General features: G+C 44.1%; 57 protein-coding genes, 1 tRNA gene and 1 rRNA gene (1 of these 59 running past the window's edge). 41 read left to right on the forward strand and 18 right to left on the reverse strand.

Annotated features, from left to right (window positions below):
* Positions 1 to 35: 35 nt before the first annotated feature.
* The 9 genes from ASG93_RS31295 to dnaA form a co-directional block, all read right to left on the reverse strand.
* Positions 36 to 1,577, reverse strand: a 16S ribosomal RNA gene (locus ASG93_RS31295).
* Between the two features lie 427 nt (positions 1,578 to 2,004).
* Entirely contained in the window at positions 2,005 to 3,072 is a 1,068-nt protein-coding gene (locus ASG93_RS31305; RefSeq protein ID WP_056839088.1) for an HD-GYP domain-containing protein, read from the reverse strand.
* An 80-nt stretch (positions 3,073 to 3,152) separates the two neighbouring features.
* On the reverse strand, positions 3,153 to 5,642 hold the full coding sequence (gene gyrA / locus ASG93_RS31310; protein ID WP_056838696.1) for a DNA gyrase subunit A: 2,490 nt from the start codon (positions 5,640 to 5,642) through the stop codon (positions 3,153 to 3,155).
* A 46-nt stretch (positions 5,643 to 5,688) separates the two neighbouring features.
* Positions 5,689 to 7,605, reverse strand: coding sequence for a DNA topoisomerase (ATP-hydrolyzing) subunit B (gene gyrB, locus ASG93_RS31315; protein ID WP_056838698.1), 1,917 nt, complete (start codon positions 7,603 to 7,605; stop codon positions 5,689 to 5,691).
* A 149-nt stretch (positions 7,606 to 7,754) separates the two neighbouring features.
* A complete protein-coding gene (gene remB / locus ASG93_RS31320) occupies positions 7,755 to 8,003 on the reverse strand; it encodes an extracellular matrix regulator RemB (protein ID WP_056838700.1) in 249 nt (82 codons plus the stop codon).
* 5 nt (positions 8,004 to 8,008) lie between these two features.
* On the reverse strand, positions 8,009 to 9,127 hold the full coding sequence (gene recF, locus ASG93_RS31325) for a DNA replication/repair protein RecF (RefSeq protein ID WP_056838702.1): 1,119 nt from the start codon (positions 9,125 to 9,127) through the stop codon (positions 8,009 to 8,011).
* A gap of 28 nt (positions 9,128 to 9,155) precedes the next feature.
* Entirely contained in the window at positions 9,156 to 9,371 is a 216-nt protein-coding gene (gene yaaA, locus ASG93_RS31330) for a S4 domain-containing protein YaaA (protein ID WP_029196165.1), read from the reverse strand.
* 12 nt (positions 9,372 to 9,383) lie between these two features.
* Positions 9,384 to 10,526 (reverse strand): DNA polymerase III subunit beta, encoded by a 1,143-nt coding sequence (gene dnaN / locus ASG93_RS31335; RefSeq protein ID WP_056838704.1) that lies wholly within the window; start codon positions 10,524 to 10,526, stop codon positions 9,384 to 9,386.
* 179 nt (positions 10,527 to 10,705) lie between these two features.
* Complete coding sequence (gene dnaA / locus ASG93_RS31340) at positions 10,706 to 12,070, reverse strand: chromosomal replication initiator protein DnaA (protein ID WP_056838706.1); 1,365 nt, start codon at positions 12,068 to 12,070, stop codon at positions 10,706 to 10,708.
* Positions 12,071 to 12,695: 625 nt separating this feature from the next.
* Here dnaA and rpmH point away from each other — a divergent pair.
* From rpmH to ASG93_RS31400, 12 genes are all read left to right on the forward strand, one after another.
* Entirely contained in the window at positions 12,696 to 12,830 is a 135-nt protein-coding gene (rpmH, locus tag ASG93_RS31345) for a 50S ribosomal protein L34 (protein ID WP_029196162.1), read from the forward strand.
* A gap of 147 nt (positions 12,831 to 12,977) precedes the next feature.
* Positions 12,978 to 13,337 carry a ribonuclease P protein component gene (rnpA, locus tag ASG93_RS31350; protein WP_056838708.1) on the forward strand — a complete coding sequence of 120 codons (360 nt, stop codon included), beginning with the start codon at positions 12,978 to 12,980 and terminating at the stop codon, positions 13,335 to 13,337.
* A 71-nt stretch (positions 13,338 to 13,408) separates the two neighbouring features.
* A complete protein-coding gene (gene yidC / locus ASG93_RS31355) occupies positions 13,409 to 14,176 on the forward strand; it encodes a membrane protein insertase YidC (RefSeq protein ID WP_414858902.1) in 768 nt (255 codons plus the stop codon).
* Positions 14,173 to 14,790 (forward strand): RNA-binding cell elongation regulator Jag/EloR, encoded by a 618-nt coding sequence (gene jag, locus ASG93_RS31360; RefSeq protein ID WP_056838710.1) that lies wholly within the window; start codon positions 14,173 to 14,175, stop codon positions 14,788 to 14,790. The genes yidC and jag overlap by 4 nt, the downstream gene beginning before the upstream one ends.
* Before the next feature lie 71 nt (positions 14,791 to 14,861).
* A complete protein-coding gene (gene mnmE / locus ASG93_RS31365) occupies positions 14,862 to 16,238 on the forward strand; it encodes a tRNA uridine-5-carboxymethylaminomethyl(34) synthesis GTPase MnmE (protein WP_056838713.1) in 1,377 nt (458 codons plus the stop codon).
* 46 nt (positions 16,239 to 16,284) lie between these two features.
* Entirely contained in the window at positions 16,285 to 18,180 is a 1,896-nt protein-coding gene (gene mnmG / locus ASG93_RS31370; RefSeq protein ID WP_056838715.1) for a tRNA uridine-5-carboxymethylaminomethyl(34) synthesis enzyme MnmG, read from the forward strand.
* Positions 18,181 to 18,183: 3 nt separating this feature from the next.
* Complete coding sequence (rsmG, locus tag ASG93_RS31375) at positions 18,184 to 18,912, forward strand: 16S rRNA (guanine(527)-N(7))-methyltransferase RsmG (RefSeq protein ID WP_056838716.1); 729 nt, start codon at positions 18,184 to 18,186, stop codon at positions 18,910 to 18,912.
* Positions 18,913 to 19,243: 331 nt separating this feature from the next.
* Positions 19,244 to 20,059: a nucleoid occlusion protein gene (gene noc, locus ASG93_RS31380; RefSeq protein ID WP_056838718.1), complete on the forward strand. Its 816-nt coding sequence runs from the start codon at positions 19,244 to 19,246 to the stop codon at positions 20,057 to 20,059.
* A gap of 161 nt (positions 20,060 to 20,220) precedes the next feature.
* Positions 20,221 to 20,979 carry a ParA family protein gene (locus ASG93_RS31385; RefSeq protein WP_029196154.1) on the forward strand — a complete coding sequence of 253 codons (759 nt, stop codon included), beginning with the start codon at positions 20,221 to 20,223 and terminating at the stop codon, positions 20,977 to 20,979.
* Positions 20,976 to 21,848 carry a ParB/RepB/Spo0J family partition protein gene (locus tag ASG93_RS31390; RefSeq protein ID WP_056838720.1) on the forward strand — a complete coding sequence of 291 codons (873 nt, stop codon included), beginning with the start codon at positions 20,976 to 20,978 and terminating at the stop codon, positions 21,846 to 21,848. The genes ASG93_RS31385 and ASG93_RS31390 overlap by 4 nt, the downstream gene beginning before the upstream one ends.
* A 143-nt stretch (positions 21,849 to 21,991) precedes the next feature.
* Positions 21,992 to 23,152 (forward strand): aminotransferase class V-fold PLP-dependent enzyme, encoded by a 1,161-nt coding sequence (locus ASG93_RS31395; RefSeq protein WP_056838723.1) that lies wholly within the window; start codon positions 21,992 to 21,994, stop codon positions 23,150 to 23,152.
* 15 nt (positions 23,153 to 23,167) lie between these two features.
* Positions 23,168 to 23,659 carry a DUF4446 family protein gene (locus ASG93_RS31400; RefSeq protein WP_056838725.1) on the forward strand — a complete coding sequence of 164 codons (492 nt, stop codon included), beginning with the start codon at positions 23,168 to 23,170 and terminating at the stop codon, positions 23,657 to 23,659.
* On the opposite strand, the gene yyaC is transcribed toward ASG93_RS31400, so the two are convergent.
* A complete protein-coding gene (gene yyaC, locus ASG93_RS31405) occupies positions 23,634 to 24,257 on the reverse strand; it encodes a spore protease YyaC (RefSeq protein WP_056838727.1) in 624 nt (207 codons plus the stop codon). The genes ASG93_RS31400 and yyaC overlap by 26 nt on opposite strands.
* A gap of 96 nt (positions 24,258 to 24,353) precedes the next feature.
* Between yyaC and ASG93_RS31410 the strand changes: the two genes are divergently transcribed.
* From ASG93_RS31410 to ASG93_RS31430, 5 genes are all read left to right on the forward strand, one after another.
* Positions 24,354 to 24,590 (forward strand): DUF3343 domain-containing protein, encoded by a 237-nt coding sequence (locus ASG93_RS31410; protein WP_082615209.1) that lies wholly within the window; start codon positions 24,354 to 24,356, stop codon positions 24,588 to 24,590.
* Positions 24,591 to 24,608: 18 nt separating this feature from the next.
* Complete coding sequence (locus ASG93_RS31415) at positions 24,609 to 25,448, forward strand: mechanosensitive ion channel family protein (RefSeq protein WP_063892008.1); 840 nt, start codon at positions 24,609 to 24,611, stop codon at positions 25,446 to 25,448.
* Positions 25,449 to 25,495: 47 nt separating this feature from the next.
* A complete protein-coding gene (locus ASG93_RS31420) occupies positions 25,496 to 25,711 on the forward strand; it encodes a DUF951 domain-containing protein (protein WP_056838731.1) in 216 nt (71 codons plus the stop codon).
* 69 nt (positions 25,712 to 25,780) lie between these two features.
* A tRNA-Ser gene (locus tag ASG93_RS31425) sits at positions 25,781 to 25,868 on the forward strand.
* Between the two features lie 158 nt (positions 25,869 to 26,026).
* Positions 26,027 to 26,458: a hypothetical protein gene (locus tag ASG93_RS31430; protein ID WP_056838733.1), complete on the forward strand. Its 432-nt coding sequence runs from the start codon at positions 26,027 to 26,029 to the stop codon at positions 26,456 to 26,458.
* Positions 26,459 to 26,508: 50 nt separating this feature from the next.
* Here ASG93_RS31430 and ASG93_RS31435 read toward each other — a convergent pair whose 3' ends face one another.
* The 3 genes from ASG93_RS31435 to ASG93_RS31445 form a co-directional block, all read right to left on the reverse strand.
* Positions 26,509 to 27,879, reverse strand: coding sequence for a glycosyl hydrolase family 28-related protein (locus ASG93_RS31435; protein ID WP_056838735.1), 1,371 nt, complete (start codon positions 27,877 to 27,879; stop codon positions 26,509 to 26,511).
* Positions 27,880 to 28,112: 233 nt separating this feature from the next.
* Positions 28,113 to 28,385, reverse strand: a complete 273-nt coding sequence (locus ASG93_RS31440) for a hypothetical protein (RefSeq protein ID WP_056838737.1) — start codon at positions 28,383 to 28,385, stop codon at positions 28,113 to 28,115.
* 25 nt (positions 28,386 to 28,410) lie between these two features.
* Positions 28,411 to 28,602, reverse strand: a complete 192-nt coding sequence (locus ASG93_RS31445; protein ID WP_056838739.1) for a YjzC family protein — start codon at positions 28,600 to 28,602, stop codon at positions 28,411 to 28,413.
* 241 nt (positions 28,603 to 28,843) lie between these two features.
* On the opposite strand from ASG93_RS31445, the gene rpsF reads away from it, so the two are divergent.
* From rpsF to dnaB, 9 genes are all read left to right on the forward strand, one after another.
* Complete coding sequence (rpsF, locus tag ASG93_RS31450) at positions 28,844 to 29,131, forward strand: 30S ribosomal protein S6 (RefSeq protein WP_056838741.1); 288 nt, start codon at positions 28,844 to 28,846, stop codon at positions 29,129 to 29,131.
* 34 nt (positions 29,132 to 29,165) lie between these two features.
* Positions 29,166 to 29,651 (forward strand): single-stranded DNA-binding protein, encoded by a 486-nt coding sequence (ssb, locus tag ASG93_RS31455; RefSeq protein WP_029196140.1) that lies wholly within the window; start codon positions 29,166 to 29,168, stop codon positions 29,649 to 29,651.
* A gap of 23 nt (positions 29,652 to 29,674) precedes the next feature.
* Positions 29,675 to 29,962, forward strand: coding sequence for a 30S ribosomal protein S18 (gene rpsR / locus ASG93_RS31460; RefSeq protein WP_029196139.1), 288 nt, complete (start codon positions 29,675 to 29,677; stop codon positions 29,960 to 29,962).
* A gap of 81 nt (positions 29,963 to 30,043) precedes the next feature.
* On the forward strand, positions 30,044 to 30,382 hold the full coding sequence (locus ASG93_RS31465) for a cupin domain-containing protein (protein WP_056838743.1): 339 nt from the start codon (positions 30,044 to 30,046) through the stop codon (positions 30,380 to 30,382).
* 73 nt (positions 30,383 to 30,455) lie between these two features.
* A complete protein-coding gene (locus ASG93_RS31470) occupies positions 30,456 to 30,767 on the forward strand; it encodes a MazG-like family protein (RefSeq protein WP_056838746.1) in 312 nt (103 codons plus the stop codon).
* Positions 30,768 to 30,773: 6 nt separating this feature from the next.
* Positions 30,774 to 31,688, forward strand: coding sequence for a DUF2232 domain-containing protein (locus ASG93_RS31475; protein ID WP_056838748.1), 915 nt, complete (start codon positions 30,774 to 30,776; stop codon positions 31,686 to 31,688).
* A gap of 18 nt (positions 31,689 to 31,706) precedes the next feature.
* Positions 31,707 to 33,677 carry a DHH family phosphoesterase gene (locus ASG93_RS31480; RefSeq protein WP_056838750.1) on the forward strand — a complete coding sequence of 657 codons (1,971 nt, stop codon included), beginning with the start codon at positions 31,707 to 31,709 and terminating at the stop codon, positions 33,675 to 33,677.
* A complete protein-coding gene (gene rplI / locus ASG93_RS31485; RefSeq protein ID WP_056838752.1) occupies positions 33,674 to 34,123 on the forward strand; it encodes a 50S ribosomal protein L9 in 450 nt (149 codons plus the stop codon). Before ASG93_RS31480 ends, rplI begins: the two co-directional genes overlap by 4 nt.
* A 981-nt stretch (positions 34,124 to 35,104) precedes the next feature.
* Positions 35,105 to 36,469 (forward strand): replicative DNA helicase, encoded by a 1,365-nt coding sequence (gene dnaB / locus ASG93_RS31490; RefSeq protein ID WP_029196133.1) that lies wholly within the window; start codon positions 35,105 to 35,107, stop codon positions 36,467 to 36,469.
* A 59-nt stretch (positions 36,470 to 36,528) separates the two neighbouring features.
* Here dnaB and ASG93_RS31495 read toward each other — a convergent pair whose 3' ends face one another.
* Positions 36,529 to 36,864, reverse strand: a complete 336-nt coding sequence (locus ASG93_RS31495) for a hypothetical protein (protein ID WP_056838753.1) — start codon at positions 36,862 to 36,864, stop codon at positions 36,529 to 36,531.
* A gap of 46 nt (positions 36,865 to 36,910) precedes the next feature.
* On the opposite strand from ASG93_RS31495, the gene ASG93_RS31500 reads away from it, so the two are divergent.
* Positions 36,911 to 38,197, forward strand: coding sequence for an adenylosuccinate synthase (locus ASG93_RS31500; protein ID WP_056838755.1), 1,287 nt, complete (start codon positions 36,911 to 36,913; stop codon positions 38,195 to 38,197).
* A gap of 170 nt (positions 38,198 to 38,367) precedes the next feature.
* Entirely contained in the window at positions 38,368 to 39,030 is a 663-nt protein-coding gene (locus ASG93_RS31505) for a hypothetical protein (RefSeq protein ID WP_056838757.1), read from the forward strand.
* 21 nt (positions 39,031 to 39,051) lie between these two features.
* On the opposite strand, the gene ASG93_RS31510 is transcribed toward ASG93_RS31505, so the two are convergent.
* A complete protein-coding gene (locus ASG93_RS31510; RefSeq protein ID WP_056838759.1) occupies positions 39,052 to 39,312 on the reverse strand; it encodes a hypothetical protein in 261 nt (86 codons plus the stop codon).
* A gap of 272 nt (positions 39,313 to 39,584) precedes the next feature.
* Between ASG93_RS31510 and ASG93_RS31515 the strand changes: the two genes are divergently transcribed.
* From ASG93_RS31515 to ASG93_RS31540, 6 genes are all read left to right on the forward strand, one after another.
* Entirely contained in the window at positions 39,585 to 41,129 is a 1,545-nt protein-coding gene (locus ASG93_RS31515; RefSeq protein WP_056838761.1) for a M23 family metallopeptidase, read from the forward strand.
* A gap of 210 nt (positions 41,130 to 41,339) precedes the next feature.
* On the forward strand, positions 41,340 to 42,059 hold the full coding sequence (yycF, locus tag ASG93_RS31520) for a response regulator YycF (protein ID WP_029196128.1): 720 nt from the start codon (positions 41,340 to 41,342) through the stop codon (positions 42,057 to 42,059).
* A gap of 2 nt (positions 42,060 to 42,061) precedes the next feature.
* Complete coding sequence (gene walK / locus ASG93_RS31525; protein WP_056838763.1) at positions 42,062 to 43,894, forward strand: cell wall metabolism sensor histidine kinase WalK; 1,833 nt, start codon at positions 42,062 to 42,064, stop codon at positions 43,892 to 43,894.
* The gene (locus tag ASG93_RS31530; RefSeq protein ID WP_056838765.1) at positions 43,891 to 45,180 is read left to right on the forward strand and encodes a YycH family regulatory protein; all 1,290 of its coding nucleotides are present in this window, start codon (positions 43,891 to 43,893) and stop codon (positions 45,178 to 45,180) included. Before walK ends, ASG93_RS31530 begins: the two co-directional genes overlap by 4 nt.
* Positions 45,181 to 45,215: 35 nt before the next feature.
* Complete coding sequence (gene yycI / locus ASG93_RS31535; RefSeq protein ID WP_063892009.1) at positions 45,216 to 46,043, forward strand: two-component system regulatory protein YycI; 828 nt, start codon at positions 45,216 to 45,218, stop codon at positions 46,041 to 46,043.
* Between the two features lie 65 nt (positions 46,044 to 46,108).
* The gene (locus ASG93_RS31540; protein WP_056838767.1) at positions 46,109 to 46,909 is read left to right on the forward strand and encodes an MBL fold metallo-hydrolase; all 801 of its coding nucleotides are present in this window, start codon (positions 46,109 to 46,111) and stop codon (positions 46,907 to 46,909) included.
* Here ASG93_RS31540 and ASG93_RS31545 read toward each other — a convergent pair.
* Positions 46,878 to 47,087 carry a hypothetical protein gene (locus ASG93_RS31545; RefSeq protein ID WP_056838769.1) on the reverse strand — a complete coding sequence of 70 codons (210 nt, stop codon included), beginning with the start codon at positions 47,085 to 47,087 and terminating at the stop codon, positions 46,878 to 46,880. The genes ASG93_RS31540 and ASG93_RS31545 overlap by 32 nt on opposite strands.
* Positions 47,088 to 47,357: 270 nt before the next feature.
* Between ASG93_RS31545 and ASG93_RS31550 the strand changes: the two genes are divergently transcribed.
* The 3 genes from ASG93_RS31550 (at position 47,358) to rlmH (ending at position 49,578) form a co-directional block, all read left to right on the forward strand.
* A complete protein-coding gene (locus ASG93_RS31550; protein ID WP_056838771.1) occupies positions 47,358 to 48,581 on the forward strand; it encodes a S1C family serine protease in 1,224 nt (407 codons plus the stop codon).
* Between the two features lie 67 nt (positions 48,582 to 48,648).
* The gene (locus ASG93_RS33705) at positions 48,649 to 48,816 is read left to right on the forward strand and encodes a CxxH/CxxC protein (protein ID WP_063860151.1); all 168 of its coding nucleotides are present in this window, start codon (positions 48,649 to 48,651) and stop codon (positions 48,814 to 48,816) included.
* 282 nt (positions 48,817 to 49,098) lie between these two features.
* The gene (rlmH, locus tag ASG93_RS31555) at positions 49,099 to 49,578 is read left to right on the forward strand and encodes a 23S rRNA (pseudouridine(1915)-N(3))-methyltransferase RlmH (RefSeq protein WP_029196122.1); all 480 of its coding nucleotides are present in this window, start codon (positions 49,099 to 49,101) and stop codon (positions 49,576 to 49,578) included.
* A gap of 127 nt (positions 49,579 to 49,705) precedes the next feature.
* Here the strand turns inward: rlmH and ASG93_RS31560 are convergent, their stop codons facing one another.
* Positions 49,706 to 50,581, reverse strand: a complete 876-nt coding sequence (locus tag ASG93_RS31560) for a DUF6999 family protein (protein WP_056838773.1) — start codon at positions 50,579 to 50,581, stop codon at positions 49,706 to 49,708.
* Positions 50,578 to 52,446 carry a StlD/DarB family beta-ketosynthase gene (locus tag ASG93_RS31565; protein WP_056838775.1) on the reverse strand — a complete coding sequence of 623 codons (1,869 nt, stop codon included), beginning with the start codon at positions 52,444 to 52,446 and terminating at the stop codon, positions 50,578 to 50,580. Before ASG93_RS31565 ends, ASG93_RS31560 begins: the two co-directional genes overlap by 4 nt.
* 419 nt (positions 52,447 to 52,865) lie before the next feature.
* Between ASG93_RS31565 and ASG93_RS37355 the strand changes: the two genes are divergently transcribed.
* The 4 genes from ASG93_RS37355 to ASG93_RS31585 all read left to right on the forward strand — a co-directional run.
* Positions 52,866 to 53,147: a heterocycloanthracin/sonorensin family bacteriocin gene (locus ASG93_RS37355; RefSeq protein ID WP_082615211.1), complete on the forward strand. Its 282-nt coding sequence runs from the start codon at positions 52,866 to 52,868 to the stop codon at positions 53,145 to 53,147.
* 250 nt (positions 53,148 to 53,397) lie between these two features.
* Positions 53,398 to 55,359, forward strand: coding sequence for a putative thiazole-containing bacteriocin maturation protein (locus ASG93_RS31575; protein ID WP_056838779.1), 1,962 nt, complete (start codon positions 53,398 to 53,400; stop codon positions 55,357 to 55,359).
* A gap of 11 nt (positions 55,360 to 55,370) precedes the next feature.
* Positions 55,371 to 57,299 carry a TOMM precursor leader peptide-binding protein gene (locus ASG93_RS31580; RefSeq protein ID WP_414858904.1) on the forward strand — a complete coding sequence of 643 codons (1,929 nt, stop codon included), beginning with the start codon at positions 55,371 to 55,373 and terminating at the stop codon, positions 57,297 to 57,299.
* Between the two features lie 164 nt (positions 57,300 to 57,463).
* Positions 57,464 to 57,671, forward strand: the 5' end (the start) of a protein-coding gene (locus tag ASG93_RS31585) for a SagB family peptide dehydrogenase (protein WP_056838782.1). 1,373 nt of this gene lie beyond the right edge of the window; only the first 208 of its 1,581 coding nucleotides appear in the window; it begins with the start codon at positions 57,464 to 57,466; its stop codon lies beyond the right edge, outside the window.

Here is a 57,671-nt window from a genome sequence, read left to right on the forward strand (position 1 = left end):
ACTTGACTGGTCTTATCAAGACCGAGTCTCCATAGAAAGGAGGTGATCCAGCCGCACCTTCCGATACGGCTACCTTGTTACGACTTCACCCCAATCATCTACCCCACCTTCGGCGGCTGGCTCCCTTGCGGGTTACCCCACCGACTTCGGGTGTTGTAAACTCTCGTGGTGTGACGGGCGGTGTGTACAAGACCCGGGAACGTATTCACCGCGGCATGCTGATCCGCGATTACTAGCAATTCCGACTTCATGCAGGCGAGTTGCAGCCTGCAATCCGAACTGAGATCGGCTTATAAGGATTGGCTCCGCCTCGCGGCTTCGCTTCCCGTTGTACCGACCATTGTAGTACGTGTGTAGCCCAGGTCATAAGGGGCATGATGATTTGACGTCATCCCCACCTTCCTCCGGTTTGTCACCGGCAGTCATCTTAGAGTGCCCACCCRAAGTGCTGGCAACTAAGATCAAGGGTTGCGCTCGTTGCGGGACTTAACCCAACATCTCACGACACGAGCTGACGACAACCATGCACCACCTGTCTTGGGTGCTCCGAAGAGGGGCACTATCTCTAGTGCTTACACCCAGATGTCAAGACCTGGTAAGGTTCTTCGCGTTGCTTCGAATTAAACCACATACTCCACTGCTTGTGCGGGTCCCCGTCAATTCCTTTGAGTTTCACTCTTGCGAGCGTACTCCCCAGGCGGCATACTTACTGTGTTAACTTCGGCACCGAGGAATCGAATCCCCRACACCTAGTATGCATCGTTTACGGCGTGGACTACCAGGGTATCTAATCCTGTTTGCTCCCCACGCTTTCGCGCCTCAGCGTCAGTTATAGGCCAGAAAGTCGCCTTCGCCACTGGTGTTCCTCCACATCTCTACGCATTTCACCGCTACACGTGGAATTCCACTTTCCTCTCCTACACTCAAGTCAACCAGTTTTGGATGCGAACCGGGGTTGAGCCCCGGGCTTAAACACCCAACTTAATTGACCGCCTGCGCGCGCTTTACGCCCAATAATTCCGGACAACGCTTGCCCCCTACGTATTACCGCGGCTGCTGGCACGTAGTTAGCCGGGGCTTTCTTCTCCTATACCGTCACACAWAGRGCAGTTACTCYYCWTGCTGTTCGTCTAGGGCAACAGAGCTTTACGATCCGAAAACCTTCATCACTCACGCGGCGTTGCTCCGTCAGACTTGCGTCCATTGCGGAAGATTCCCTACTGCTGCCTCCCGTAGGAGTCTGGGCCGTGTCTCAGTCCCAGTGTGGCCGTTCACCCTCTCAGGTCGGCTACGCATCGTCGCCTTGGTGAGCCGTTACCTCACCAACTAGCTAATGCGCCGCAGGCCCATCTATAAGCCACAGATTGCTCCGTGTTTCATGATTCTCTCATGCGAGAAAACCAGTTATCCGGTCTTAGCTATCGTTTCCGATAGTTATCCCRRTCTTATAGGCAGGTTACCTACGTGTTACTCACCCGTCCGCCGCTAACTTATCCCGAAGGATAAATCCGCTCGACTTGCATGTATTAGGCACGCCGCCAGCGTTCGTCCTGAGCCAGGATCAAACTCTCCATAATAGATTATCCCGAAGGATAAATCCGCTCGACTTGCATGTATTAGGCACGCCGCCAGCGTTCGTCCTGAGCCAGGATCAAACTCTCCATAATAGTAAAACTATWTGAAAGCTGAAATGCTCATTGACTTGCTAGCGAGATTTTGCAATCTCTTTTTTGAACGATTTCTCGTTCGTGCTTACTCACTCGTTGTTCAGTTTTCAAAGATCAATTTCTTTCGTTTTAATCCTTCGCCCCTCAAAGGCGACTTGATYAATATACCACATCAGCCTATTCGATTGCAAGAACTTTTTTTTAATTTCTTTCGTTCTTTCGTTCGACCGCCGAAGCGACAAGGAGTAATATAACAAATCTAAAAGTAGAATGCAAGCTTTTATTTTCATTTAATAATAAAAAACCCCCTGGAATAGGGGGTCAACATTTCACTCTTTTAGATATAACCAATAACATCTTGAATGAATAGGCTTCTTTCTAATGTTAAATTAACGATCGTGCCATTAACGTTAATCCAAGGTCTAGTAGGATGAGAGCGATCGGAGAATATAATTTCACCCACACGGTTATCGCTTAGTTTTACAATCGTTCCATTGCTGATTTGTGTGGACTTGTTCATAAATACTTGAACCAGGGTTGGATCTACTTTGCCGAATGACTCAGTGAAGAGCTGCTCAAGTACAACATACGGTGACGACGCCGTTTTATAGGAACGTTCATTGGTCATAGCGTTATAAATGTCAGCAATCGCTACTATTTTGGCATAAATGTGAATCTTATCGCCTTTAACTCCTAAAGGATAACCAGATCCATCCTCACGTTCATGATGCTGAATGGCCGTTAATTTGACACCTTCGTTAATACCGGAAATATTTTTGAGAATCTGATACCCGATTAGCGTGTGCTGTTTAATCTCATCCATTTCGGATGCTGTTAAAGCACTCTTCTTCTCAAGAATAGCAGGATCAACTTTGGCAATACCAATGTCATGTAAAAGACCGGCTAAGGCAATTTGCATCAAATCTTTCTGAGGAAGACCATGCCATCTAGCTAATGAATAAGCAGTTAAGCTGACCTGAATACTTTTGTGATAGATATAATCTTGCAAAGTGCGATTCTTCGGTGTGAAGGTAAGTACTTTATAGGCATCAATATGTTGAATGAGAGCTTCAAGACCGTTTCGAAGATCTAAGATGGGAAGCGGTTGTCCACCATTAGCGAGATAAAAGACGCGTTTAAGCAGTTTCAACATATTCTGATATTCCAAATAAAAGGGATGAACGGTTGCAACTTCATTCTTTTTGGTTTCTTCACTCGTGGCTTCGGGTTCAATACCATTCTTAGATTCAATAAAGACAGATGAAATGAGAAATGCTTTTAAAATCTCAATGTCTCTTTCATTAATGACTTTTCCTTTATTGAAAAGTACATTTCCCAATTTCGTTATTACGTTATCGCCTAATCTTTCACCATATTTTAATTGAGAAACGGCTACTGTCGGCACAATCATTCACTCACCTTAACTTATCGTATACTTCTTATTGTAAAGTAAAAGGGATGGGTTTGTAAGCCCATCCCGACATTTTATTCTTCTGTATCTGTTACTTCGGTTTCTTCCCAATCTCCGTCTTCCTCATTCTCGCTTTGCTCTTCATTTTTCTGCACGCGAGCTAAGGTTCCAACTTCATCGTCTTCACGAATATTGATTAAGCGTACACCCTGCGTGTTACGACCCATCATAGAAATCCCGTCCATACTTGTACGAATAACAGTACCCGATGCTGTAATTATCATAAGATCCTCATCATTTTGCACCACTTTAAGACCGACAATAGGGCCGTTCTTATCTGTGACGTTCAAGGTCTTAATCCCTTTACCGCCGCGTGTCTGGATCCGATATTCAGAAACAGGCGTTCTCTTACCAAAACCTTTGGTCGTTACAATGAGTACACTATTATCTTCATGGACAACGTCCATATCAATAACCGTATCATCTGGATCCAGGTGTATACCTTTAACCCCAGTAGCAGACCTACCCATGGAACGAACATCTTGTTCTGGGAAATGAATGGACATGCCAAGCTTGGTTCCCATAATAATGCCTTGGTTACCGTCAGTCAGCTTAACGCCAATGAGATCATCATCTTCCCGTAAATTAATAGCGATTAAGCCGCCTTTACGAATGTTTGAATAATCGTCGATTGGGGTTTTCTTCACAACACCTTGCTTCGTTGCAAAGAATAAGTACTGCTCTGTTTCAAAGCTTTCTACCGGAATCACCGCATTAATCGTCTCACCTTGCTCGATCTGGATTAAGTTAATGATTGGTGTTCCACGAGCCGTCCGGCTCAAATCCGGAATCTCATAAGCTTTCAGACGGTACACTTTCCCTTTATTCGTAAAGAACATCAAATAATGATGCGTATTCGTTACGAATAAATGTTCGACGAAGTCATTGTCCTTGGTATCCATTCCGACAATGCCACGTCCTCCACGCTTCTGGTTCCGATACGTCGTAACCGGAAGACGCTTAATGTAACCCGTATGCGTAATCGTGATAACGACATCTTCACGCGGGATGAGGTCTTCATCTTCGATGCTTTCCTCACCAACCGTAATTTCGGAACGTCGCTCATCGCCAAATTTCTCTTTAATTTCATTCAATTCTTCGCTAATGATAGCTAGAATCAGCTTCTCATCTGCAAGAATCGCTTTAAGCTCAGCGATTTTCTTCATAAGCTCAGCATACTCAGCTTCGATCTTCTCACGTTCTAAGCCTGTTAAACGCTGTAGACGCATATCGAGAATAGCTTGGGCTTGATCGAGGCTCAAATTAAACGTAGTCATGAGCCCTTCTCTAGCTTCATCCGTTGTACGGGAAGCACGAATCAAGGCAATAACTTGATCCAAGTGATCAAGTGCGATGCGCAAGCCTTCCAAAATGTGAGCGCGCGCTTCGGCTTTGCGCAAATCAAACTCCGTTCTGCGGCGAATGACTTCTTGCTGATGCTTGAGGTAATAATGCAGCATCTCACGAAGATTTAGAACTCTTGGTTCGCCGTTGACGAGTGCAAGCATAATAATACCGAAGTTTGATTGCATTGCCGTGTGTTTAAATAAGTTATTCAGAACGACATGCGGATTAACGTCGCGACGAAGCTCGATGACAACTCGCATACCGTTGCGGTCGGATTCATCTCGAAGATCCGTGATACCATCAATCTTTTTCTCACGAACAAGTTCCGCAATTTTCTCAACTAATCTAGCTTTATTTACTTGATAAGGCAGCTCATTAACAATGATTCTAGCTTTATTATTGTTTTCTTCAATAACTGTTCTAGCACGCATCGTAACAGAGCCTCTGCCTGTTTGATAGGCTTGTTTAATCCCCTCACGGCCTAAAATAAAGCCAGCCGTTGGGAAATCCGGTCCTTTGATAGCTGCCATCAATTCAAGAGGTGTAATATCCGGATTTTCAATCAACATTTGGATACCTTCGATAACCTCACGAAGGTTATGAGGAGGAATGTTCGTAGCCATCCCTACCGCAATCCCGGAGCTTCCGTTCACAAGCAAGTTCGGAAAACGAGAAGGGAGAACAACCGGTTCATTTTCTTCGCCATCATAGTTTGGCTTATAGTCAATTGTCTCTCTGTTAATATCACGAAGAAGCTCCATCGCGATCTTCGACAAGCGAGCTTCGGTATAACGCATGGCCGCTGCCATGTCACCGTCGATCGATCCAAAGTTACCATGACCATCGACCAGCATATAACGAAGTGAGAAATCTTGCGCCATACGAACCATCGTCTCATATACCGCAGTGTCTCCATGCGGATGATACTTACCGATGACTTCACCAACGATTCTCGCCGATTTCTTATGTGGTTTATCTGGAGACATGCCTAGCTCAGACATCGCAAACAAGATACGACGATGAACAGGCTTCAGACCGTCTCTTACATCTGGCAGTGCACGACTCACAATGATACTCATCGCATAGTCTAAGAAGGATGTACGCATTTCGGTAGAAATGTCAATTTCTTTGACTTGCGAATGTAATTCTTCGCTCATGAATGTTCCTCCTGAAAGCTTACATCGTTAGCAACGTCTAGGACGTTTAGATATCTAGATTTTTCACGTACTTCGCATGTTCCTCGATGAAATCTCTTCTAGGTTCTACGTTATCTCCCATCAATGAATCAAAGAGCGTATCTGCTTCAATCGCATCTTCGATCGTCACTTGCAGGAATGTACGGCTTTCCGGATCCATCGTCGTTTCCCACAATTGTTCTGGATTCATCTCACCAAGTCCTTTGTAACGCTGCACATTGACTTTGGCGCCTTCACCGAACTCCTGCATGATGGCTTCTCTTTGCTTTTCGTTATACGCATAGCGAACCGTTTTATTTCTTTCGAGCTTGAAAAGTGGAGGTTGTGCAATATACACATAACCGGACTCGATTAATTTTTTCATGTACCTGTAGAAGAAAGTAAGTAGAAGCGTACGAATGTGTGCTCCGTCAACGTCAGCATCGGTCATGATAATAATTTTGTGATAACGTGCTTTAGCGATATCGAAATCGTCACTGATCCCTGTGCCAAAGGCTGTAATCATTGCACGAATTTCCGTATTGGATAGAATACGATCCAATCTAGCTTTCTCTACATTCAGAATTTTTCCGCGAAGCGGAAGAATCGCTTGGAAGTGACGATCACGTCCTTGCTTAGCTGATCCGCCTGCAGAGTCACCTTCTACGATGTAAATCTCACTGATAGAAGCATCCTTGGATGAGCAATCTGCTAGTTTACCTGGCAGCGCGCTTACTTCCAATGCACTTTTACGACGAGTTAATTCTCTCGCTTTACGCGCAGCTTCTCTTGCTCTTGCCGCTTGAATCCCTTTTTCGAGAATCTTCTTCGCAACAGAGGGGTTCTCTTCCATAAATGTTTGCAGCTTCTCAGCAAATAGAGATTCTACAATACCACGGACTTCACTATTCCCTAGTTTAGTCTTCGTTTGACCCTCAAATTGAGGCTCTGGAATTTTCACCGAAATAATGGCAGCAAGACCTTCGCGTACATCATCCCCTGATAGGTTGGAATCACTTTCTTTCAACGAATTACTTTTGCGGGCATAGTCATTCAAGATCCGCGTTAGCGCGCTTTTAAAACCGGACTCGTGAGTACCACCCTCATGGGTATTAATGTTATTCGCGAAGGAGTAAATATTTTCCGTATAGCTGTCGTTGTACTGAAGGGCAATCTCAATGGAGATATTATCTTTGGAACCTTCCACATAGATTGGCATCTCATTGACGACTTCACGGTTACGGTTCAAATGCTGAACGAAGGAAACAATCCCCCCTTCGTACCTGTGTGTATTGATCGTATCTGTACGTTCATCAATTAAATTGATCTCGATTCCTTTATTCAAAAAAGCGAGCTCGCGAATTCTAGATTGGAGAATATCATAGTCATACTCCGTCGTTTCCTTGAAAATCTCCGGATCCGGCTGGAACGTGACTTGTGTCCCTGTTTCTTCTGTTTCGCCAATGACCTTCACGTCATACTGAGGCGCACCGCGGCGATACTCTTGTTGATGAATTTTGCCCTCACGCTTAACTTGAACGGTTAGCAGCTCAGATAGCGCATTAACAACAGAGATACCTACACCATGCAGACCACCCGATACTTTATAGCCGGAATCATCTCCACCGAACTTACCACCGGCATGAAGAACCGTTAGAACAACCTCGAGCGTCGGTCTTTTTAACTTGGCGTTTTCACCGACTGGGATTCCACGGCCATTATCGATAACGGTAACACTATTATTCTTATGAACAATGACATCAATCTTGGTGCAAAAGCCGGCCAAAGCTTCATCGATACTGTTATCGACAACTTCCCATACGAGATGATGAAGTCCACGGGCACTGGTTGAACCAATGTACATACCCGGTCTTTTGCGAACGGCCTCTAAACCTTCCAGAACCTGAATCTGACTGTCATCGTACGCATTTTGATTCACAGACATGTTAATCTTCACCTGCTTTTCTATAGTGAGAGAAACCTCTATCGAAGTCATTCCAAATGAGCGACACGCCTAGAGGACGTATATTCGCCATTAAGAAAGCTGCTTTCGGAATGCCGAAATCTTATACTTTCTTAAGTGGGGAGAAAAGGTTAATTCGTTAACAATTGATGCGCTCTTTTCTTGAGCGTGGTAGAGGAAATTGGAGAATAATACACTTTACTCTTCGTAACAACGAGTGATTTGCAATCTTCTTCACCGATTTGCTCTGTTTTTTTATCGTTTAAAGCTTGCTGTATGAATTGTTTCGATATTTTGGAAGATTTCTCGATCGAGATATCGAAAATAGCAATCAGTTCGGATGCTCTAATAATTTTCTCTCCACCCAAATGAATAAACATGCTCCTCAGCTCCTGCCGCTTACATTTCCTTTCAAAACATGAAACACGGAAGCATGATCCAGTTGATCCAAATGGACACTCTCTAGACCTGTTGTTGTAATAAAGGTTTGGACTTTCTGCTGAAACGTGCGGATCAGTTGTGTCTGTCTATACTCATCAAGCTCGGATAACACATCATCCAGCAATAATAGGGGATACTCGCCAACTTCCTCATGAATGAGCTCTATTTCCGCAAGCTTAAGTGATAACGCTGTTGTTCGCTGCTGACCCTGTGATCCATACGTTTGGACTTCCTTGTCGTTGATGAAAAAAAGAAGATCGTCACGATGAGGGCCCACTAGCGTAACACCTCTTCGGAATTCCTGATCTCTAACCAATGATAACTTTATCATAAATTGGTCTAATAAAACAGATTCATCTTCAAACGGTGTCATGTCAAAGGAGGGGGAATAGCGAATAAGAAGCTCCTCACTATCGTTCGTAATCCCTCTATGGATCGTTTCCGCCCATTGTTGCAGCTTCTTAATAAAGCTTTGACGTTTTTTCATAATTTTAACACCATACTGTGCTAATTGTTCATTCCAAATGTCTAGCATCGCGTCTGGCGTGGTTTTCCCTGGGAAAGATTGCTTTAAATAATTGTTCCGCTGCACCAATATTTTCTGATATTGCGATAAATCATGCAGATAGGAGGGCTGTACTTGGCCAATCTCCATATCGAGGAAACGCCTTCTAATACCAGGAGTTCCTTTGACGATCTCTAAGTCTTCCGGAGCAAACATGACCACGTTCAAAGCACCGATAAAGTTACTAAGCTTCTTTTGTTCGAGGCCGTTGATTTTCGCTTTTTTACCTTTGGTCGAAATGGAGAGATCCAGCTTACAGCTGCCATAGCGCTTCTGAATATCCGCATGCAGCTGTGTCTGCTCACCGTTCCAGCCAATTAATTCTTTATCCTGATGGGTGCGGTGTGATTTCGTCATGGCCATTACATAGATTGATTCCAACAAATTAGTTTTGCCTTGGGCGTTAGGTCCAACGAATATGTTCACATTGCTATCCGTTGTTAGCTCAATCTGGTCGTAATTTCTGTAATGACTGAGTACAAGTCTGTTCAAAAACATGGGTGGCCATCCTCCTGGGTTAATCCGATCAGGAGCTAACGACTTCGAATTGTCCGAAACCCTCCACGGTTACCACATCTTGCGGCACGAGTTTCCGGCCTCTACGATTTTCAGCTTGTCCGTTCACTTCAATTTTTGTATCCACAACAAAAAATTTGGCTTGTCCACCTGTGGATATACAGTCCGATAATTTCAGAAACTGTCCAAGTGTAATATAGGCCGTATTTATGGGGATCTGTTTCATATCACGCACTCCTTAATTCGTTGTTCGATACGGCAAAATAAGCTGCAGAATGTTGGTGGAATCTTGTGGCTTCATGATGATTGGCTGCATAGCTCCTGTAAATCCGATGTGAATGAACTCGGAATCAAGAACTTTAAGCGCATCGAGCATATATTTGGAGTTAAATGAGATTTTGAGTAACTCACCGGCAATATGCTGTAGGTTAATTTGCTCTGTTACTTTCCCAAGTTCGGAAGAACTTGAAGAAATCTCAATCGTCTGGTCTTCAAGCATCATCATTTTAACAATGTTCGTCTTATCTTCTCTAGAAAGCAAGTAAGCACGGTCAATGGCTTCTGCCAATTCTTTGGTTGGAACGACCATTTCGGTTTGAAAAGATTGCGGAATCAGCTTGGAAGTATCCGGGTAAGTTCCGTCTAGAATACGAGAATAGAACAAAATTGAATGAATCTTGAATAAAACTTGATTGTCGGAAATAACTATATCAATAAGGGAATTTTGATCAGGCAGAATTTTGCTTAATTCGTTTAGAGTTCGGCCTGAAATAACAATATTAGGAAGTTGATGGGCATTATCATTATCAACCGTTACTTCTCGGCTAGCAAGTCGATGCCGATCACAAGCAATAAATTTAAGTTTATCACCTGCAATGTTCCATAGAACACCCGTAAGAATAGGCGTTGACTCATTTGTTGATACGGCATAAGAAGTTTGTTTAATCATCGTTTTCAGTAAATCGCTCGGCAAACGAAGCATTTTACTTTCTTCGATTTCGGGCAGCAGCGGATATTCATCGGGATCGAGCCCCATGATTTGAATCTCTGAAGAACCAGAACGAATAATCGTTTGAAAATTATTTCTAACTTCGATTTCGATTAATTGCGCAGGTAGTTTACGAATAATTTCGATGAAGAATTTCGCTGGAAGAACGACACTCCCGGCTTGAAATAGTTCAATAATTTTAATCGTGCCATTTTCACTAGGGGTAAAGCTTTGAATGGAAATATCCGTATCGCTTGCTGTAAGGGTTACACCGCTTAAGGTTGCATCTATTTTGATCCCTGTGAGGATAGGTATTGTTGTTCGTGAGGATATGGCTTTGGAAACGTGACCAATGGATTCTATTAAATGGTCTTTTAGGATCGTTAATTTCATGATTTCACTCCTGTGGTTCTTTTTTTCGTTGCGTTAGCATAATCATTATATAATAACATTTTTTATTAGTAATAGCAGTAGGGGCTCTGGATATGTGGATATGTGGATGATTCTTATATAAATCAAGCCTATCCACATGTGAATAGATTGTGCATAGGCTTAGCCAAAATTAAATGTTATCAAGAGGGGTTCTTAATGCGCTCTGTCAGATTATGAACGATCTTGTAAAGATCCTGATCTACTTTTAATTGTTCTGATATTTTATCATGGGCATGGATAACCGTTGTATGGTCACGGCCACCAAAATTATCTCCGATTTTCGGCAAAGAGAAGTCCGTCAGCTCACGTGCCAGGTACATCGCGACCTGTCTAGGGAATGCGACGGCTTTTGTTCGTTTACGGGCCTTGAAATCCTCCAGCTTTAAACCATAGAATTCTCCAACCCGCTGCTGAATATCCTGTATCGTGATGACCCGTGGTCGATTCGATGGGATTATATCTTTCAAGGCTTCGGCTGTTAGATGCACGCTAATATCCTGATTAATAAGGGATGAATAGGCAACAACTCGAATCAAAGCACCTTCAAGCTCACGAATATTCGTATCGATTTGGTTCGCGATATAGATCATCGCTTCATTTGGAATCTCCAGATTCTCTGCTTTCGCTTTCTTGCGGAGAATGGCTATACGTGTTTCTAAGTCAGGGGGTTGAATGTCTGTAATTAATCCCCACTCAAATCTAGAACGTAACCGATCTTCCAGGGTTGGAATTTCTTTGGGCGGCCGGTCACTAGAGATAATAATTTGTTTGCCTTCTTCATGAAGTGCATTAAATGTATGGAAAAACTCCTCTTGCGTACCTTCTTTACCAGCGAGGAATTGAATATCATCAATCAATAACACATCGATCGTTCTATATTTATTACGAAATCCTTCACCGCGGTTATCACGGACCGCATTAATAAATTCATTCGTGAATTTTTCTGATGAAATATATAAAACACGTGCCCCTGGGTTATGTTCTAACACATAGTGACCGATAGCATGCATCAAATGGGTCTTACCTAAACCAACTCCTCCATAAAGAAACAGAGGATTATAAGCCTTAGCTGGTGCCTCGGCAACAGCTAAGGATGCAGCATGAGCGAATCGATTGCCGGATCCGATAACGAATGTATCAAAGGTATACCTAGCATTCATCATATTGGTGAAATTTTCTTCGCCTGTAACGATCGCAGGACCTTTAGGTGGAAAAACAGCTGGTTGAATCGCTGTAGCTTGAGATTTCTGCTCTTCCGTTTCAATGATGAATTTCACAGAAACTTGTTTACCCGTAAAGTCATAAATGGTTGTTTCAATTAGCTTGGTATAACGGCTTTCCAGCCATTCCTGAGCAAAATTGTTGGGCGCACAAATAACGACAGTTGAATCATTGAATACTGTCGCTTTGGTTGATTTAAGCCAAGTGTCGAAGCTTGGTTTACTGAGCTTAGTTTGAATAATCGTTAAAATTTGCTGCCATAAGTCCGTAGAATGGCCTTCCACAGTAATTCACTCCTTTGAAATCAAACATGTGGCATAAGGCCAGTAAAGATATGTTCGGTTTATAAAGCTATATTGTTAAATCTCGATAATAAGCAATTCACATTAAACGTTCAGCTTAATCGAAATCTGTCTTTTACGCGGTTAAGAACGAAAAGAACCTTTTGTCTGATGCGGTCAAGAAAGGACGATTTTTGTCGATTTTATCCACATTATTAAGGATCGGCTGAAATGACTTATTCTTGTAGAGGGTAAATTGTGCACATTGTTATCCACAGGTTGTTGATAAGTCGGAGAGTTGGTGGTGTCTATCCACAACAGAAACATTATCATCTTATCAAAAGATTACTTGTTAATCAACGGATTGTTTGATATTATCCACATTTACAACAAGTTGTGCATAGATTTTGTTCACAACACAAGATATTGTTGATATTATGTTAATTTTCGACAAGCTTCTCTGTGGAGAGGTGAAATTTTATACACAGGTTATTCTTTTTTTATATTTTTGGAGAAAATGTCTTCTTCACCTGTACGCTCGGGTAGGTTGACTTTCTGCTGTAGAAATGATTTAATGAGTAGTAGAAATTTTGTAGGATGGATATCCTCAGGTAGGGAGGTGCTATAGATGGGTCCGACGTTTAACCCGAATACGAGAAAGCGTAAGAAGAATCATGGTTTCCGTAAAAGAATGAGCACGAAGAACGGTCGTAAAGTTCTGCAAGCTCGTCGTCTTAAAGGAAGAAAAATTCTTAGCGCGTAAAAATGAGGCTCCGGAAGGGGCTTTTTTTTTTGCATTTTGATGGATTGGTTTATATGGAGATAATTCTGTTAAAACTATATAGGCTAACTAAATATGGTATAGAACTTAAATTAATCTTGGAGTCATCTGTCTGGAGCGAACATAATCGTGGAAAAAATATATAGATTAGCTAAAAGAGAAGACTTCAATAAGGTATATCGGTATGGGAAGTCGATGGCGAATCATCAATTCGTTCTATATTATTTGCCCCAACCTAAATTGGAACAGTTTCGTCTTGGTGTGTCTGTGAGTAAAAAGGTAGGCAATGCTGTCGTTCGAAATCGGCTCAGACGAATGATGAAGGAAATTATTCGTTTGAAAAAAGAGAATATGACACCACACTATGACTACATCTTATTGGCTAGAAAACCAGTAGTTGAAATGGAATATGCTGAGATGGAGAAAAGTATCTGGCATGTGATTCGCAAAGCTTCTTTATTAAAAAGAAATGATGCAATTAAAAAGTAACGTAATATTTCCTTGCGAGCTGAAGATGTGTTATAGTTTATGATGGAAAAGATATTTAGGAGGATCTCATTTTGACTCGTCGAATTTATATGCTAGCTTCACTCTCAGCGTTGATCTTATTACTGTCCGGATGTAGTCCGTCAAGTTCAACTATGGCACCTATTGATCCGAATACCGCAAGCTTTTTCGTTAAATATTTTGTGTACCCGCTTTCTAGGACACTGGACTGGTTCGCTGATCATTTATGGGGTCAATACGGATTATCCATCTTGGTCGTTACCGTGATCATTCGTTTAATTATTTTGCCGCTTACGCTTAAGCAGTACAAAAGTTCCAAACGGATGCAGGATCTACAGCCAGAGATGAAGAAGCTCAAAGAAAAGTATAAAGATGATGCGAAGAAACAGCAGGAAGAAACAATGAAGCTGTTTCAGCAAAATGGTGTGAATCCATTAGCAGGGTGTTTCCCAATCATTGTTCAGATGCCAATTCTTATTGCTCTTTATCAAGCGATTATGCGTAATGACCACATCCGTGAACATACTTTCTTATGGATGAACCTTGGTAAACCGGATCACTTGTATATTCTTCCGTTGATTGCTGCGGCAACGACATTCGTTCAACAAATGTTTATGTCTTCCCAAATGAATCAACAAATGAAAAGCTTATTATATATTTTCCCAGTAATGATTTTCGTAATGTCTATGAATTTTGCCGCGGCACTTCCACTTTACTGGATCTTCGGTAATATCTTTACGATCGTTCAGTCTTACTTTATTTATGGTTCTCCTGCATCGCAAAAGTCGGGGCAAAAAAATAAGGGTGGCCTGTCTAAATGAAAAAAATCGTGGTGACTGGAAAGACTATTGAGCTAGCGGTTAAATCCGGTTTATCTCAATGGCAAGTTTCCGAGGATCGTGTAAACATTCATATTTTGGAGAAACCCTCTCGAGGGTTTCTCGGATTTATTGGTTCCAAAGAAGCTAAAGTAGAGCTTGAATTGATTCCAGATCCACTTGAGGAAGCCATTGCTTTCTTACAAGATATGTTCGCAGCGATGCAGATTTCCATCACCATAGATACTCGCAAAGATCGTGAAGGCTTCATCTTGAATATGAGTGGCTCTGAATTAGGTATTCTGATCGGTAAAAGAGGACAAACACTGGATGCTTTGCAGTATTTAGTGAATATCGTAGCAAACCGGTACGCGAATTCTCATTTTCGTATTATCTTAGATGCGGAAAATTTCAGGGATAGACGTAAGAAGACATTGGAGGAGCTCGCACTTAGACTCGCCAATCGTGTGATTAAGTCCAAAAAAGAAGTGATTCTTGAACCCATGAATTCTCAGGAACGAAAGATTATTCATGCTGAATTACAGGGACATCCCGTTGTAAAAACATACAGTAAAGGCGAAGAACCGAACCGTCGGGTGGTTATCGCAGTCAAATAACGTTGCCGCAATGACTTTGATCATGTCATTGCTTTTTCTTTAAGATGAGGTAAATTCGAGGTGCAAATACTATGTTAAATGATACGATTGCTGCTATTTCTACACCGCTTGGAGAAGGTGGGATAGCGGTTATTCGTGTGAGCGGAGACGAAGCTGTTCCACTCGTGGAACGGGTTTTTCGCTCAAAAACGAAATTATCTGTTGCTGAGACGCATACGGTACATTATGGATTCATAATAGAACCTGCTTCTGCCCAAAAGGTAGAGGAGGTTCTAGTTACGTTAATGAAAGCTCCACGTTCATTTACGATGGAAGATGTTGTGGAAGTCAGCTGTCACGGGGGCATAGTTTCCGTTAAGAAAGTGCTCGATTTGCTGCTGCAGCAAGGAGTTCGGTTAGCTGAACCCGGCGAGTTCACGAAGCGAGCTTTCTTGAATGGTCGGATTGATCTGACCCAGGCAGAAGCGGTGATTGATTTAATCCGGGCCAAATCGGATAGAGCTTTCAAGGTAGCTTTGAAGCAAGTTGAAGGAAATTTGTCGAAACAAATTAAATCTCTACGTTATACATTAGTGGAATTGATGGCTCACGTGGAAGTGAATATTGATTATCCTGAGCATGATGTGGAAGAAATGACGAACAGTTTCATAAAGAGCAAGTGTGATACGGTTATGTTTGAAATTGACCGTCTTTTGGTAACCGCGGAGCAGGGGAAGATATTGCGAGAAGGTATTGAAACAGCCATTGTTGGTAAGCCGAATGTCGGCAAATCCTCTCTTCTCAATGAATTAGCGCAGGAGAATCGTGCTATTGTTACGGATATTCCAGGTACAACAAGGGATGTCATTGAGGAATTCGTGAATATTGGTGGTATCCCTTTGAAGCTGCTGGATACTGCGGGCATTAGGGAAACATCAGATCTTGTTGAACAAATCGGAGTTGAGCGTTCAAAGACTGCGTTAGCTGAAGCAGATCTTATTTTACTAGTCCTGAATAGTAATGAAGAGCTTGAGTTGAATGAAATTGTGCTGATGAAGCAATTGGCGGATAAACAAACGATTGTCATTTTGAATAAAACGGATTTAACAAGGAAGCTGAATGTCGAGCAAGTTCTGAGTTATTTTCCACAAGAACGTATTGTTGAGCTATCTCTGATTGAGAATAAAGGTATTGAAGATTTGGAAAAAGCGATTGCGGCAATTTTCTTTGAGGGTAAACTAGAATCAAGTGATTTGACGTATGTTAGTAATGTTCGTCATATTTCGCTATTGAAGCAAGCTAAACGTTCGTTACAAGATGCACTTGATGCTAATGAACAATATGTACCTATTGATATGATACAAATTGATATTCGAGCAGCTTGGGAACAGCTTGGAGAGATTATCGGCGACTCAGTAGGAGAATCATTGATTGATCAGATATTTACACAATTTTGCTTAGGAAAATGAAAACGACAGCATTTGCGTTTTCATAAAAGAGGGAGGGACGTTTATTATGGGATATCATGCAGGTGATTATGATGTAATTGTCATCGGTGCTGGACACGCAGGTTGTGAATCGGCATTAGCCTCTGCGCGCATGGGTTGTAATACACTATTATTAACGATTAATTTAGACATGGTCGCATTCATGCCTTGTAATCCGTCTATTGGTGGTCCTGCGAAGGGCCACGTTGTTCGTGAGATTGACGCGCTTGGTGGCGAAATGGGTCGTAACATCGATAAAACGTATATTCAGATGCGAATGTTGAATACAGGGAAGGGTCCCGCGGTACATGCACTGCGCGCACAAGCGGACAAATTTGCGTATCAACATAAAATGAAAGAAACAATTGAAGCGACTCCAAACTTGACGTTACGTCAAGGTATGGCCGAAGAGCTCATTGTTGAAGGCGGCGTGTGTAAGGGCGTTATCACGAAAACAGGCGCTGAATATTACTCTAAAGCAATCGTTTTAACGACGGGGACTTATTTAAGAGGGAAAGTTATTATGGGCGAGCTGATGTATGAGAGTGGACCCAATAATCAACAACCTTCTGTTAAATTATCAGAATCCTTGCGTAAACTCGGCTTTGAACTTGTTCGGTTCAAAACAGGGACACCGCCGCGTGTTCACAAGGATACAATTGATTTTAGTAAAACGGAAATTCAACCAGGTGATGATGAGCCTAAATTTTTCTCTTTTGAGACTAAAGAAGAAATAAGTGGCAATGAACAGCTTCCATGTTGGTTAACATACACATCTGAGGAGACACACAACATTATTAATTCTAATTTACACCGTGCTCCGATGTTCTCGGGAGCTATTGAAGGTACAGGTCCAAGATATTGTCCATCCATTGAGGATAAAATTGTCCGATTTGCTGATAAACCTAAGCATCAAATTTTTCTAGAGCCAGAGGGACGTAATACTTCGGAATATTATGTTCAAGGATTATCAACGAGCATGCCGGAAGATGTTCAATTGGGAATCCTGCGTTCTATCCCTGGACTTGAGAAAGTGGAAATGATGCGTACCGGTTATGCCATTGAATATGATGCGGTAGTTCCTACTCAGCTAAAGCCTTCTTTGGAAACGAAAATGGTAAGTGGTTTATTCACTGCCGGGCAAATAAATGGAACATCTGGATATGAGGAAGCTGCTGGGCAAGGGGTTATGGCTGGGATTAATGCGGCTCGTAAAGTGCAAGAGAAAGAAGCTATCGTTCTGGATAGATCGGAAGGCTATATCGGCGTTTTAATTGATGATCTTGTTACGAAGGGTACGAATGAACCCTATCGTCTGCTAACATCACGCGCTGAATATCGGTTGCTTCTTCGCCATGATAATGCTGATTTAAGACTTACGCCAATTGGTCATGAAATCGGGCTTATTTCAGACGAACGATATGCTGCATTTTTAAATAAGAAGGCTTTGATTGATCAAGAAGTTGAACGTCTATCTAACGTTAAGGTTAAGCCAGAACCTCTTGTACAGGAGTTACTAGAAAGCTTGGATAGTGTACAGCTGAACAATTCTGTACCAGCCATCTCGTTGCTTCGTCGTCCTGAGATTGAATATAAGCATATTGAGCAAATGACTCCTTCTCCACTTGAACTTGACGATGAAATGAAAGAGCAAGTAGGAATTCAAGTGAAATATGCTGGATACATCGAAAAACAAAGCAATCAAGTTGAACGTTTGCGTAAGATGGAGAAGAAGAAAATTCCGGATGACATCGAGTATAGCGAAATACACGGGATTGCGACGGAAGCTAAGCAGAAGTTAGCTAAAATTCGCCCAATATCTATTGGTCAGGCATCTCGTATCGGTGGAGTTACACCTTCGGATATTTCTATTCTTCTTGTTTATTTGGAACATTACAACAGAGTCATTGCGGCTAGAGGTTAATTCATGGATGTTATTCAACAACAATTTGTTCAATTATTAGAAAAACAACAAATTTCTCTTTCTACGCGACAACTTGATCAATTTGAGTTGTATTACAAGACTCTTGTAGAGTGGAATGAGAAAATGAATCTAACGGGTATTACAGAGAGAGATCAAGTTTATTTAAAACATTTCTATGACTCTCTCTCTGTTTCTTTTAATTATAATATGCGAGAAGTATCAACTATTGCTGATATCGGCTCTGGAGCGGGGTTTCCGAGTATCCCTTTGAAAATCGCTTTTCCACATCTTAAAATTACGATCGTGGATTCTTTGAATAAACGCATCTTGTTTCTAAGAGAGTTAGTTTTGCAACTCGGGCTTACAGATACCGAATGTGTTCATGGTAGAGCAGAGGATATTGCTAGATTGCCTAAATATCGGGATCAATTTGATTTGGTCACCGCTAGAGCTGTTGCACGAATGCAAGTTTTAAATGAGTTTTGTCTTCCTTTTGTTAAGAAGGATGGAACGTTTATTGCGATGAAAGGTTCAGACATTGATGAGGAACTTAGCGAGGCTTCCTTCAGTTTAGCAGAGTTGAGAGGGAAGGTAGTCAAGGTGAATCGTATGCAGCTACCAATCGAAGAATCGATCCGACATTTTGTAGAGATTCATAAACTTTCATCGACTCCTGCTAAGTATCCTAGAAAAGCAGGCATCCCACTTAAAGAGCCTTTAAACAAAATGTGAATTTGTTCCACGTGAAACATTTACATGGTTTTGAGGTTCAAATAGAAGGATTTATCGACTCTATGTTGAATTTATAATAGAGTGAATTTATTCTATTAAGTGATTATTTTTTACAGATTACTTGTCATATATCTACGTAATATTGGCAAGATGTTTTCGTTCGTTGAATAGAAAGTATAGATTAATACTTTTGCTTCGCATCAACCTTGACAAACGCACTCGTTCCTAACGGACGAAGGAACCGTTTATCCTTGTGTAGGACGAAGAGGTCGTCTATTTTGGATCATTTTGGTCGCTTAAACTACGGGAAGAGTTGGTGGTAAGTGTTCCTATGAAAGAACAAATTTCAAAGCTATTTGGCCTAACAGATCGAGCAACAACTGACGAGGTCAAGAACATATCGGTCAATAGTATTATTCCAAGTCCGTATCAGCCAAGATTGTTATTTGATGATGATCGAATTGATGAACTCATGCAAACAATTCGAACTCATGGCATCATTCAGCCCATTGTTGTAAGAGTTAAAAACAACACATTCGAGCTGATTGCCGGTGAGCGACGTCTAAGAGCTGTTAAAAAGCTCGGTCTCGATACAATCCCTGCGATTGTACGTGATTTCAACGATTCTCAAGCAGCATCAATCGCACTTATAGAAAATTTACAGCGTGAAGGACTTACAGCAATAGAAGAGGCAGCTGCTTACCAACAGTTAATAGAGATGCATGATTTAACGCAAGAAAGCTTAGCGCAGCGTCTTGGTAAAAGTCAATCGACGATTGCAAATAAAATCCGATTATTACATCTAAGCGAACCCGTTAAAATGGCATTAATGGAACGTAAAATTACTGAACGTCATGCCAGAGCATTATTGGCGCTTGATCAAGAGGATCTGCAAGTTAAAGTACTAGAAGAGATTATCGCCAAAGAGTTAAATGTAAAGCAAACAGAAATTAAAATTAATTTCTTAAAGGAAGCTACTAAGCTTAAGAAATCTCGTCGCGTCTCTTTTACGAAAGATGTTCGGTTAGCTTTAAATACAATTCGACAATCCGTTGAAATGGTTTCGAGTTCTGGTTTAAATATTAATACGTCTGAGCAGGATCATGATGATCATTATGAAATTATAATTAAGATTCCTAAACGATAATAAAGCATTTATTGCTACCTTAAACGGCGCAAGCCGTTTTTTTGCATCTTATGGACATAATCTATTAAATATTGATAAGGTAACTCAGCCATAGATATGATAAGATAGTACTACTGCTTTAGTATGGCATATGGAACATAAGCGATTGAGGTGAAATGGTTTTGTCTAAAATAATAGCAATAACAAATCAGAAGGGTGGCGTCGGCAAGACGACAACTTCTGTGAATTTAGGTGCTTCACTAGCCTCCTTAGGGAAAAGGGTGCTTCTGGTTGATATCGACCCACAAGGTAATACAACAAGTGGCATTGGTGTAAACAAAGCGGATGTTGTTAATTGCATCTATGATGTACTTATTAATGATGTTCACCCCAAAGATGCAACGGTTGATACCAACGTTCCAAATCTTAAAATAGTACCTGCAACGATTCAGTTAGCAGGAGCTGAAATAGAACTTGTTCCGACGATTTCAAGGGAAGTACGATTAAAGAAATCCCTCCAGTTAGTGAAACATTTATATGATTACATTCTTATTGATTGTCCTCCGTCACTAGGCCTTCTAACCATTAACTCATTAACTGCTGCCGATTCTGTCATTATCCCAATTCAATGTGAATACTATGCGCTTGAAGGATTAAGCCAATTGCTCAATACCGTTCGCTTAGTTCAAAAGCATCTTAATACAGGGCTTCAAATTGAAGGTGTTTTGTTGACTATGTTCGATGCTAGAACTAACCTGGGTATACAGGTTATTGAAGAAGTTAAGAAATACTTCCAAACTAAAGTATACCAAACGATTATTCCAAGAAATGTTCGCTTAAGTGAAGCGCCCAGTCATGGACAATCCATTATTACGTATGATCCTAGATCAAAAGGCGCGGAAGTGTATTTAGAGCTTGCGAAGGAAGTGATCTCTGTATGACCAAAGGCCTTTCTAAAGGTTTAGGTAAGGGATTGGATGCTTTAATTACTTCTTTACATATTGATGAAAGTGATAAAGTTATCCAAATTCCTTTATCCCAATTGAGAGCAAACCCTTATCAACCTAGAAAAAATTTCAATGAAGATAGTATTAGAGAATTAGCCGATTCAATTAAAGAACATGGTGTTATTCAACCGATTATCGTTCGTAAAGTTCTCAAAGGATTCGAGATCATTGCGGGTGAGCGAAGATTCCGTGCTTCGCAAGTATCAGGGATAGCGACGATTCCTGCTGTTGAAAGAAACTTCTCCGATCAGCAAGTCATGGAAATCGCTTTGATTGAAAACGTACAACGTGAAGATCTTAATGCGATGGAAATTGCCTTTGCTTATCAAGGTATTATTGATCAGTTTTCTCTTACACAAGAAGAGCTTTCTGCTAAGGTTGGAAAGAGTAGATCACATATTGCTAATTTTCTGAGATTGCTGCAGCTGCCCGAATCCATTAAACAATATGTTTCACGTGGAACATTATCAATGGGACATGCGAGAGCCATTGTAGGTGTGAAGGATGATAAGCTGAAGAAAGAACTTGCGGAAACAACCATCAGTAAACAATGGAGTGTACGTGAGCTTGAAGAAGCTGTGAAAACGTTGGAAGAGACACCAGGGCAAGAAAAAGAAAGAAGTAAACAAAAAGAAAAGAATAGAGATCCATACATTAATCAAGCCGAAGATCAGTTGAGAGATATTTACCGCACGACGGTAAAAATCAAACATCAACAGGATAAAGGTAAGATTGAGCTGCTCTACTATTCCAAAGACGATTTAAACCGTCTACTAGAATTACTTCAAGGTAAAATCTCTTAAAATTAGATAGCATACCGATGGTTTTCTTTCGAACTGAAAGATCAAACTAAGGTATGCTATATTTATGAGGTAATGAGATCATTCAAGCGTGCTCGTCTTTAAAGACAGTGTAAGCCGTTTTATCCAAGAGAGAGGGTGACAAAATGAAGGGTGTTATGTATTTTGATCAAGCGGCATCTTCATGGCCGAAACCGCCTGCCGTTATGGATGCCATGATGCAATGTATGCATGAGTTCGCAGCCAATCCAGGCAGAGGCAGTCATCAGATGGCAGTGAAAGCCAGCAGAGTATTATTTGAGACGCGAAAGAATACGGCACGTTTATTTGGTGTTAGAAACCCTAATGATATATCGTTTGCATTAAATACAACCCATGCGCTGAATCAAGCGATCAAAGGCTTCGTCAAAGCTGGGGATCATGTGATATGCACCAATATCGAGCATAATTCCGTTCGTAGACCGCTTGAATATTTGAAGGCTTCAGCTCAGGTTGAGCTTACATATATTCCTAGTGATGAACAAGGTAATATTCGATTAGAAGAGTTGAAGAAGGCATTTCAACCCAATACAACCCTAGTAGTTGTCAATCACAGTTCGAACCTATTGGGAACCATTATGCCAGTAGGCGAGATAGGAGACATTTGTCGTACTCAAGGCGTCAGACTGCTCGTTGACGCGGCTCAGAGTGCCGGTATACTGCCTATTGATGTGGTGAATATGAACATCGACATGCTGGCATTTCCAGGCCATAAGGGGCTCCTGGGGCCTCAGGGGACAGGTGGTTTATATATTCATCCGGATATTGATTTAGAGCCGCTATTACATGGAGGTACGGGGAGTCAATCGGAGGCCATACACCAACCCACGGTGCGACCAGATCGCTATGAAGCTGGGACGCAAAATACAGTTGGCATTGCGGGACTGAATGAAGGTGTGAAATTTGTTTTGGCTGAAACCGTAGAAAAGATTCATGAGAAAGAGTGGCGTCAAACACAGCTAATGATGGAAGGTTTACTGGGAATTGAAGGAGTCACGGTTCTTGGGCCGACGCTTGGACAAAATAAAACAGGAATTGTTTCTTTTAATATCAACGATGCGGATTCATCTGAAGTGGCTTTTATCCTAGACCAATCTTTTCAAATTGCCGTTCGTTCAGGCTATCATTGTACGCCGCTTGCGCATGAAGCTGCTGGTACTTTAGCTAAAGGTGCGGTTAGAACGAGTATTGGTTATTTCACAACGGATCATGAAGTGGAAGCCTTGATTGATGCTGTAAAAGAGATTCAAACGCAGTATGCGAAGTAGAAAGAGGGATAGATCATGGGGGAACTGTTTGGCCTTGATGTTGGGGTCATCGTATTAACTTGTCTCGCATTAATTGTTGTGCTATTTATTTTCATATTAATTGTATCAATAAAATTAGCATCCTTGCGTAAACAATATACACAAATGATGAACGGCTCAAAAGCAGAAAATATGGAACAGCTCATAATTAATATGCAAAATGGCTTGAACGCGCAAAAGGCCGAATCAGCAGTGACTTCAGCCAAGGTTGAAACAATTCGTCAAGCATTGATGAAGACGAAGTCTAAAGTCGCCATCCATCGTTATAACGCCTTCAATGAAGGTGGAAGTGATTTAAGCTTTACAATTGCGATATTGGATGATTATCAAGACGGGGTTATTTTAACGGGAATTCATAGCCGCGAGCAGATGTATATGTACGCCAAACCAATTCAGAATGCACAATCAACTTATACGCTAAGCCCTGAAGAAAAAGAAGCGATTAATCAAACTTTAAAGCAGCCGTAGCATTAGGTGTATAAGATTGTGTGCGACGCAAAGCAGAATGAAGTGCATCACCAATAATATTGGCCATATTCATGACTAAGCTAAGCCGCGTGTTCTGCAGGACGAAATACTCCATAAATCCACCGACATTTACAATTCCGGTAACATGGATGTCACCAACTGGAGGTAAATCTTTATTAACACCGGCGCCTGGTTTAAGAGGTCCATCTGCAACCTGAATGCAACCGACGCTGGAAACTTGACCAAGGCAAGCATCGATGGCAACGATGAAGGGATTTTGAAATTGGTTATGAATTTTATCAACGGTTTCAGCTAAATTCATAGCATGGACAGGCTCATCTAAAGTACCGAAAAGATGGAGGTTGCGGAGGTTGGTTGTTCGGTTCAAATGAGAGCCAACTAATGGTCCTAAGGAATCGCCAGTAGAACGATCGGTTCCAACACATATGATGACGATAGGTTGATAGGTTGGTAGTTTGCTAAAGATGGTCTGTAAATGCTTTGAGAGAAGAAAAGGGGTATCGGCATCTGTATGTTGAATCTTTAGTGGTTCTAGAACCGCTTGTTTCACTCCATCGAAACCAAATTGGAATTTCATCGTATCCCTCCAAATGTTGCTACTTTTTTTACTAGTATATGGAGAGATAGGGACATTTATACGTAGAAGAGGGGGATTTCCCTGAAACTTTCAATCATGTTGCTAGCATTCGATTCTACTCAACAAGCACTAAGGGCAGAAATGCTGCTAGAGTATGCAGATATCGAAATCGACATAAGGCCAACTCCGAAAGAAATCACAGCGGGTTGTGCACTATCTATCGAATTCCCTGGAGAGAATTTAGAGCAAGTAAGAGACATTATTCATTCTGAGAATGTGGAAATCAGAGGCATCTATTTTAAAAATGAGGATAAATATGTTACGATGGAATGAAATTAAGGGGGGCTGCACATGGCCTTTGTAACCAAATTTTTTATGGATTTAACTCAATGGATAAACGAACATATAACTAAGCCGGAAATGATAGCTTCGATATTTTGGATTATCGTTAAAATTATATTAATCTATGTTGTGGCAAAAATTTGCATAAAAATAGCTGATAAAACAATTGCTCATATGATGTCGGCAAGAGACAAGTCTCCGTTGAAATTTGATAGAAGAAGAACGAACACAATAGGAAGTCTCATACATAATCTAATAGCTTACACGATCAATCTCATATGTATTATGCTGATACTAGGGCAGGTGGGATTAAACATAGGCCCGTTACTTGCTGGAGCAGGTGTACTTGGACTAGCAATAGGTTTCGGGGCACAGAGTTTGGTGAAAGATGTAATAACAGGGTTCTTCATCATCTTTGAGGATCAATTCGGAGTAGGGGATGTCATTCAAATTGATTCATTCAAAGGTACAGTAGAAGAAATCGGGATTAGAGTGACACGAATCAAGAGTTGGACTGGTGAAGTGCATATTATTCCGAATGGGAATATCAAACAAGTCACTAATTTTTCTACCTACAACTCACTTGCAGTAGTTGATGTAACGATTCCTCTTTATTTGGATATAGATAAAGCGACAGAAATTCTCAAGGAAACGGTGAAGGAAGTTCAACTTCTAACCGATGATATTGTGAAAGAACCTGAGGTGCTTGGTGTTCAGATGGTGGGTACGACGGATTTGAAAATTCGCATTATCGCGGAGTGCAAGCCGACAAGACAATTTAATGTTACTAGACTTTTGAATATCGAGATTAAAAAGCGGCTCAATATCACGCAAATAGAAGTGATATAACCCAAGAAGATTATGTCCATAAATTCGGAAAAGGCGGTGGCAGACGAATGGAGAAGAAGCAGTATCAGCTTGGCGATATTGTGCAAATGAAAAAGCCCCATCCGTGTGGCACCAATGAAATGGAAGTCATTCGGATGGGCATGGATATTCGGATTAAATGTGTAGGCTGTAAACACAGTGTGCTAGTGCCGAGAACGAAGTTCGAAAGTAAGCTGAAAAAAGTAATCCGATCGAATACAGAGGTACAAGAAGAGTCCTCCTAAAGGGTTCAGGAAAAACACTTGCGAGAGCCTGACTTTTTTGATACAATAAGTCCTGTTCTCGCTTTTCGTGGAAAGGTACCCAAGTGGTCCAAGGGGGCTGACTCGAAATCAGTTAGGCGTCGCGAGGCGTGCGTGGGTTCGACTCCCACTCTTTCCGTACTCTAGTGGAATCAAAGCGTGAAACAAATTAAGAGCCTTTTACGTCTATAAGACGTAGAGGGCTCTTTTGCTTTTGCAGGTAGGGAATAAAAGGTAAGGAAAGGAAGCAAAATAACCCCATATTTAGGCGTAGGTAAAATGAGGAGGTAGAATGATATGAGAATTTGGGTGATGATGCTTCTGGTGCTGGCTATGGTCGTCACAGGGTGCTCCAAGAAGAATGTGGGAAGCACAGCAAGTCCAACTCCTGGAGTGACTGTACAGCCTTCTGCAGGGGCTTCAGCGACGCCTGGCGGGACAAGCAGTCCAGCGGGAGGAGCAGCTGCTACTGCGACACCAAAAGCCAGCGACAATACGGCGAAAGATGAGCCGCTTCCTAAGATAACGAAGGAACAGGCCGATAAAATAAGCATGACAGGCAACTACGATGATGTGGTGAAGTTGACAGGATCCAAAGGTAAGCTGGTTAAAGATGAGAATGGAAAGAAGACGTATGATTTCGAGATATCCAATCAACCTGGTTATTATGTGCAGCTCGTTTTCTTTGCGGATGGTAAGATATCGGAGAAGCGCGTTTATCAGAAATAATGAGAACAAAAAAGGCCGCACACCCAACTGGGTTGTGTGGCCCTTCTTCCTCATAGGGTAGAAGTGTTTGTATTTGTGCCTTTATCGAAAATGTTCTCGCCATTGCCTGAACCCATATTGCCAAAGAGGATGGTTTCTCGGCAATTAGCATTCGCGATGCGGATGGGTGCTTTGGTACAATTGTTTAGGCTATTACCCGTAATCTGATTGCTATCCGAGTACGAACCGCTATCTTTGCCATCGGAAGCGATCACGATACCGTCTGCTTTGCAATTACGAATAGAATTTTGACGAATCTGATTATCATAAGCATTAATGAGGGCAATACCATTATTACCTATAGCTTGGAGCTGGTTATTGGAAATGATATTGTCATGAGGGCGTTTTTGTTCGGTGTCTGCTTGTCCCACTAATTGAATACCAATATCATCGATATCATTTAGCATATTAGCAGTAATCATATTGGAGATACAGTGCCCTTTGAGGCGGATGCCATAAGTATAACCATTATTACCGCTTGAATTTATAAAATTCTCAATAATGTTATCGCAAAGAGTATTAAATTGACATGGTTCTTCTTTGGGACCGGATATAAGATCAATGCCAGACTGATAGCATTTCTGCATGCGATTCCTTGCGATGACAGAACGACTGCTGCCATTGGTCAAAGTGATACACGTTTGAAACAGCATGTTGAATTGATTTTGCACAAAATGATGATTCTTACCATTACTGCACCAGATGCCATAACCTTGGGTATCGTAATCCAGCGTTCCGATGATGTTATCGAAGGTACAGTTTTCGACAACAACTCGATTAGAATCAACAGATTTTACGCCATTATCGATCATTGAAAAAGTACAGTCTGTAATGGTAATGTCGGCAGCTTGGTCAAGCGTAATTCCGCATTCAATTCGTGGAACCGAGGCGTTTCCGAAGGAACCAATCCCTTGAAAGGACAACCCTTGGATATGCACATGCTGAACCGCAGATAAGTTAAGAAGACCGAATTTATGGGTGGATGACCGAAGGATGCTGCTGCTGCCGGCCCCCATTAAGGTAATATTCGCGCTCACGCGTAAGGGTATCTTAAGGAAGTACATGCCAGGCGGGATGTAAACGATGCCACCTGATAGAGCTGCAGTATCGATTGCGCTTTGGATGTAAGGAGCATCGTCCTCATCATAGCGACGGTTGCCGCGGGCTCCGAAATCTTTGACATTATAGAAGAGAGTGGAAGAGGTTGCCGCATGCGCTTTATTGCTAGGCAAGAACAAGTCCCCGGCTGCTAAGGCAATGCCCGCTGCACCTAGTGTAGATAATAGCTTTCTACGACTAAGAGAGGATGTGGATGAAGAGGGTAGATCACTAGCTAGATTAATAGAATGAGACTCAAGCTGCTTTTGTCTATTTTCGTCCAAAAAGTTCACCTCATATAAAGATTGGTAGATATAGTAAATTATAAAACAAAGTAAGCAAGCCGGAAAGAGTAGCCAATGATAAACGACTCCGTCGTCCTTCAGGGACGAGCGCGTTTGTCAAGGTAGATGCGAAGCAAAAGTATAAAAATTATACTTTCTTATCTACGTACAAAAACATAAAAACCCCTGAACATTTCGTTCAGAGGTTTTTCCAAGCTACAAGTGTCATACGACTAATGACTTCTATCCCGCCGTCTGTAGCTGACAGAGAAACGGTCAATGATATACCCAACCAGGGCCCATGAGGCGATCGTTAACGCATAAATGATGAGCATTTTAAACATAGAAATCTCATAGATGTTCGTAAATGTTGAAGCAAACCATGCTGGTACACTGAGCGCGTAGAACAGCATATAAAAAGCATCATGATCATGAAATAAATAATGAACCAAGCACAAGGCAGCACCTAGGAAGGTAAACAGCCAGGTAAACGTGTTAGTTCTCATAGCTCATTCTCCTAGTCATGGGAACTTATTTTAGCGTTATCTTTTTTCGATGCCATTTTCGATTGTGATTACTATTTTCCGGGAAAGTGTCACCTTTTTTCAATGTAACGGTTTTGGGATTGTTGATGCCCATGTGAAAAGAATTTTCGCCAATTTCCATATACTCGCCGTCGTTAGGAACATGATCGCCAGCATTGAATTCTGTCCATTCACCCACGATGATCACCTCTTCTTAAGAATAACAATCGTGATTAGATTACCCCTTTGGATGGGAAGCATGTATGAATCCCATTACCAGCTTCCTCCTTCGCAATTTATTAGAGAAAAACTTGTAATCTGTCGCTCGATTTGCTATAGTATTCAGGTGCGAGTTTTGAATAAGAATCCTCGCTCCTTGCTCCTTCGCTTGTCTGACAAGCTTGAATAGGAGCCGCTTAGTCCAAAAGGAGGTGAAATACATGCGCAAATATGAACTGATGTACATCATTCGTACAGACGTTGAACAAGAAGTCGTTCAATCTACGGTAGAAAAGTTCCAAGGCATCATCACGAACGGTGGGGGAGAAGTCTCCAAACATGACCTGATGGGCAAACGCCGTCTTGCGTATGAGATCAATAAGTTCCGTGACGGGCACTATGTGCTGGTACACTTCAACGCAGAACCTGCTGTTGTAACTGAACTTGATCGCGTACTTAAGATTTCGGACGAAGTTATTCGTCACTTAATCGTAAACGACGTAGCTTAATTCATGCCAGTATTTTCGTCAGGAGGGTTATTCCATGTTGAACCGTGTTATTCTTATCGGTCGATTGACCAAAGATCCAGAACTTCGTTATACACCAGCTGGCGTAGCTGTTACACAATTTACACTTGCAGTAGACCGCCCTTTCACGAACTCACAGTCGAAAGAACGGGAAGCGGACTTTATTAATATCGTCACGTGGAGGCAGCTTGCTGAAACATGCGCGAACTATTTACGTAAAGGTCGTTTAACAGCAGTGGAAGGACGTATTCAGGTACGGAATTACGACAACAATGAGGGCAAGCGCGTTTATGTGACCGAAGTTATTGCCGATAATGTACGTTTCCTTGAATCCAGCAACAGCGGCGGTAATCGCGAAGAAGGCGGATCATCTAACGCAAACGCAAGCTACGGCGGCGGAAGCGGCAGTGGCAATCGCGGCGGTGGATCACGCGAGCAGCAGGATCCTTTCATAGATGACGGAAAACCGATCGATATTTCCGATGATGATTTGCCATTCTAAAGTAGAAAGGACTGAACAAACTAATGGCTTTCCAAAAAAGAGATAACAACAGTGAAGATCGCGGCGACCGCAAATTTGCTCCTCGTGGTAAAGGCGGTAAAGGTAAACGTCGTAAGGTTTGTTACTTCACAGTAAACAAAATCAAGCACATTGACTATAAAGATATTGAAACTCTTAAAAAGTTCATCAGTGAGCGCGGGAAGATTCTTCCTAGACGTGTAACTGGAACTTCCGCTAAGTACCAACGTGCATTGACGATCGCTATCAAGCGTTCCCGTACAATCGCATTGTTGCCTTACACAACGGAATAGGTTTAAACCAAGAAGGCAGCTGTATCTTACGGCTGTCTTTTTTGTATGCCAAGAAGCAAACGACGAGGGGAGAAAGCAATCGTGAAAATCCACAAAGAGCAGGCGGAACATTACATATGGGGCGATGCTTGCGACGGCTGGTACCTTGAGCGGGATGCGGATAGGACCATTATTCAAGAGCGTATGCCGGCGGGAGCGAGTGAAGTTAAGCATGTGCATCAAAAAGCGAAGCAGTTCTTCTTCATATTAAGTGGAGAAGCTAAGATGTGGATAGAGGGTACGGACATCACCCTGAAGCCGCAGGAAGGTTGCACCATCTTACCCGGTATTCCGCATCAAATTCGTAACGAAACCTTGGATGATGTCGAATTTCTAGTGATTTCAACACCGTGGGCGCAAGGGGATCGAACAGCTCTGTAGAGGCTTTCTTTTCTTGTGCCTATTTGTGGTATAATTGATACAATAGTCATTGCTGAATGAGGAGAGATGACGGTTGCTGAATAGGGAAAAGGATGTTGACCTAGCCAGACGGGCCAAAGTCATTGAATGGCTCAAGACAGAAGTCGTAGATCATGTAGCTCACCTGCTCAAAGCCATATGGGAAGGCAGCAATGTGAAGATTGTAGATGGATTAGCCAGCTTAATTTCGAGCGGTTACATCCTAGGCAGAAGACTAGGCATTTCCTTTCACAGTTTAGACGAAGCTATTGTAGAGAAAATGAAAAAACACCGCCAAGAGGGCCATCAACTTGAGGACTGGTACGGCGACATTTCATCGCTAGAAGAACATTTACGTAAGAGGTGAGCCCGGTTGGGGAAACAAGGTTGGCAAAGCATCATATGGAGCGCAGTGACGATCGTCTCATTGCTATCTTTAATGACGCCTTTTATTATTTTCACATTTAGTTTTCTCATGATTCCAGTTCTGATGTTATATGTAAAATCAAGCACAAGGCGTTTCGTCATTAGCTATGTGCTCAGCTTGCTCGTTGTTTATATCCTTACCCAATGGCAGGGAATATTCCTTATGTCGGTTTCTCTGTTCTTCTTACCGCCTGTTCTGGTCATGGGTAACTTATATAAACGTAAAGCAGCGGCAAGATCTGTGTTAACGGCAGGCATTATCACGATTCTGGCAGAGTCTCTGGTGAGTCTTGTTATCGGGTATGCGCTCGGATTTGATCCGATTGCCAGGTTCAAACAATTCATGATGGAAAGTATAGCGAGCATGCCTCTAGGGATCCGCGATATTTTGCCAAAAGATCAAGATTGGTATGTCAATTTCATTGTGCAAGTGATTCCTTTATATTTAATTTTCGTTGCCCTATTCTACACGTTCGTCTCCCACGGCATCAGCCGCTGGCTGCTCAACAAAACAGGAGAAGGGATTCCAGGATTGCGCCCGATGAGGGAGTGGATGCTGCAGAAATCGCTTGTCTGGATCTATTTAATTGTATTTGTATTAGATTTATTTGTTAATCCGGCTTCAATTTCGATGATCTCTACGTTACTAATGAATGCGATGCCGCTGCTTATGCTAGTCTTTGCTATTCAGGCGATTTGCTTTCTATTCTTTGTTGCCCATGCGAACAAGTGGAAGCCTATACTGCCAATCGTAGCAATTGTATTCGTTTGTTTCATGCCTCCTTTATTTATCGTATACAGCTTATTAGGGGTATTTGATGTTGCGTTTCCAATCCGAGAACGGTTCAAGAAAAATATATAGGATTAGGAGCTAGTTCGAATGCCGAAGTTCCTTTTAAAGCGGTGGCACGGTCAACATATCGTGTGGATTTTCGTCCTACTTATCATTTTGACAGCCATTATTTATATGTTCAAATGGTGGTTGGGCCTTACAGCCTTCCTGTTCTGCGGTGTATTGGCCTACTTTACGCTGCAAGCGGAGACTGCTTTTCGCAGAGAGTTAAATACGTACATCGGAACGATTACACATCGGGTGAAAAAAGCGGGCAATGAAGTGATGAGCGGCCTTCCCATCGGAATTATTTTATATAATGAAGAGAAGCGCATCGAGTGGCACAACCCTTTTGTGGCAAAAATGCTTGAGAAGGATTCAGTCATTGGCGAGTCGCTATTTGAATTCTTCCCTGATTTGAAAAACAAAAAGGACAAAAGCGACAAAAGTGACAAGCTGGAGCTGTCCATTGGAAAGTTTATATATCAAGTATGGATTCGGCCCGAGGAGCGGCTGCTTTATTTCCGCGAAATAACGGAGCAGGCGATTTTGGCGAAGAAGTATGAAGATGAGAAAACGGCGATCGGTATCGTGATGATGGATAATCTAGATGAGTCGACGCAAGGTCTCGATGATCAGACGCGCAGTATTATGCTGGCTAAGGTGACTGGCGAGATTACGGAATGGGCTCAGAAGTACCAGCTATATTTGCGACGGACGTCGTCGGATCGTTTCCTCATTCTGATGGATCAGAAGGCTTTGCGCCAACTGGAACAAACGCGTTTTGAAATCCTGGACGAAGTGCGGGATTTGACGATTGAAAATAAGCTTCCTTTGACGCTTAGTATTGGGATCGCTTCAGGAGCTGAGCAGCTCATGGAGCTTGGTCAAATGGCACAGATGGGACTTGACATGTCACTCGGCCGCGGCGGCGACCAGGTAACGGTCAAAGTCGGGCAGCGACTTTCCTTCTATGGCGGAAGAACGAATGCGGTTGAGAAGCGTACGCGGGTTCGAGCTAGGGTCATTTCTCACGCTTTGCGGGATCTAATGAAGGATAGCGATAAAGTGATCATCATGGGCCATCGGTTCCCGGATATGGATTCCGTTGGTGCAGCGGTTGGTGTCTTGAAGGCTGTACAGGTTGTTGGCAAAGAAGGCTACATTGTACTGGAGGGCGTCAATCCCTCGATTCAGAAGGTGATGGAGACGATTGCTGCCGATGAGCGGCTGCATCGTTGGTTTATTACGCCGGAGCAGGCAATGCAGATTACGACACAGCGATCTCTGGCGGTTGTTGTGGACACACATAAGGCGTCCATGGTGGCTGAGCCTAAGCTGCTGCAGCAGACACATAGGGTCGTGGTGGTCGATCACCATCGCCGTAGTGAGGAGTTCATTCATGATGCGACGCTCGTCTATATGGAGCCGTATGCGTCCTCAACGTGTGAGCTTGTGACGGAGCTGCTGCAATATATCAATGAAAAGCTAACCATGGAAGTGTTGGAAGCAACGATGCTGCTAGCTGGGATCGTGGTGGATACGAAGAGTTTCAGCCTCCGTACAGGAGCAAGAACCTTCGAGGCGGCATCCTATTTGCGCCGAAATGGTGCAGATTCCGCCTTAATCCAGCGATTGCTGAAGGAAGATCTCGATTCGTATATCGAGAGAGCAGAAGTTATTAAACTTACAGAAACGATTTACGAGCATATCGCATTGGCAGTTGCTGAGCCAAATCGCAAATATTCTCAGTTGATGATTGCGCAAGTAGCTGATACATTGTTGAATATGACGAATATTATGGCATCCTTTGTCATCGCCGAACGACCGGACGGATTAATCGGGATTAGCGCAAGATCGCTGGGACAGATGAATGTTCAGATCGTTATGGAACGTCTGGGCGGAGGCGGGCATTTAACGAATGCAGCCACGCAGATCGATGGCACCTTAGAGGAAGCAACGAAGCGATTGAAGAAAGTATTAGAGGAAATGCAGGAAGAGGAGGGACTTTTCGAATGAAAGTAATTTTACTAAAAGACGTAAAAGGCCAAGGTAAAAAGGGTGAAGTGAAAGAAGTATCTGAGGGCTACGCACAGAATTTCCTAATCGCGCAGGGGCTTGCTGCTCCAGCTACACAAGGAACTGTTAAGGTGCTTGATAACCAGAAAAAAGCAGAGCAGCGCCGCAAGGATCAAGAGAAAGCCGATGCGCAGGCACTCGGTGAGAAGCTTGGTGAAATGACCGTTCAAATCAAGGCGAAAGCCGGTGAAGGCGGACGTCTATTCGGAGCCATCCCTAGCAAGCAAATCGCAGAGATTCTAGAGAAGCAGTACAAGATTGTAATCGATAAGCGCAAAATCGTGCTGGAAGATCCAATTCGTACGCTTGGTGTAACGAAGGTTGCTGTGAAACTGCATAGTGAAGTAACGGCTAGCTTGAACGTTCACGTGACGGAAGAGAAATAAAAGCTAAGCGGAGTTGCGGAACGTAGGAAGTGGTGTTCCGGAGCAAGGAAAGTAGTGTACCAGAGCAAGAGAAGTAGTGTTCTAGAGCAAGAGAAGTAGTGTTCTAGAGCAAGAGAAAATAGTGTAACGGATTAAGAGAAAAGCGGTACGGAGAAAGAACATGGATAAGGTAAGAGTCCCTTGGAGGGGCTCTTATCTATTGTGCGGGAATAACGATTCGGGGTAATTCTCGAGTTGATTCGAGGAGAGCTTTATTTGATGTTTGAAAGTTTATGAGTTTAGTGAGCGTAAAAGAGTTTAAGAGATATTAGAGATTAGAGTAAAGAGTAAAGAGTAGAGAGTAGAGAGTAGAGAGTAGAGAGTAGAGAGTAGAGAGTAAAGAGTAAAGAGTAACGCAATGCGGGTAAGGTGAAATCTGTTGGCATGGCAAGCTGAACCTCTAGATCCTACTAATTGTTTGAAGTGCTTTGAAATGATAGATTTACTGGTTGCACCACTTGTAAGCACGTACTAGGTGCCACTAATGTAACTTTGATGTAAAAAGTGCAGCAAATTCGATCTATATCAGCCATTTTCAAGGGACTTCATGCAAAAAGTGCAGCTAATTGTTCGAACATGAACAAATGAAGTCCGAAGTGAGAATAATTGATGTACGAAATGCATCAATTATCCTTAAAATGTGAAATAAACGGTAATTTGATGCACTTTTTGCATGTAGTTACTTTAGCTCATAAGTTGCTGAATGGATGGATATTAGCAAAAAAGATAGAGTACTTGGAGTAGCTAACTGTGCCTTGTTCCGAGAACGGAGAATGGGTAACACTTCCTCAATATGCAAATGAGTAAAACAGTAAAAAAATTCCAATGGACCAGGGTATTTCCAGAAATTCACTTCACCTTCATAGGTCATGTTCTAACTTATGAAGTTACTGAATTAAGAAAAATAAACTAACTTACGAAAAGAAAGGCGGGTACAGCAGCATGAGCGGAGATAATATGTTTATGGATCGTGTACCCCCACAAAATATAGAAGCCGAGCAAGCCGTACTCGGTGCTATTTTGATTCACGGCGAAGCCTTGATTACCGCCATGGAGCGGATATCAAGCGACGACTTCTATCGTGGTACACATCAACGCATCTTCGAGGCGATCGTAGAACTCGCAGAAGAGCAGGAGCCTGTCGACCTGATCACGCTTACGTCGCGGCTGCAAAACAAGCAGCAGCTTGAAGAGATCGGCGGCGTGACGTATCTTTCTGAGTTGGCTAACGCGGTGCCAACAGCGGCAAACATTGACTACTACGCAGCTATCGTCGAGGAGAAGTCGATGTTGCGCCGCCTTATCCGCACGGCGACCCAAATCGTCTCTAATGGCTATGCCAATGAGGACGATGTTGGGTCGATGCTCAGCGAAGCGGAGGCGAAGATCCTTGAGATCTCGCAGCGCCGCAGCTCAAGCGGCTTCGTGGTCATTCGCGATGTGCTCATGGAAGTATTCGAGAAAGTCGAGCAGCTTTACTCGAATAAGGGAGGGTCAACGGGGATTCCTTCGGGCTTCATTGACCTCGATAAGATGACGTCCGGCTTCCAGCGCTCGGACCTTGTCATCTTGGCCGCCCGTCCTTCGGTCGGTAAGACCGCGTTCGCGCTGAACGTTGCGCAGAACGTAGGCGTGCGGGCCAAAGAGACCGTCGCCATCTTCTCCCTGGAGATGGGCGCGGCGCAGCTCGTACAGCGTATGATCTGTGCCGAAGCCAACGTCGACGCGAACCGCATGCGGACGGGTTATCTTGAGGGCGACGACTGGGAGAAGCTGACGATGGCAATTGGCGCATTGTCCGAAGCGAACATCTATATCGATGATTCACCATCGATTACGGTTGCGGACATCCGCGCGAAGTGCCGTCGTCTGCAGCAGGAGAAGGGGCTCGGCATGATCCTCATCGACTACCTGCAGCTGATTGCCGGCCGCGGCAAAGGCGATAACCGCCAGCAGGAGGTCTCTGAGATCTCCCGTACGCTGAAGCAAATTGCGCGTGAGCTCAACGTTCCGGTCATCGCGCTCTCACAGCTGAGCCGGGGTGTAGAGCAGCGGCAAGACAAGCGTCCGATGATGTCTGACCTTAGGGAATCGGGATCGATCGAGCAAGATGCCGACATCGTAGCGTTCCTCTACCGGGACGATTACTACGATAAGGAATCCGAGAAGAAGAACATTATCGAGATTATTATTGCTAAGCAGCGGAACGGTCCTGTAGGAACCGTAGAGCTAGCCTTTTTGAAGCAATTTAATAAGTTCGTGAATATGGATCGAAGTCATCAGGAAGCAGCAGCCGCGCAGTATTGACGGCTGCTTTTTTTTATTTTTACAGGGCTAACGGATTAGTATGCGCAATATCCGAACGATTATACAGGCACCTGTGTAATCGTTCGTTTTTCATTGACTTTGCTCAGGGGGACTGCTACACTAGAGACGGTGAAAAAACCTTGGTCGAATGCCTGCTTATCGCAAGGCAATTTCGAAATAAGGTCGTTTTTCATGCCGTAAGGTAGGTTCCCTTCCTGCAGATGACTGCCGAAGAAACCTGGATGTTCCTTTGCGGTGAGTAAGCCCTCTGAACCAGTTCGCCAAGTGTGTAGCGGTATAAGAGGTATTTGCATCGCCAGAGGGAAAGTATGATGGACGCTAGACGCTTTAGCGCTATAATGAAGTCCAACTTCTCTCTGTGGTACTAAAGCCATAACGGCTCATTATGGGTGATTCGTCACCGTACGGAGGTAAGTGCATATGTCAACGGTTGTTGTTGTCGGTACGCAATGGGGAGATGAAGGGAAAGGGAAAATCACGGATTTCTTAGCGGAATCTGCTGAGGTCGTTGCTCGTTATCAAGGTGGTAACAATGCAGGCCATACGATCATTATTAGCGGGAAGAAATATAAGCTAACGATGATTCCTTCTGGTATTTTTTACAAAGATAAAGCTTGTGTAATCGGGAATGGCATGGTTATTAACCCGGCTGCGCTCATTGAAGAAATTAACTACATTCATGATAATGGGTTTACGACGACGAACCTCAACATCAGTGACCGCGCGCATGTGATTATGCCGTATCATTTGTTGCTCGATGGTCTGGAAGAAGATCGTAAAGGTGATAGCAAAATTGGTACGACCCGCAAAGGGATCGGACCTTGTTATATGGATAAAGCAGCTCGTAACGGTATTCGGATCGCTGATTTGATGGATGCGGAAGAGTTTGAATTGAAGCTTAGACGCATCGTTGCTGAGAAAAATGTTGTGATTGAGCAAGTATACGGTTCGAAAGGTCTTGATGTAGAGCCAATTCTTAAAGAATACCTCGAATACGCGGAAGTGATTCGTCCATATGTTACCGATACGTCGGTTGTATTAAACGAATACATTGATCAAGGCCGCAGAGTGCTGTTCGAAGGCGCGCAAGGTGTTATGTTGGATATCGACCAAGGCACATACCCGTATGTTACTTCCTCGAATCCAACCGCAGGCGGCGTGTGTATTGGTTCAGGCGTAGGCCCAACGAAAATCCACAACATCATTGGTGTGGCCAAAGCGTACACGACTAGAGTCGGCGATGGCCCGTTCCCAACGGAGCTGGACAATGAAGTCGGTGCTTGGATTCGTGAAAAAGGCTTTGAATACGGTACTGTTACTGGTCGTCCACGTCGTGTAGGCTGGTTCGACAGCGTTGTTGTTCGTCATGCAAGACGCGTTAGCGGAATCACGGGATTGTCTCTTAACTCCATTGACGTTCTACAAGGTCTTGAGACTGTAAAAATTTGCACAGGCTACATGTACCGCGGCGAGTTAATTGAGCACTACCCAGCTAGCCTGAAAGCTATCTCCGAGTGCGTAGCTGTATATGAAGAGCTTCCAGGTTGGACAGAAGACGTATCCGGCGCACGTTCGCTGAGCGATCTGCCTGAGAATGCCAGACATTATGTAGAGCGTGTTTCCCAGTTGACTGGTATTCCAATCGCGATCTTCTCCGTAGGTCGTAATCGTGAGCAAACGAACTTGGTTCGTCCAATCTACGCATAATCATAATCAAATGAAGCGTAATGTTCGCTTTTTCATGAATAATTTAAGAAATCCTCTAGGCTGATTGCAGCTTAGAGGATTTCTTTTTTATCAAAAAGGGATTTAATGGAGATGATTTCGTCAATACTGGGAAGGAGGAATATGATTATGCGCCAGGAGTGATAGCGAGAATGAAATTAATAGCATGGTTAAGCAAGATCGTCATTGGAACAGTCCTAATTACATCGATAACGATGTTTACGACATGGTATGTTGTAAACATGTACGTAGAGGATATATTTCGACAATATCAGATCCCAGCCTTGGGTAAAAAGGTTCAATTTAACGAATTTGCTGCAAGATTGGCGGGGGAGCTGAATATAGTTATGCGTAGAGACGGGGGGAAGCAAGCTGCCCCAACTGAAAGCCCTGCACCTACGAAGCCTGTTCCTAGTCTCAACCCGTCTGGAAGCCTATCTAACCCTAGTTCAAACGATCAACTTCCCACAAGTGGAGTTAGTTCGATTGACGGCGGAGATGCTTCCCAAGGAGCCAAGGATGATGCCATAGCCGTTATGGGAAGAGCGAGAAGTGAAGCGAACGATCAGAAAAAGGAACTCGTCATGTCGACGGAGGATTTTGCCAAAAAGAAAGAAGCACTGTCCAGCGACGATAAGATGAAAATATTTTCTCTAGTTGTTGCCAAGCTGCCGCAAAGTGACGTGCAGAATCTATCCGTTTTGCTCGAAGATGGGATTACGACAGAGGAGTTAAAGCAAGTTAATGACACGCTTAAAAAGTACTTAAGTGAGAAGGAATTGAAGCAGCTTACAGATATCCTAAGCAAATATTAGTCTTTTTCTTATTTGGATGTATTAGTGGAGTTGTCCGCCGTATTTGATAATCGTATCCTCAGCTTGGCGATAGCGTGACTTCTCAACACTTACTGTGAGTGCAAAGGAGGGCTCAGCAGCATAGCTGTCTACGGATTGAATGAAGTTATCAGCATGTTGATCGGAATTAGGCACAAAGCCATTATCGAATTTGATATCCAGCACACCTTGCAGTTTAAGTACTTCAGCCGCTTGCTCTAAATTATCCCTATTTTGGAATGTAGCCGCCAAATTAATTTCCATCGAGGATGTCCCCTTTCAATTTTTCATGCAAATTCGTCAATCCTTGTAGCCGCGCGCAAAATCTCTTGGATTTTCATACAAAAAAATGAATTTTTAGCGCCTTCTTTTGGTGATGGACACGAATCTATCACATGGATTTCGAGTATTTTGTTGAAATAGGCAGAGAAAGTGTGTTAAATTTAACAAAAGGAAGACATCCTTTATGGATATTATGTCTAATCAAGGTTTATTTATGTATCTACGGATGCAAAACCGTTCAAAGGGAGAAGATCATGACAGGTTTCAGGGGAATGCGCTTTGTCATGGATCTCATCAAGAGATTCACGCCTAAGCGAGAAAGCTTGACCGGAAATGAATCAATATCAGACAAGCAGCTGGAAGAATCAACGACAACAACGACGCTAAAGGTAATGAAACGACATAAATGGTCCCTTGCTCTGGGAGTTAGTGCAATTGCGCTAACAGGGATAATTACGTTTACTGGACATCAATATGTAGAAGCAGGCATGGTGAATGTGTATCATGTGAAGCTGGATGGCCAAGAAATAGGTATCGTAAGCGACAATAAGATTATTGATGAATATAAGCAAAGAAAACCGCAAGAAGTGCAACAAAATTTCCCAGATGTACATGTCGTGCTGAAAACAAACGGAGTCACCTACGAGCCTGAAAGGGCTTACAATGTGAAATCAGATGATTCAGCTGTTTTGGCAACATTGGATAAGCTGCTTGTGCCGCAACCGGTCGGCACCGAATTGAAGGTAGATGGGAAAACCATCGCAATTGTGAAGGATCAGCAGACAGCTGATCAGATTCTTGACCAGGTAAGTGCGCCTTTCGCACCTAAAGCCAAGGAAACCGCTAAGGTATCTGCCCTATCGACAAGTCAGGGTGAGGATATCACAACAGCACCATCGGAACTCGAGAAAGTAGAATTTATTCAGCAGGTAGATACTAAGGAAGTTCCTATTAAGCCAGATGATTTGGCTATACCGGAAGATGTCGTTAAAAAGCTCAAGACCGGTGATGTACAGCCTGCCAAGTATACGGTTGTCGAAGGAGATTGCGTCTCCTGTATCGCGAAGAAATTAGGGATTACGAAGCAATTCATTTATGATAATAACCCCGGCCTTCAAGATGATAAGCTGAAAATCGGCAACCAACTTGATGTGACGGTGCTCAAGCCAACGCTCTCTGTTAAGACAACAGAACGGGTTGTACAGAATCAGGAGATTCAATACGACACCGAGTATGTGAAAGATGATTCACTTCGTGTAGGAGTAGTTGAACCGATATCAGCTGGGAAGAATGGACTGAAGAAGGTTACGATTCAAGTGACGAAGGTCGACGGTTTAATGACCGAAGAGAAGCTTGTGAATGAAGAGATCATTGATAAGCCTGTTATGGCTAAGGTGAAAAAAGGAACCAAAGTGATTCAAGGCGAAGGCTCAGGGAAATTCGCGTGGCCTGTCGTTTCCCCAAGTATTTCAAGTACGTTCGGCATGCGTTGGGGCAAGCTCCACAAAGGAATTGATATTACAGGCAACAAGAATATTATGACGGCCGATAACGGCAGAGTCACGGAAACCGGTTATAAATCCGATTACGGCAATTATATTATTATTAATCATTTGAACGGTTACGAGACGTTATATGGTCATTTGAGCAAAATCACCATCACCGAAGGCACAATCGTCGAAAAGGGCGATAAAATCGGGATTATGGGAAGTACAGGCGACTCCACGGGTGTTCACTTACATTTTGAGATTCACAAAAGTGGAAGTTTAGAAAATCCTTTAAAGTATTTAAACCGCTAATTATAGATAGAGGCAAGGTCAAACGGGACAACTCGGGGGCCTTGTCTCTTTTTTCCACAATATAAAGAATAAGTTTCGATTTGCCTAGGGTAGAGGGCTTCTTACTTAAATGTATGATAAAATAGAGGGTAGTATGCTGGAAATAGACTAACATTACATGCTCGTCCCAGTGGGACGAAGTCATTTATCCTTGAGTAGGCGGTGGTAGGTTTGTTTGGTAAAATTCTCGTGGTGGATGACGAACAACCGATTGCAGATATTTTGAAATTTAATTTGGAAAAAGAGGGCTATCAGGTCATCTGTGCGTATGACGGTGGAAGCGCTGTAGAGCTTGCTTTCTCTGAGCAGCCGGATCTAATATTGCTGGATCTCATGCTGCCTGTGAAGGATGGGATGGATGTGTGCCGAGAGGTTCGCTCGAAGCTGAATACTCCTATCATTATGCTTACAGCGAAAGATACAGAACTGGATAAAGTGCTTGGCCTAGAAATGGGCGCAGACGATTATGTGACCAAGCCGTTCGGCACGAGGGAGCTGCTTGCCAGGGTGAAGGCGCATCTGCGCAGACAGACGAAAGCGCAGTCGGCTCCAAGCGAGTCTGACACGCAGCGGAATGGAATGCGTATTCATGCTCTGTTTATCGATAACGACATGTACATGGTGTATAAAGATGGCACACCGCTCGATTTGACGCATCGGGAGTTCGAGCTTATTCAGTACTTGGCCAAAAATTCAGGCAAAGTGATGACACGCGAGCACTTGCTGCAGGCTGTGTGGGGCTTTGAATATTTCGGCGACGTACGCACAGTCGATGTAACGATTCGGCGCTTACGCGAGAAGCTGGAGACGGACCCGAGCCGTCCGGAGTATATTATGACGCGCAGGGGCCTCGGCTACTTGATGCGCAGTCCTAAGGCCGGAGGCTTCTGAGCATGAAGGGCATCCGCTTCTTTCAATCGATTCAAGCGAAGCTGATTATTATTTATGTCTTACTCATTCTGATTGCGATGCAGCTCATCGGCGTGTATTTCTATAAGACGGTGGAGACGTATTTCAAGAATGACTTTTTGGCTTCACGCAACAGTCAAGTGACTCTGCTGGCCGGCTTTGTGGGGCCCTACCTCACTGGGGATCAGGACAGCAAAAATGCTGCTGAAGGCAAGAAAACGTATGCAGATTTGAACGAATTCGTCAGCAATTTATTTTCTATTAATAATGCGGAAATTCAAATTATAGATGTGAATGGGAACATCATTAGCACATCGGTTCCTACTCCTTTGAAACAGAAAAACATACAGCCGGAAGTCATCCGGGCCCTGCAGGGGATAAAGGATAACCAACGGATCTTCACGGATGAGGATGGTCATCGGAAGGTGATTATAGCCAAGCCGGTAGCTAACGGTGTTCGTGTTCAGGGCGCGGTTTATATTAAGGCTTCGATGGAAGAAGTCTATAAGACGATTCGCTCGATTAATCGCATTCTGATCTCGGGAACATTGATTGCTCTAGGACTAACAGCAATTCTGGGTGTGCTTCTTACCAGTACGATAACGAATCCGATCAAAGAGATAACAAAGCAGGCCACGGCTGTCGCAGAAGGCAACTTTGATCAACAGGTTATTATTCAAGGGACCGATGAGATTGGGCAGCTCGGTCAAACGTTTAATTTTATGATGAATAGGCTCAAAGATGCGCTCTCGCTAAATGAAGAAGAGAAGGAGAAGCTCGCTTCGATCTTAACGAATATGAATGACGGAATCATAGCCACGGACGATAGAGGCCATGTCATCGTGCTTAACCGCAGGGCGAAGCAAATCCTACAGACGGAAGAGGAGACGACGCTGGGTCTGGATATATCCGAGGTACTCGGTATTCCGATGGAGACGATTCGCGGTTTCCTTCAAGGTCATGTTAGTACGACGCTGCTGGATATTAATCATCCCGATGACGATGAGCAGTTATCTGTACGTATCACGTTCACGCCGATTCATCGCCGAGGTGAAGGGCAGAACGGGATTATTGCGGTGCTTCAGGACGTAACGGATCAGGAGAAGCTGGAGCAGGCGAGGCGCGAGTTCGTAGCGAACGTGTCGCATGAGCTGCGTACGCCGCTGACGACGATAAAGAGCTATCTGGAAGCGCTTGATGATGGCGCAATCGAGGAGCCGCAGCTGGCTTCACGCTTCATCAGCGTAACGCGCAGCGAGACGGAGCGGATGATTCGCTTAGTGACGGATCTCTTGCATTTATCGAGGCTTGATTCCAAGCAATCGATGATGAGTAAATCCTCGACGCTTGTGAGCGAAATGCTGGAGGAGGTGGCCGACCGCTTCTCTTTCCAGCTGCAACAGCGGAAGATTCAAATTCTAATTCATGTGGAGCAGGGCGTGACCAGCTTACTGCTCGATCGGGATAAAATTGATCAAGTACTCGACAATCTCGTGTCGAATGCGATTAAGTATACGGGTGATGAAGGGGCCATTAGGCTGGAAGCGAGAAAGGTCGAGAAAGATATATTGGAAATATCGGTTCAGGATAACGGAATCGGCATCCCGAAGAAAGATTTGTCCCGCATTTTTGACCGATTCTACCGTGTGGATAAAGCGCGTTCCCGTAATATGGGCGGCACTGGGTTAGGTCTATCTATTGCCCGGGAAATAGTAAAAGCACATGGCGGCTCGATCAGTTTGGAGTCGGAATTGGGACAAGGAACTCGTGTTGTATTCCTACTACCGATTCAGCAAGAGGAGGAAGATGAGCTATGATCGAGAGTCTGAAATCCATCCTTCTTGTTGTTCTGATTGGAACAAGCTTGTACCAAAGCTTCTATCTGGCTTCGTACACCCCGCCTAAGATCGAGCCTATTCAACAAAGTAATTATGTTCAGACAGAGACCTTAGGGAAGCAATCGGAGCTGCATGACATGCTGTTCCCTGATCAAATCGTCGTGCACTTAGGCAATCAGCAGCACTCTGTTCTCTATCCTAACAATTATTACTACACACGATTGCTCGATAATATTAAGCAGCGAAGCTTTAAGGGCTTTCGTAAAACGTCGATGTATTTGGTCAATGTGAACTGGGAAGAAGTTCGTACGAAACAGCAAGGTGTTGAGATTCGTTTCCGAGACGGAATTCCTTTCACGATTCTTCAGCAGCTGCTGCGGATTGAAGGTGAAATTCCGGTTGATAATGATAAGATCACGCGGATTTGGATTTATTCGAAGGGCAATAATGAGGATGTGCGTGCCTTCTTCTTTACGGATTCCCCGGGCGTTGGATACGAAGTTATCTCGGCCGATTTTACAAGTAAAGATGTGGAAAATTTCGCGGCATTTGGTGACCTGACGAATCTATACAAAGCAACAAATAGCGGGGATTACTATCTCCCAATAAAGCCGCTGCGACTGCCGAACTATATATTTAATTACAGCTTGTTGACGGCAGATCAATTGAAACAAAGCCTGTTCGTTGATCCGGGTATTACACGATATCTCAAAGAGCGCGACGGTTCTGAGATTTATACGGACAGCAAGCGCGGGTTTCAGTTAAATCGCGATTTGCGGTGGGTCACGTATTCGGATCCAGTTGCACCCGTAGAAAGTAAAACTGAGGTATTGGATGACTTGCAGGCGGGTATCAAATTTATTAATCAGCATATCGGCTGGGATGGGAAATATATCGTTTCCCGTACACCGCAAAAGCAGTTAATTGATAATCACACGTTCACGTTCCGACAATACTATGAATCCTTGCCGATTATTACTTCTCAAGCTGAGGGGTATGGTTCCATGAAAATGCAAGTGCAGAAGGGGATTATTTCTGGATTTGAGCGGTCCATGATAATTCCTGATCTGAAGACGGTACAGCGGCGTGATTTCGAAATCATGTCTGGTGACTCTTTGGAAGGAAGGCTGCAGTATTATCAGAAGCGTTCTAGTATCGTGTCCATTTTCCCAGCGTATCGTCCGGTAGTAACGGATAAGACGCTTGTATTGACAGCAACATGGGCTATTGAGCTGCGAGATGGCACCTATGATTTTATCGAGTAAAAAAGTTTTAATTCTGAGGAAAGGTTGGTAAGATCATGAATTGGAGTCGGGCTAAAACGATATTGATTTGCTCTTTTTTGATGTTGAATTTGATTCTTGGTTTCCAAATTTGGTCCACCAACCGTTCCAATCAGACAGATATTGCTTTGGACACATCAAGTACCGTAGAAGAGCTAAACAACGCGCTCAGAAACAAAAATATACGACTAACAGATGAGTTGCCGACGGATCAACCGAAGATGAAAGTCATAACGGTGAAGTACGACGATAATATGAAGCCCGGTGAGCTGAGGACGCTGAAAACGCCAATAAGCATGAGCAATCTGCTTGGTAAAGGGGCTAGCAAAGAAGTTCAAGCGCATTCGGAGATTCCGAATTTTGGCTTATACCAATTGGATTCAGCGATTAGCCGAAAAGACGTTTATGTGTTTACGCAGCTATATGGCAAGATTCCTCTCTTCGATGTAAGAGTGGAGTTGAGTGAGAATAATGGAGAAATTACCAGTTACCGTCAAGTTTACGTTGAAGTAGAATCAGGAGTAGAGCAGGCGGAGCAAAAGCTCATCCCCGCTCAGTTAGCTGTTCGCAGCTTAGTGGACAATTATTTGAGTGATGGCGCCATTATTACGGAAGTCAGACTGGGGTATCACGGACAGCCGTATAATTCAGAAACGCAACCGATGTTTCCGCATTGGCGGATTAGAATCGATAACGGAGATATTTATTATGTGCAAGCTTTCAATGGAGCAGTTGAGTCTCCGCAGAAAGAGTCTGAATTGGCTCCATTTGGAATGCAGGTGGATGGTGCGAAAACAACGGAAAATGCTGATAAAAACGGGGATAAAAGCACCGATAAGAAGTAGGCAATCGGGATAGTCAACAATGGACGGCTAGATAGATGACATGTAAGCATAGAGGAGTAGGGAAGATGGGTATGAGGTTTACGGTACTGTCGAGCGGTTCGACGGGTAATGCGACGGTGGTTGATAATGGTGAAATCAAGCTGCTGATTGATGTTGGATTTAGCGCCAAGAAGATGGAGTTGTTAATGAAGGAACGTGAGCTCGAGGCGAGCAGTATTGATGCCATTCTGGTCACGCACGAGCATTCGGATCATATTAAAGGGCTGGGTGCGCTGGCTCGCAAATATGATTTGCCTATCTACGCGAATGAGAAGACTTGGGAAGAGTTGGACCGACAAATCGGTGTGATCGCGGAAGGGAACAAGAGGGTCATGGAGACCGGAGGTATCGAGGAATTCGGTACGCTGCGTGTGGAGTCATTCGGAATATCACATGATGCAGCGGAGCCGGTGGGGTACTGCTTTTATGAAGGGGAACAGAAGTTAAGTGTTGTAACCGACTTGGGATATATGAGTGAGAAGGTCAAAGAAAAGATTACGGATTCAGACAGCTTGGTACTGGAGACGAATCACGATGTGGACATGCTGCGCGTTGGGCATTATCCATGGAGTATTAAGCGTCGTATTCTTGGGGATAAGGGTCATTTATCCAATGAAGCCGCAGGGGAAGCGCTCTGTGATGTGTTGACGCACAAGACGAAGTCGGTCTATATGGCGCATTTAAGCCGTGACCATAATTTAATGGATTTGGCCAGGCTCACGTTGAATAACATAGTACAAGAGCGTGCCCCTGAAGCTAAACAGCTGCGGCTGATGGATACATATTTTGACCGCTCTACGAAATGGGATGTATTGGATTCGGAGTAAGCGCGACGTCGAGCTCTTTGGATTTGAGCTGGATTTCCTGCGCGGTGATGACACCCTTATCGATCAGAACTTGAATGAGAGATGAGAGGACGAGGGACTGGTGGTAGTGGCTATCTTTGAGGTCAGCGAGCTTACCAATCATGTTAATTTCGTCAAAATGGGAAGGAATACGGTTCATTCTGAGCATTCTCCTTTATTTGTCTAATTTAAAATTTCAGTTAACTCTAGTATTTCGTTGAGAGATTTGGTTTACTATTATTGTAGGCAAGAAGTGAATGAAACATTCCTATTATTTGAAAATAAACAATTCAAGATTAGATCGAAAAACAATTTAAAGATTAAAATAAACAATTCAAGATTAGATTAAAAAACAAACCAAAGATAAAAATAAATAATCCAAGGCGAGAGCGGCACAGCTTAACCCCCATCAGCGAGGAGGGACTCGGGTATGAGTTTGTTTGATGATGATTTTTATTCCACCAAAAGGTCCAGGCAGCGCCAGGATAATTGGCGTCCCAAAGGGACAGGGGCATTCACAAGCTTCGCGGGTCGCAGACGGAATGTGGCCCTCATTGCTGGAGTTGGCGGAGCGTTAGCCATGCTTTTGCTAGTCGGAATAGTAGGCGGCTTCGGGAAAAGTAATACATCTGGGGCTGCGCTTGCGATACCAGCTTCTGCGGTAAAAGCCGAGGCGCATCCGATGAACGGCAACGATTCCGTTGTGGCGGCAACGGAGAAAATAAAGCCTGCTGTGGTCAGCGTTATATCCTCGAAGAAAGATGATAAAGGGCAAGAGACCGGACTCGGGATCGGGTCGGGTGTTATTTTTGCAAGGAATGGTGAGAAAGTTCGAATTGTGACGAATAGTCACGTTGTTGAGAACGGGAACCAGTTCGAAATCGTTAATTTCCAAGGGGAGCATCGTAAAGCTACCCTGATCGGTCGCGATCGGATTACAGATCTGGCTGTGCTGGAAGCGGATGGAAAAGACATCAAAGTGCTTGCTGAATTCGGTGACTCCGAAACACTGCGAGCAGGAGAGATGGCTATAGCAGTAGGCAACCCGCTGGGACTTGGATTCTCGCCAACCGTTACACAAGGCATCATTTCTTCGCCAAAACGTACGATACCGGTTTCGCTATCACGTGAAGGCACGGATTATGACTGGGAGATGGACGTTATCCAAACGGATGCGGCTATCAACCAAGGGAACAGCGGCGGACCTCTGGTGAATATCGAGGGCAAGGTTGTTGGAATTAATTCCATGAAGATATCGGATACGGGCGTGGAAGGGTTAGGTTTTGCCATTCCTATTAATAGTGTGAAGCCGATTATTGAGAGTTTGATCAAGGATCATAAGGTGAAAAGACCTTTGATGGGTGTTTCGACGCAGGAACTGCAAGCTTTTAAAGGGACAGATGTATTAAAGCTCCCTGCAGATGTTAAGACTGGAGTTATCGTCTTCGATGTGTCGGGACCTGCCAAAGATGCGGGTCTTAAAGCGCAGGATGTCATTGTCCAATTGGATGACCGCAAGATTGACAGTACGATCTCGCTGCGGAAATATTTGTACAATGAGAAGAAGATTGGCGATAAGATCAGCGTAGTGTATTACCGTGGCGGTAAGAAGCTGAATGCGGTGGTTACGTTGGTTGAGTCGATGGATAAGTGATAAAAGATGAGTGATAAGCTTGCTAAGATATGTGTGGATAGAAACATTGCGGATGAGAGGTACTTGCATGCATGTAGTTTGTAAAGATCATGTGGAAATCGCGATTGATGAGTTTGTTGATGAGTATGAGGAGGCTCCGGACATTGTGGATCTGCAGAAGACCCACTTCGCTAGTTGGGAGCCACCGACGCACTGCGAGCATTGCAAGGAGTTAGCGCGATTTCTAGTTGTATGAGGGAGGCGGAGGCCTTCCTTTTTTGTTTGGGTTGGGAATGAAAGTAGAAATACCTTTACTGGATGAGTTTGATTGGATTATATCCAATGATGTCTCATGACATCGGCGGTTGGAGTTAGTTCCATTGTATATAATACAGTGGAATATGTGGAAAATGGCTTAAAAGAGCTGATTTTGGAGCATTCTGTTGGATTATTTCCAATGAAAGCGGGCAAATAAGATGAATGAGCTCGATTTGATTGTATTTTATCCAATGGATCAAATGAGGGGAGATTGTCGGTTATGCATATACAGATTTTAACCGTTGGGAAATTGAAGGAGCGCTATCTCGTGGACGGGATCGCGGAGTATGTGAAGCGCCTTGGGCCGTATGCCAAGGTGCAGATGATAGAGGTGCCGGATGAGAAGGCACCGGAGAACATGAGCCCTGCTGAGGAGCAGCAGGTGCGTGTGAAGGAGGGCGAGCGGCTGTTGGCCAAGCTCGCTGCAGACGTGTACGTCGTGGCACTGGCCATCGACGGCGAGATGTGGACGAGCGAGCAGCTGGCAGGCTCGCTCGACAAGCTGGCCACCTACGGGCGGAGCCAGGTGGCCTTCGTGATCGGCGGCTCGCTGGGGCTATCTAGCGAGGTGCTGCGCCGTGCGGATATGCGGCTGTCTTTTGGCCGCATGACGCTGCCGCACCAGCTGATGCGGCTGGTGCTGGTGGAGCAGATTTATCGCGCGATGCGGATAAATCGGGGGGAACCTTATCATAAGTAGGGCGAATTTTCCAAACAAAGGCAGAAGAAAGAGAGGAACAGTTTAGCCTTGATTCTGATTTATGTGTATGGATGACAAGCACCTTTTTTTACGTGGTAACATTGAAATTCCTATAACAGGCTATCGATTAAGCAGACTGTTTCTGTTTTAACTCCACTATTAATGCATGGAGTTGTTCTGTGGCGAGCCCATGAAGCACTAATCGAAATCCGGCGCGAAGCGTAGAGAGCGGGACCATCGGGTGCTTATTGTTGATCAATGCCAGCCTGTCATTGCTGCCGATCACTTTGGAGGCAAGAATCCCAATCGTTTCATCAAGTTGCAAGGAATTCGTGGCCCGCCAAAAATCGTTATCTGTCAGAAAAAACTGGTAGACTGGGGTAAAACACTCGATAGCTGTCATGAGATCAAGAAAATTGGACCATCGATCAGGCATCTGTTCAATAGGGATGGGGCTTGAAGTAATGGCATCAAAATTAAGCCGCTCCTGCTTGGTCACTTCGATGTTTTTCTCACGGATTTGTTTATTCAAATTTATTACAAAATTGTATAAATTGAGGTCATGAATGAGAAACAAATCGTCTTTAACCGGTTCGAGATTCATCGGCTTCAGAGGATTCATCTCTACATGGACACCCGGAATGTTATCACGGATGAATTGCAGTACTTCAGAACCAAGATAAAAATGCCGAAGAATCATATAATTGGCATCTGGACTAACAAACGTTTTCATGCCCCAATACAAGAAACGATGCAGCATTTTAGATGAAGTGAATGCTTTCGGGAAAATGATTTTGTATAGCTGGAAGAGTATAATCAGCAGCCGAGAAAGCGGCCTCAAAACCGGAAGCAGAAATTGTCTGGATTTACTCGAGCAGTCCTTTAAATAGGAGGCCTTCGCTTCTTCGTTAAATGGAATGCTTTGATCAAGGTAGATGGCAAGGAACGGATTAGGATCTTGCTTATCATGCGGCATGTTCTTAAAATAGTCGGCCTGGCTCATATGTTCCCCAACTCCTCTAATTGTAATAAATACAATCGTGCTGTGGTTTTCGCGGTCTTCACAATCCGTTCGGCAATTTCCATTGTAAGCATCGGATGTTGAATGCCAGCTTCAAGACGCTCAAAATGTTTTTCATCCGAGTCGCTATGATATAGTAAAAATGATACTTGATCGTCGTTTAAGCTGAGTTGATCACGGATTGATTCCCCCCAGTACCTCGCCATACGACACCCAAGACCTTCAATAATCCACATCGCACCCATAAGATCAACAGGATTTTCGCGGCTTGCCCGCTGAAACAGATAGGCGGACAGTGCTTCGCTGCCGATATTTTTCTCACCGGATTGAATATCTGCAAGATTGCCTCCAACAGCCACGTAATTGCGTTCCAATATTTGAAAGTCACGGTGTTCGTCGCGGGCATGGGCGATAAACATGGAGCGCAGCTCGATATGCTCAATCGCAATGTAAGAGGCTGCGCGTGCAATCCACTGGGAACCGTCAATCACCTGTTGCCGAATGTTTTCCATGAGCAGCATATAATCTTCAAGTGTAAATTTGCCCCTGTACAGCTTATGAATGATTGGAACGTGAGCAAGCTTTTGTTCAAAATCAATCCATATGTTGACTAACTGCCTTACTAAATGAGACTGAACCAAATTGGAATTATCAAATTCCAAATGTGGCGCTTCTGGCTGCCGTTCCATGTATTCGGTGACCGTCCTGTTACTTGTGCCAACTACAGTTAATAACATATACGAGGTCTGAAATCTTCCGCTCTCTGGAACCATGCAAAGCACTTTTTCGCCCGGTTTCAGATGCCCTTCGTTAAACAATTCCTCCAGCATAATATAAATAGAGGCAGCGCCTGTATTGCCTTTCGTATATAGGTTTGTAAACCATTTGTGTGCAGGAATGGTCATCCCGCCAAGCTGCATGAGACGGAAAATTTCGTCACGAAAATAATGGGAGGAGTAGTGACACACCATCCAATCGATAGTAGTAGGATTCACTTTTCCTTCTTCCACGAGTTCAAAAAAACGTTTCACACCGACTTTCGGCATTTCGCCCACAAGGCGAATGTCCTGTTTCAAATTGATTGCCCCATCATCTGCCGCTTCATGGATGGAAGAATAATCAAGCCAACCGGTTTGATTTTCTTTAGAACCCTCTTTATTAATGCCTGCGTACATACAAGTGTCGTATAGATTGGCGTAAGATTTATTGTCTATCCATTCAATTTTGAGGGACAAACCATGATCGCTTGGCTTATTCTGAAGCACGGCGGCACCCGCGCCATCCGATAACATAAACCGAAGGAAATCAGTATCAAAAGGAATCGGATGATCCATGAATTTGGCCTGCGCTTCAAAGCGAGTATGTTTGAATACGCGGCTTGGAAACTCGCTGGCACAGGAGACGGCAGCTTTCTTCTCACCAGATTGTACCTGCAGGAAAGCATTTTTGATCGCTTGCATACCGCTGCCGCAGACGCCATGATGTGTCGCAATTTCCATGACGGGCAGGCCGGTTTCGGCATGAACCATACTGGCAAAACCGGGCACCAACAGGTCGCCCTGGGTCGTACCAACAGCCAGAAAGTCTACTTGGTTAAATAAATCGTCGTGATTCCGCTCAAGCGCATCGCGAATCGCGTTGGTTGCCATTTCTGCATTAGAGTATAGGCTTTTTTGATCTTTATCTATGGCGTAATGACGATATCGAATTTTGTTTTGATCAAGAATGCGCCGCATAGATTTCGAGCTTTTTCCGCCTATTCTTCCGAGGTATTCCTCCATTTCCTCGTTATCGATGGGCGTACCCGGCAAGAACTTCCCGATACTTGTTATATAAACGGAATTCATGGGAACTCTCCTTTGTGGGAAATTTTTTTGTACTATAAACTATCATCGTCTATACCAGGTTAATTTTATAGTACTAAGTTATTCTAGTACCCTACATAATTACAAAAAGGAGTTAAACCAGGTTCAACTGGCTTAGCTCCTTCTTCTCATTCAGGGTTATGCGATTAATCGTGCCGTAAGTAACCGTTTCAGCTGGTGAAGAGAAGCAGATTGCCAATAAAAAGTTTTTAGGATGAGCAATACAATATAGGCATTTAGATCAGTAACAAGAGCGGAGCTGAGTTCATATGTTGTCATGGGGTACTCGAATAAATTGGCGGATCTCGCAGGGGAATTTCCTAATTATCTTGTTTCTGTTCTTCTTACCAGTGACAGAGTATGCTGCCAGCACAACAATTTATTAATCGGAGGTTTGAAAAATGAATGATTTCAAAAATGATTTACAGAAGTTGAATGTTTCCGAGTTCAAGGCGAGCGAGGCGACACCTTGGAACGCTCAAAGCCAGCAAGATGCTCGATTGTGCGTCTTCAGTTGCGTCAACTTGAATTGTTTCAATTGCATTAATTGCTTCAGTTGCATCAACTTGAATTGTTTCAATTGTCACCAATGCCACAACTGTCATAACTGTCATAACTGTCACAATTGCCACAACTGCCACAACTGCCATAATTGTCACAACTGCCACCGTGGAGGACAATGAGGTGGTTTTTGTTGATAATGCAACGTTTATGCCCGTTGTTTCTAGCTTCCATACGGAAACAGTGACTACTTAATGAGAAGAGGAAAGCCCCTGCAGCAACATTGCCCAGGGGCTTTTTCATGCCTATTTTAGAAGGGGACTTCACTACATTAGCTGTAGGGGCTTTCCTTAAAGAATAAGACATGAGGGACAAATAGCTGTACATAAGATTATTTGTGAAGAGTTGGGGTAGATCGGGAGGAGGAATAGCATGACAAATTTGAACCCTTCGATGCGACTAAAGGTGAAAAGGGATACGTTTTTTCTCCCTAATCCAAACGGTAGTGTGTATTTTCGAAATAATATAAGCTCGTTCCGTATGGAAGGAGAAATGATCGATCAATGGATTGAAAAACTGATACCGATATTCAACGGGGAGCATAGTTTGGAGGATTTGACAGACGGATTGCCGGACCAACATCGGAACCAGGTAAATAGAATCGCAGAAATGTTGTATCACAATGGATTTGTAAGGGATGTGAGCCAAGATACTCCACATGAATTGCCGCAAAAGGCTCTCAAAAAGTATGCTTCTCAAATTGAATTTTTGGATAATTTCGGTAATTCCGGTGCGTATCGGTTTCAGTCTTATCGTCAGGCCAAAGTATTAGCGGTCGGCTCTGGTCCATTATTGATCTCGGCAGTTTCTGCGCTGCTTGCATCCGGATTGCCCAAGTTTCATGTGCTGGTGTCGGGCTCAGAGCCGACAGATCGGCAACGGATGTTAGAACTGGCGGCACATGCCCGTAAAACGGATCCCGAGGTTGCAATAGAGGAGGTTACCCTGCAGAAGGAGGGGGGTAGCAGATGGCGGGAGGCTGTAAGGCCGTTTGATTCGATTTTATTTGTGTCACGAGAGGGTGATATCGAGGAACTGCGGGTTCTTCATGCGGTTTGCAGGGAGGAGGAAAAGGTGTTTCTTCCCGCGGTAATTCTGCAACAGGTGGGTCTGGCGGGTCCGTTGGTGCATCCGGACATTGAAGGATGCTGGGAGTCAGCATGGCGCAGCATACATGAATCCGCGATTTGTAAAGACCCTCAGCTGCACACCTTTTCTTCTACAGCCGGAGCGATGTTAGCGAATGTGATTGTATTTGAATTATTTAAGAAGATTACGGGAGCGAACGATTCGAGGCAAAGTAATCAATTCTTCCTGCTTAATCTGGAAACTTTGGAAGGAAGATGGCATTGGTTCATGCCCCATCCGCTTGTGACCGGACGTACCGGGGCGGAATGGATTCACGATTTCGATCAGCAGCTCGAACGAAGATCAAGCAAAAGTGAAAACGGATTGCTTCCTTATTTCAGCCGGTTGACATCGGTGGAATCAGGGATTTTTCATATTTGGGAGGAGGGGGACTTAAAGCAGCTGCCTCTCTCTCAGTGTCGCGTTCAGGCAGTCGATCCGCTGTCTGATGGGCCGGCTAGGCTGCTGGAGGGCATTGTTTGTAACGAATTGACGCATGAGGGAGCTAGACGTGAAGCAGGGCTGTCCGGGATTGAAGCGTATGTGTCGCGAATGGCCGGACTGCTCGTTTCGACGTTTCCTTCTCATCAGGAATCAGAGGGCAGCAGGATAGAGCCGCAGGAATTTATCGGCGTCGGAGCGGGAGAAACGGTTGCGGAAGGTATTGGCCGAGCGCTGCAAAAGTGTTTGGCCGAGGTGCTGGGTAAGCAACTGGCGTATCAGTTACCCTCTGTCATTCGAGTACAGTTGTCTGCGTTAGAAGATAAACACTGCCAGTTTTATTTACAGGCTTTGACGACGATGGAGGGAGCACCAATGATTGGCATGGGGAAGGAAGTCTCCGGATTCCCCGTGATATGGGTCGGTACGAGTGATCGCTGGTATGGCGGTGTAGGCTTGAATGTAACCCTGGCGTTGCGGGATGCTTTGCAACAGGCTCTGTTAGAGGCACAAAACCAAACGGCTTGCTTCACATCACAAGTGTTGAAGGTTTCGTCCGTGCGTCTGTCAGAACAATTGCCGCTAAGTCTTAAGATCCCCTCATGTGAAGTGACGGCAAAATCGGAGGTTCTTCAGTCCGCCTTACAGGTCTTAGAACGGAACCGTAAGCGGCTCTTGGTGTTCGATCTGGCAGTAGAACCGTTTTTGAAAGAGGAAATGGCAGGGGTATTTGGCGTGTTGCTGCGAGAGGAGGGATCCCGGTGAGCGCTACCGTAATGATTGTGGGAGATGGGGTGTTGGCGGACTTCGTGTACGAAGAACTTTCAGCCCAGTTCGAGGTTGTACGTCAGATCGATTTCGAGGCAGGAGTATCGGAAGCGGTGACTTTAGCGCTGGTGCTGCACGATGCTTGGCATCCTGCTGTTCATCAAAAGGCGGAAAAGCTGCTGCAGCCAGCCGGCATCCCGTGGCTTCGTGGCTTCGTTTCATTCGGCGAGGGCGTGATCGGGCCTCTAGTTCGTCCGGGTAAACGAGGATGCTCTCAGTGTGCAGACACCCGGCGTCTTATGGCGGGACGCGAGCGCAGGGAGATGCGGGAGCTGCAGATGAGGCTGGCGGCGTACGCGAGAATGCCGAGTGATGCTTGGGCGTCGCGTACAGGGCTTTTACAGGTTGCTCACCTTCTGGTGGTTGAGGCACTGGGGATGTTACAAGGCAAACGGGTTCATTCGGAAGGGAATATGTTTCTGATCAACCTGAAATCGCTGGAGAGTACACTTCACTTCTTTCTCCCTGACCCGCTGTGTCCGGTTTGCAGCCGATTGCCTGACGATTCATCGACAGCAGCCCGCATTTCGCTGCAACCAAGTCCGAAGATCAGCTCAGACAGTTACCGCTCCCGCACGATGGATGATCTGAATAAAGTCCTGACCAAGGACTACCTGGATTACCGGACCGGCTTTTTGAATGGAAAAATGGTTGACCTCGATTCGCCATTTGCCGATGTGAGTGTAAATCTGCCGTTATTCAGTGAGGACGTCGGAACGGCAGGTCGGACTAATTCCTATGCGGTGAGCGAGTCCACCGCCATCTTGGAGGGATTGGAGCGGTACTGCGGTCTGGCCCCTCGAGGTAAACGGACGGTAGTCCATGGCAGCCTCCGCAATCTGGAAGATCAAGCGCTCGACCCAGTCAAATTAGGGATGCACACGAAAGAACAGTATGCTCAGCCGGGGTTTCCCTTCACAACGTTCGATCCCGACCTCCCAATCGATTGGGTATGGGGATATTCGTTTTTGCAGGAGCGTCCGATTCTGGTTCCAGAGCAGCTCGCCTATTACAGCATGGGCTGCGGGCAAGGATTCGTGTTCGAGTCTTCTAATGGATGCGCGTTAGGAGGGAGTTTGGAGGAGGCTATTTTTTACGGCATTTTGGAAGTGGTAGAGAGAGATTCGTTTCTGATTACTTGGTATGCGCAGCTGTCTCTTCCACGCCTTGACCCTTATTCCGCTAACGACAGAGAATTGCAATTGATGATCGATCGTTTGCGAGCCGTGGCGGGGTTTGATGTGCATTTCTTTAATTCGACGATGGAGCACGGGATTCCAAGTGTTTGGGGGATAGCGAAGAACAGGAAACAAACAGGAGTGAATCTCATCTGTGCGGCCGGAGCTCATCCTGATCCGGTACGGGCGATGAAAGGTGCGGTTCACGAGTTGGCCGGCATGGTACTGAATCTTGATAAGAAATTTGAAGCAAATCAGGAGGAATATGTTCGGATGTTTCACGATTCCTCCCTGGTGCAGCAGATGGAGGATCATTCACTGCTGTACGGTTTGCCGCAAGCGCAGGAGCGCCTGCAGTTTTTGCTGGATGAAAATCGACCATTGCGAAAGCTTGAAGAGGAATTCAAGCGGAAGGCAAGGCATGCTGATTTAACGGACGAACTGAAGGATATTCTTAAGGCATTCCGTCGATTGAATCTCGATGTGATCGTAGTGGATGTGACAGCGCCAGAAATTAGTCGAAATGGACTTCATTGCGTGAAAGTGCTGATCCCAGGAATGCTGCCGATGACATTCGGACATCACTTTACTCGCGTGGCCGGGTTGGAGCGGGTATTGAAGGTACCGATGGAACTCGGATATGCGAAGCAGCTGCTCCGGCTAGAGGATCTCAATCCATACCCGCATCCGTTTCCATAGGTTTTAACGATGGTATCAATTATTGAAACGTAGAGTAGTTCACACTCTTGTTCAAAATATAAGAATTTAGATGTTTCACATAATAAGTCGGCTATATTTCTAGATAAACGCTCCCGTCCTGTGAGGACGGCGTAGCCGTTTATTTTGTATCAGGAGGGAGAAGCATGAGTCTGGAGGCATTTCTGCACAATCTGCATTATGACATTGACAAGACCAAACCACCGGACTCGGTGGTGGATTGGGAAGACGGACCGCTTGCGTATAAGCTCTACCGCGGTTTGCCGGTGGTTCCGTTATCTCCGGAAGTGCCGCTGACGCTCGTAGGCGGTGAAGCGCCGGTGAAACCCGACCTTCGTCGAATGGGTCATTTTC

Source organism: Paenibacillus sp. Soil787 (assembly GCF_001429545.1).
Classification (GTDB): Bacteria; Bacillota; Bacilli; order Paenibacillales; family NBRC-103111; genus Paenibacillus_E.

What these genes read in the sequence shown, in the direction of transcription:
- rsmG (WP_056838716.1), top strand. Translation starts at nt 18,184, where the DNA reads ATGGATGTTATTCAACAACAATTTGTTCAATTATTAGAAAAACAACAA.
- rpsR (WP_029196139.1), top strand. Translation starts at nt 29,675, where the DNA reads ATGGCTTTCCAAAAAAGAGATAACAACAGTGAAGATCGCGGCGACCGC.
- ASG93_RS31410 (WP_082615209.1), top strand. Translation starts at nt 24,354, where the DNA reads ATGTTGCTAGCATTCGATTCTACTCAACAAGCACTAAGGGCAGAAATG.
- ASG93_RS31540 (WP_056838767.1), top strand. Translation starts at nt 46,109, where the DNA reads ATGGGTATGAGGTTTACGGTACTGTCGAGCGGTTCGACGGGTAATGCG.
- ASG93_RS31500 (WP_056838755.1), top strand. Translation starts at nt 36,911, where the DNA reads ATGTCAACGGTTGTTGTTGTCGGTACGCAATGGGGAGATGAAGGGAAA.
- dnaN (WP_056838704.1), bottom strand. Translation starts at nt 10,526, where the DNA reads ATGAAATTAACGATCCTAAAAGACCATTTAATAGAATCCATTGGTCAC.
- noc (WP_056838718.1), top strand. Translation starts at nt 19,244, where the DNA reads ATGAAAGAACAAATTTCAAAGCTATTTGGCCTAACAGATCGAGCAACA.
- ASG93_RS31480 (WP_056838750.1), top strand. Translation starts at nt 31,707, where the DNA reads ATGCCGAAGTTCCTTTTAAAGCGGTGGCACGGTCAACATATCGTGTGG.
- ASG93_RS31560 (WP_056838773.1), bottom strand. Translation starts at nt 50,581, where the DNA reads ATGAGCCAGGCCGACTATTTTAAGAACATGCCGCATGATAAGCAAGAT.
- yyaC (WP_056838727.1), bottom strand. Translation starts at nt 24,257, where the DNA reads ATGAAATTCCAATTTGGTTTCGATGGAGTGAAACAAGCGGTTCTAGAA.
- ASG93_RS31390 (WP_056838720.1), top strand. Translation starts at nt 20,976, where the DNA reads ATGACCAAAGGCCTTTCTAAAGGTTTAGGTAAGGGATTGGATGCTTTA.
- yaaA (WP_029196165.1), bottom strand. Translation starts at nt 9,371, where the DNA reads ATGAAACAGATCCCCATAAATACGGCCTATATTACACTTGGACAGTTT.
- ASG93_RS31395 (WP_056838723.1), top strand. Translation starts at nt 21,992, where the DNA reads ATGAAGGGTGTTATGTATTTTGATCAAGCGGCATCTTCATGGCCGAAA.
- ASG93_RS31565 (WP_056838775.1), bottom strand. Translation starts at nt 52,446, where the DNA reads ATGAATTCCGTTTATATAACAAGTATCGGGAAGTTCTTGCCGGGTACG.
- gyrA (WP_056838696.1), bottom strand. Translation starts at nt 5,642, where the DNA reads ATGAGCGAAGAATTACATTCGCAAGTCAAAGAAATTGACATTTCTACC.
- ASG93_RS31400 (WP_056838725.1), top strand. Translation starts at nt 23,168, where the DNA reads ATGGGGGAACTGTTTGGCCTTGATGTTGGGGTCATCGTATTAACTTGT.
- gyrB (WP_056838698.1), bottom strand. Translation starts at nt 7,605, where the DNA reads ATGTCTGTGAATCAAAATGCGTACGATGACAGTCAGATTCAGGTTCTG.
- ASG93_RS31505 (WP_056838757.1), top strand. Translation starts at nt 38,368, where the DNA reads ATGAAATTAATAGCATGGTTAAGCAAGATCGTCATTGGAACAGTCCTA.
- ASG93_RS33705 (WP_063860151.1), top strand. Translation starts at nt 48,649, where the DNA reads ATGCATGTAGTTTGTAAAGATCATGTGGAAATCGCGATTGATGAGTTT.
- recF (WP_056838702.1), bottom strand. Translation starts at nt 9,127, where the DNA reads ATGTTTTTGAACAGACTTGTACTCAGTCATTACAGAAATTACGACCAG.
- dnaB (WP_029196133.1), top strand. Translation starts at nt 35,105, where the DNA reads ATGAGCGGAGATAATATGTTTATGGATCGTGTACCCCCACAAAATATA.
- rplI (WP_056838752.1), top strand. Translation starts at nt 33,674, where the DNA reads ATGAAAGTAATTTTACTAAAAGACGTAAAAGGCCAAGGTAAAAAGGGT.
- ASG93_RS31430 (WP_056838733.1), top strand. Translation starts at nt 26,027, where the DNA reads ATGAGAATTTGGGTGATGATGCTTCTGGTGCTGGCTATGGTCGTCACA.
- ASG93_RS31575 (WP_056838779.1), top strand. Translation starts at nt 53,398, where the DNA reads ATGACAAATTTGAACCCTTCGATGCGACTAAAGGTGAAAAGGGATACG.
- ASG93_RS31545 (WP_056838769.1), bottom strand. Translation starts at nt 47,087, where the DNA reads ATGAACCGTATTCCTTCCCATTTTGACGAAATTAACATGATTGGTAAG.
- mnmE (WP_056838713.1), top strand. Translation starts at nt 14,862, where the DNA reads ATGTTAAATGATACGATTGCTGCTATTTCTACACCGCTTGGAGAAGGT.
- jag (WP_056838710.1), top strand. Translation starts at nt 14,173, where the DNA reads ATGAAAAAAATCGTGGTGACTGGAAAGACTATTGAGCTAGCGGTTAAA.
- ASG93_RS31440 (WP_056838737.1), bottom strand. Translation starts at nt 28,385, where the DNA reads ATGAGAACTAACACGTTTACCTGGCTGTTTACCTTCCTAGGTGCTGCC.
- ASG93_RS31415 (WP_063892008.1), top strand. Translation starts at nt 24,609, where the DNA reads ATGGCCTTTGTAACCAAATTTTTTATGGATTTAACTCAATGGATAAAC.
- ASG93_RS31530 (WP_056838765.1), top strand. Translation starts at nt 43,891, where the DNA reads ATGATCGAGAGTCTGAAATCCATCCTTCTTGTTGTTCTGATTGGAACA.
- ssb (WP_029196140.1), top strand. Translation starts at nt 29,166, where the DNA reads ATGTTGAACCGTGTTATTCTTATCGGTCGATTGACCAAAGATCCAGAA.
- rpsF (WP_056838741.1), top strand. Translation starts at nt 28,844, where the DNA reads ATGCGCAAATATGAACTGATGTACATCATTCGTACAGACGTTGAACAA.
- ASG93_RS31495 (WP_056838753.1), bottom strand. Translation starts at nt 36,864, where the DNA reads ATGGCTTTAGTACCACAGAGAGAAGTTGGACTTCATTATAGCGCTAAA.
- ASG93_RS31420 (WP_056838731.1), top strand. Translation starts at nt 25,496, where the DNA reads ATGGAGAAGAAGCAGTATCAGCTTGGCGATATTGTGCAAATGAAAAAG.
- ASG93_RS31550 (WP_056838771.1), top strand. Translation starts at nt 47,358, where the DNA reads ATGAGTTTGTTTGATGATGATTTTTATTCCACCAAAAGGTCCAGGCAG.
- mnmG (WP_056838715.1), top strand. Translation starts at nt 16,285, where the DNA reads ATGGGATATCATGCAGGTGATTATGATGTAATTGTCATCGGTGCTGGA.
- yycI (WP_063892009.1), top strand. Translation starts at nt 45,216, where the DNA reads ATGAATTGGAGTCGGGCTAAAACGATATTGATTTGCTCTTTTTTGATG.
- ASG93_RS37355 (WP_082615211.1), top strand. Translation starts at nt 52,866, where the DNA reads ATGAATGATTTCAAAAATGATTTACAGAAGTTGAATGTTTCCGAGTTC.
- remB (WP_056838700.1), bottom strand. Translation starts at nt 8,003, where the DNA reads ATGTTTATTCATTTGGGTGGAGAGAAAATTATTAGAGCATCCGAACTG.
- rpmH (WP_029196162.1), top strand. Translation starts at nt 12,696, where the DNA reads ATGGGTCCGACGTTTAACCCGAATACGAGAAAGCGTAAGAAGAATCAT.
- ASG93_RS31510 (WP_056838759.1), bottom strand. Translation starts at nt 39,312, where the DNA reads ATGGAAATTAATTTGGCGGCTACATTCCAAAATAGGGATAATTTAGAG.
- ASG93_RS31580 (WP_414858904.1), top strand. Translation starts at nt 55,371, where the DNA reads ATGATTGTGGGAGATGGGGTGTTGGCGGACTTCGTGTACGAAGAACTT.
- rlmH (WP_029196122.1), top strand. Translation starts at nt 49,099, where the DNA reads ATGCATATACAGATTTTAACCGTTGGGAAATTGAAGGAGCGCTATCTC.
- walK (WP_056838763.1), top strand. Translation starts at nt 42,062, where the DNA reads ATGAAGGGCATCCGCTTCTTTCAATCGATTCAAGCGAAGCTGATTATT.
- ASG93_RS31515 (WP_056838761.1), top strand. Translation starts at nt 39,585, where the DNA reads ATGACAGGTTTCAGGGGAATGCGCTTTGTCATGGATCTCATCAAGAGA.